48 protein-coding genes and 1 pseudogene (1 of these 49 cut by a window edge) are annotated in these 57671 nt (G+C 64.7%); 16 read left to right on the top strand and 33 right to left on the bottom strand.

The genetic code is table 11. The features are described 5' to 3' along the window. A protein-coding gene (locus ACQR10_RS29820) for a sensor histidine kinase (RefSeq protein ID WP_316218519.1) crosses the window boundary here: on the top strand, positions 1-750 show its 3' portion. 711 nt of this gene lie to the left of the window's left edge; the window shows 750 of its 1461 coding nt (coding positions 712-1461); its start codon lies off the left edge, out of view; it ends in the stop codon at positions 748-750. Beyond that, positions 747-3704: a bifunctional [glutamine synthetase] adenylyltransferase/[glutamine synthetase]-adenylyl-L-tyrosine phosphorylase gene (locus tag ACQR10_RS29815; RefSeq protein WP_316218518.1), complete on the top strand. Its 2958-nt coding sequence runs from the start codon at positions 747-749 to the stop codon at positions 3702-3704. Before ACQR10_RS29820 ends, ACQR10_RS29815 begins: the two co-directional genes overlap by 4 nt. 24 nt (positions 3705-3728) lie before the next feature. Here the strand turns inward: ACQR10_RS29815 and ACQR10_RS29810 are convergent, their stop codons facing one another. The 5 genes from ACQR10_RS29810 to ACQR10_RS29790 are packed head-to-tail and all read right to left on the bottom strand — an operon-like array spanning position 3729 to position 9745. Beyond that, positions 3729-3971, bottom strand: a complete 243-nt coding sequence (locus ACQR10_RS29810; protein WP_315777578.1) for a formate dehydrogenase subunit delta — start codon at positions 3969-3971, stop codon at positions 3729-3731. Next, positions 3961-4797: a formate dehydrogenase accessory sulfurtransferase FdhD gene (gene fdhD / locus ACQR10_RS29805; protein ID WP_316218525.1), complete on the bottom strand. Its 837-nt coding sequence runs from the start codon at positions 4795-4797 to the stop codon at positions 3961-3963. Before fdhD ends, ACQR10_RS29810 begins: the two co-directional genes overlap by 11 nt. A 13-nt stretch (positions 4798-4810) precedes the next feature. Then, on the bottom strand, positions 4811-7690 hold the full coding sequence (gene fdhF, locus ACQR10_RS29800) for a formate dehydrogenase subunit alpha (RefSeq protein WP_316218517.1): 2880 nt from the start codon (positions 7688-7690) through the stop codon (positions 4811-4813). A gap of 25 nt (positions 7691-7715) precedes the next feature. Next, positions 7716-9272: a formate dehydrogenase beta subunit gene (locus ACQR10_RS29795; protein ID WP_316218516.1), complete on the bottom strand. Its 1557-nt coding sequence runs from the start codon at positions 9270-9272 to the stop codon at positions 7716-7718. Next, on the bottom strand, positions 9269-9745 hold the full coding sequence (locus ACQR10_RS29790; protein ID WP_315805167.1) for a formate dehydrogenase subunit gamma: 477 nt from the start codon (positions 9743-9745) through the stop codon (positions 9269-9271). The genes ACQR10_RS29795 and ACQR10_RS29790 overlap by 4 nt, the downstream gene beginning before the upstream one ends. A 274-nt stretch (positions 9746-10019) precedes the next feature. On the opposite strand from ACQR10_RS29790, the gene ACQR10_RS29785 reads away from it, so the two are divergent. After that, the gene (locus tag ACQR10_RS29785; RefSeq protein ID WP_315805080.1) at positions 10020-10913 is read left to right on the top strand and encodes a LysR family transcriptional regulator; all 894 of its coding nucleotides are present in this window, start codon (positions 10020-10022) and stop codon (positions 10911-10913) included. A 57-nt stretch (positions 10914-10970) separates the two neighbouring features. Here ACQR10_RS29785 and ACQR10_RS29780 read toward each other — a convergent pair whose 3' ends face one another. From ACQR10_RS29780 to ACQR10_RS29765, 4 genes are all read right to left on the bottom strand, one after another. Continuing rightward, positions 10971-11312, bottom strand: coding sequence for an antibiotic biosynthesis monooxygenase (locus ACQR10_RS29780; protein WP_316218515.1), 342 nt, complete (start codon positions 11310-11312; stop codon positions 10971-10973). Positions 11313-11426: 114 nt separating this feature from the next. Further along, a complete protein-coding gene (locus tag ACQR10_RS29775) occupies positions 11427-11939 on the bottom strand; it encodes an isoprenylcysteine carboxyl methyltransferase family protein (protein ID WP_316182740.1) in 513 nt (170 codons plus the stop codon). A 259-nt stretch (positions 11940-12198) separates the two neighbouring features. After that, a complete protein-coding gene (locus ACQR10_RS29770; protein WP_315805085.1) occupies positions 12199-14523 on the bottom strand; it encodes a sensor histidine kinase in 2325 nt (774 codons plus the stop codon). Between the two features lie 207 nt (positions 14524-14730). Further along, complete coding sequence (locus ACQR10_RS29765) at positions 14731-16044, bottom strand: cation diffusion facilitator family transporter (RefSeq protein ID WP_315805086.1); 1314 nt, start codon at positions 16042-16044, stop codon at positions 14731-14733. Here ACQR10_RS29765 and ACQR10_RS29760 point away from each other — a divergent pair. Then, positions 16025-16153, top strand: coding sequence for a hypothetical protein (locus ACQR10_RS29760; RefSeq protein WP_315716165.1), 129 nt, complete (start codon positions 16025-16027; stop codon positions 16151-16153). The genes ACQR10_RS29765 and ACQR10_RS29760 overlap by 20 nt on opposite strands. Positions 16154-16227: 74 nt before the next feature. Here ACQR10_RS29760 and ACQR10_RS29755 read toward each other — a convergent pair whose 3' ends face one another. From ACQR10_RS29755 to ACQR10_RS29720, 8 genes are all read right to left on the bottom strand, one after another. Then, positions 16228-17196 carry a quinone oxidoreductase family protein gene (locus tag ACQR10_RS29755; RefSeq protein ID WP_316218514.1) on the bottom strand — a complete coding sequence of 323 codons (969 nt, stop codon included), beginning with the start codon at positions 17194-17196 and terminating at the stop codon, positions 16228-16230. 138 nt (positions 17197-17334) lie between these two features. Beyond that, positions 17335-17754 carry a CBS domain-containing protein gene (locus tag ACQR10_RS29750; protein WP_172114347.1) on the bottom strand — a complete coding sequence of 140 codons (420 nt, stop codon included), beginning with the start codon at positions 17752-17754 and terminating at the stop codon, positions 17335-17337. Positions 17755-17966: 212 nt separating this feature from the next. Continuing rightward, complete coding sequence (oxlT, locus tag ACQR10_RS29745) at positions 17967-19280, bottom strand: oxalate/formate MFS antiporter (protein ID WP_315805089.1); 1314 nt, start codon at positions 19278-19280, stop codon at positions 17967-17969. Between the two features lie 242 nt (positions 19281-19522). Continuing rightward, the gene (gene oxlT, locus ACQR10_RS29740) at positions 19523-20809 is read right to left on the bottom strand and encodes an oxalate/formate MFS antiporter (RefSeq protein WP_315716169.1); all 1287 of its coding nucleotides are present in this window, start codon (positions 20807-20809) and stop codon (positions 19523-19525) included. 218 nt (positions 20810-21027) lie between these two features. Beyond that, on the bottom strand, positions 21028-22527 hold the full coding sequence (locus ACQR10_RS29735) for a tripartite tricarboxylate transporter permease (protein WP_434912174.1): 1500 nt from the start codon (positions 22525-22527) through the stop codon (positions 21028-21030). 41 nt (positions 22528-22568) lie between these two features. Beyond that, positions 22569-23063 carry a tripartite tricarboxylate transporter TctB family protein gene (locus ACQR10_RS29730; protein ID WP_316218512.1) on the bottom strand — a complete coding sequence of 165 codons (495 nt, stop codon included), beginning with the start codon at positions 23061-23063 and terminating at the stop codon, positions 22569-22571. 10 nt (positions 23064-23073) lie between these two features. Continuing rightward, positions 23074-24072 (bottom strand): Bug family tripartite tricarboxylate transporter substrate binding protein, encoded by a 999-nt coding sequence (locus tag ACQR10_RS29725; protein ID WP_315805092.1) that lies wholly within the window; start codon positions 24070-24072, stop codon positions 23074-23076. A gap of 388 nt (positions 24073-24460) precedes the next feature. Continuing rightward, complete coding sequence (locus ACQR10_RS29720) at positions 24461-24598, bottom strand: hypothetical protein (RefSeq protein ID WP_315805093.1); 138 nt, start codon at positions 24596-24598, stop codon at positions 24461-24463. Between the two features lie 451 nt (positions 24599-25049). On the opposite strand from ACQR10_RS29720, the gene ACQR10_RS29715 reads away from it, so the two are divergent. Next, on the top strand, positions 25050-25526 hold the full coding sequence (locus ACQR10_RS29715) for a peptidoglycan-binding domain-containing protein (protein ID WP_316218511.1): 477 nt from the start codon (positions 25050-25052) through the stop codon (positions 25524-25526). 197 nt (positions 25527-25723) lie between these two features. Here ACQR10_RS29715 and ACQR10_RS29710 read toward each other — a convergent pair whose 3' ends face one another. The 5 genes from ACQR10_RS29710 to ACQR10_RS29690 form a co-directional block, all read right to left on the bottom strand. Then, complete coding sequence (locus ACQR10_RS29710; RefSeq protein ID WP_315805095.1) at positions 25724-26059, bottom strand: hypothetical protein; 336 nt, start codon at positions 26057-26059, stop codon at positions 25724-25726. A gap of 498 nt (positions 26060-26557) precedes the next feature. After that, the gene (locus ACQR10_RS29705; protein ID WP_316218510.1) at positions 26558-29395 is read right to left on the bottom strand and encodes a tetratricopeptide repeat protein; all 2838 of its coding nucleotides are present in this window, start codon (positions 29393-29395) and stop codon (positions 26558-26560) included. Between the two features lie 452 nt (positions 29396-29847). Further along, entirely contained in the window at positions 29848-31125 is a 1278-nt protein-coding gene (gene frc, locus ACQR10_RS29700; RefSeq protein ID WP_315805096.1) for a formyl-CoA transferase, read from the bottom strand. Between the two features lie 65 nt (positions 31126-31190). Continuing rightward, the gene (gene oxc / locus ACQR10_RS29695; protein WP_316218509.1) at positions 31191-32924 is read right to left on the bottom strand and encodes an oxalyl-CoA decarboxylase; all 1734 of its coding nucleotides are present in this window, start codon (positions 32922-32924) and stop codon (positions 31191-31193) included. A gap of 61 nt (positions 32925-32985) precedes the next feature. Beyond that, positions 32986-33681, bottom strand: a complete 696-nt coding sequence (locus tag ACQR10_RS29690) for a GntR family transcriptional regulator (RefSeq protein WP_409997984.1) — start codon at positions 33679-33681, stop codon at positions 32986-32988. A gap of 225 nt (positions 33682-33906) precedes the next feature. On the opposite strand from ACQR10_RS29690, the gene ACQR10_RS29685 reads away from it, so the two are divergent. Then, positions 33907-36048, top strand: a complete 2142-nt coding sequence (locus tag ACQR10_RS29685) for an acetate--CoA ligase family protein (protein WP_316218508.1) — start codon at positions 33907-33909, stop codon at positions 36046-36048. A 126-nt stretch (positions 36049-36174) separates the two neighbouring features. After that, a complete protein-coding gene (locus ACQR10_RS29680; protein ID WP_316218507.1) occupies positions 36175-37008 on the top strand; it encodes an IclR family transcriptional regulator in 834 nt (277 codons plus the stop codon). A 120-nt stretch (positions 37009-37128) separates the two neighbouring features. Here ACQR10_RS29680 and ACQR10_RS29675 read toward each other — a convergent pair whose 3' ends face one another. Continuing rightward, entirely contained in the window at positions 37129-37614 is a 486-nt protein-coding gene (locus ACQR10_RS29675) for a hypothetical protein (protein ID WP_316182750.1), read from the bottom strand. Between the two features lie 425 nt (positions 37615-38039). Here ACQR10_RS29675 and ACQR10_RS29670 point away from each other — a divergent pair, with 425 nt between their 5' ends. The 4 genes from ACQR10_RS29670 to argC all read left to right on the top strand — a co-directional run bounded on the left by ACQR10_RS29670 (position 38040) and on the right by argC (position 43932). Beyond that, positions 38040-39842: an adenine deaminase gene (locus ACQR10_RS29670; RefSeq protein WP_434912173.1), complete on the top strand. Its 1803-nt coding sequence runs from the start codon at positions 38040-38042 to the stop codon at positions 39840-39842. 168 nt (positions 39843-40010) lie between these two features. Continuing rightward, the gene (gcl, locus tag ACQR10_RS29665; protein ID WP_434912172.1) at positions 40011-41798 is read left to right on the top strand and encodes a glyoxylate carboligase; all 1788 of its coding nucleotides are present in this window, start codon (positions 40011-40013) and stop codon (positions 41796-41798) included. A gap of 32 nt (positions 41799-41830) precedes the next feature. After that, a complete protein-coding gene (hyi, locus tag ACQR10_RS29660; protein ID WP_434912171.1) occupies positions 41831-42622 on the top strand; it encodes a hydroxypyruvate isomerase in 792 nt (263 codons plus the stop codon). Between the two features lie 335 nt (positions 42623-42957). Beyond that, complete coding sequence (gene argC, locus ACQR10_RS29655; RefSeq protein ID WP_434912170.1) at positions 42958-43932, top strand: N-acetyl-gamma-glutamyl-phosphate reductase; 975 nt, start codon at positions 42958-42960, stop codon at positions 43930-43932. A 213-nt stretch (positions 43933-44145) separates the two neighbouring features. Here the strand turns inward: argC and ACQR10_RS29650 are convergent, their stop codons facing one another. After that, entirely contained in the window at positions 44146-44403 is a 258-nt protein-coding gene (locus ACQR10_RS29650; protein WP_434912169.1) for a hypothetical protein, read from the bottom strand. 100 nt (positions 44404-44503) lie between these two features. Here ACQR10_RS29650 and arr point away from each other — a divergent pair, with 100 nt between their 5' ends. Continuing rightward, positions 44504-44917, top strand: coding sequence for an NAD(+)--rifampin ADP-ribosyltransferase (gene arr, locus ACQR10_RS29645; protein ID WP_434912168.1), 414 nt, complete (start codon positions 44504-44506; stop codon positions 44915-44917). Positions 44918-45051: 134 nt separating this feature from the next. Here the strand turns inward: arr and ACQR10_RS29640 are convergent. Continuing rightward, positions 45052-45324 (bottom strand): annotated as a pseudogene (locus ACQR10_RS29640) (alpha/beta fold hydrolase); the annotation flags it as partial. Positions 45325-45480: 156 nt separating this feature from the next. Here ACQR10_RS29640 and ACQR10_RS29635 point away from each other — a divergent pair. Further along, on the top strand, positions 45481-46404 hold the full coding sequence (locus ACQR10_RS29635; RefSeq protein ID WP_434912167.1) for a LysR substrate-binding domain-containing protein: 924 nt from the start codon (positions 45481-45483) through the stop codon (positions 46402-46404). Positions 46405-46601: 197 nt separating this feature from the next. On the opposite strand, the gene ACQR10_RS29630 is transcribed toward ACQR10_RS29635, so the two are convergent. The 3 genes from ACQR10_RS29630 to ACQR10_RS29620 form a co-directional block, all read right to left on the bottom strand. After that, entirely contained in the window at positions 46602-48020 is a 1419-nt protein-coding gene (locus ACQR10_RS29630) for a TRAP transporter substrate-binding protein (protein WP_434912166.1), read from the bottom strand. Between the two features lie 246 nt (positions 48021-48266). After that, on the bottom strand, positions 48267-48506 hold the full coding sequence (locus tag ACQR10_RS29625) for a DUF7336 domain-containing protein (protein ID WP_316218498.1): 240 nt from the start codon (positions 48504-48506) through the stop codon (positions 48267-48269). A 946-nt stretch (positions 48507-49452) separates the two neighbouring features. Then, entirely contained in the window at positions 49453-49632 is a 180-nt protein-coding gene (locus tag ACQR10_RS29620) for a hypothetical protein (protein ID WP_434912165.1), read from the bottom strand. A gap of 1151 nt (positions 49633-50783) precedes the next feature. Here ACQR10_RS29620 and ACQR10_RS29615 point away from each other — a divergent pair. After that, complete coding sequence (locus ACQR10_RS29615; protein ID WP_316182757.1) at positions 50784-51173, top strand: DUF1236 domain-containing protein; 390 nt, start codon at positions 50784-50786, stop codon at positions 51171-51173. Positions 51174-51230: 57 nt separating this feature from the next. Here ACQR10_RS29615 and ACQR10_RS29610 read toward each other — a convergent pair whose 3' ends face one another. The 3 genes from ACQR10_RS29610 to ACQR10_RS29600 form a co-directional block, all read right to left on the bottom strand. After that, positions 51231-51584 carry a VanZ family protein gene (locus tag ACQR10_RS29610; protein ID WP_316218496.1) on the bottom strand — a complete coding sequence of 118 codons (354 nt, stop codon included), beginning with the start codon at positions 51582-51584 and terminating at the stop codon, positions 51231-51233. Between the two features lie 129 nt (positions 51585-51713). Beyond that, complete coding sequence (locus tag ACQR10_RS29605; RefSeq protein ID WP_315805112.1) at positions 51714-52313, bottom strand: thiamine pyrophosphate-dependent enzyme; 600 nt, start codon at positions 52311-52313, stop codon at positions 51714-51716. Next, positions 52310-52861, bottom strand: a complete 552-nt coding sequence (locus tag ACQR10_RS29600; protein WP_316218495.1) for a thiamine pyrophosphate-binding protein — start codon at positions 52859-52861, stop codon at positions 52310-52312. The genes ACQR10_RS29605 and ACQR10_RS29600 overlap by 4 nt, the downstream gene beginning before the upstream one ends. A 149-nt stretch (positions 52862-53010) precedes the next feature. Between ACQR10_RS29600 and ACQR10_RS29595 the strand changes: the two genes are divergently transcribed. Beyond that, positions 53011-54060, top strand: coding sequence for a hydroxyacid dehydrogenase (locus tag ACQR10_RS29595; protein ID WP_316218494.1), 1050 nt, complete (start codon positions 53011-53013; stop codon positions 54058-54060). Between the two features lie 431 nt (positions 54061-54491). Further along, the gene (locus ACQR10_RS29590) at positions 54492-54704 is read left to right on the top strand and encodes a hypothetical protein (RefSeq protein WP_315805115.1); all 213 of its coding nucleotides are present in this window, start codon (positions 54492-54494) and stop codon (positions 54702-54704) included. An 8-nt stretch (positions 54705-54712) separates the two neighbouring features. Here the strand turns inward: ACQR10_RS29590 and ACQR10_RS29585 are convergent, their stop codons facing one another. Beyond that, positions 54713-55285 (bottom strand): GNAT family N-acetyltransferase, encoded by a 573-nt coding sequence (locus ACQR10_RS29585; RefSeq protein WP_315805116.1) that lies wholly within the window; start codon positions 55283-55285, stop codon positions 54713-54715. Positions 55286-55293: 8 nt separating this feature from the next. Continuing rightward, a complete protein-coding gene (locus ACQR10_RS29580; RefSeq protein ID WP_316218493.1) occupies positions 55294-57651 on the bottom strand; it encodes an Orn/Lys/Arg decarboxylase N-terminal domain-containing protein in 2358 nt (785 codons plus the stop codon). Positions 57652-57671: the final 20 nt, after the last annotated feature.

Here is a 57671-nt window from a genome sequence, read left to right as displayed (position 1 = left end):
CTCAAGGAGGTCTCCGACAACATCGCGCATGATCTCAAGACGCCGCTGACGCGCCTGCGCAACCGCGCCGAGGAGGCGCTGGCGAAGTCGCGCTCCGAGGACGAATATCGCGCCGCGCTGGAGCGCACGATCGAGGAGTCCGACGGGCTCATTCGAACTTTCAATGCGCTGCTGATGATCGCGCGGGCGGAGTCCGGGCAGGCGCGCGGCGACATGGTCGAGTTCGATGCGGCCGAGGTCGCCGGCGGCATCCACGAATTGTACGAGCCGCTGGCCGAGGACAACGAGATGACCCTGCGGGTCAAGGCCGCGGCCGCGCCGGTGCATGGCAATCGCGAGCTGATCAGCCAGGCGCTCGCCAATCTCGTCGAGAACGCGATCAAATACGGCAAGCCGGCGGCGCTGCCGCTCGATGCCGCCGCCGCGGCTGATAGCCGCGAGATCCTGATCGAGGCGCGGCGCGAGGGCGGACAGGTGCTGCTCAGCGTCACCGATCATGGCGAGGGCATCCCCGAGGCCGAGCGCAAGCACGCCGTCGAGCGCTTCGTGCGGCTGGAGGCGTCCCGCACCTTGCCGGGGTCCGGCCTCGGCCTCAGCCTCGCCGCCGCGGTGGCGACCCTGCATGGCGGCGAGCTCCGGCTCGGCGATGCCAGGCCGGGCCTGGTCGCGACCCTGGTGCTGCCGGCCGGCGCAGGCCAGCCCGCCAAGCTTGCGGCGCCGGCGCAGGATGTGCCACAGAAGGCCGCATGACCTCATCCGCGCCGGGAAACGCGGACGGGCAGATGCTGGCCGAACGTTTCGTTGCCGGCCCACATGTCCGTGCGCCCGACAAAGCCGAACTCCGTCTCAACGAGTGGCTCGCCGAGCTCGAGCCGTCCTTGGCCGCCTCGCTCCGCCCGCTGCTCGCTGGCGGCTGGGCCCGCACCATCCTGCTCGGGATTGCCGAGTGCTCGCCCTATCTGTTCGATCTCGTCCGCGCCGACGGCCATCGCCTCGATCGTCTCTTGCGCTGCGAGCCGCAGGCGCATCTCGCCGAGCTGATCGCCCGCACCGGCCGCGAGGTGTTTGCCGCGTCCAATGAAGCCGAGGTGATGAGCCTTTTGCGCCGGCTGAAATCCGAGGCCGCGCTCTTGATCGCGCTGTGCGACATCGGCGGCGTGTGGCCGGTGATGCAGGTGACGGCGGGGCTGACCGATGTCGCGGTGTCCTCGGTGCAGATGGCGCTGCGATACCTGCTGAGGCTGGAGACCGTGCGCGGCCGGCTCGCGCCCGTCGATGCCGACGATCCGGAGCAGGGCAGCGGCCTGTTCGTGCTCGCGATGGGCAAGATGGGGGCGGGCGAGCTCAACTATTCGAGCGACATCGACCTGATCGTGTTCTTCGATCCCGAGGTCAATTCGCTGGCGCGCGACATCGAGCCGCAGCCGTTCTTCGTCCGCGTGACGCAGGCGATGGCGCGGCTGCTGCAGAGCCGCACCGCGGACGGCTACGTGTTCCGCGTCGATCTGCGGCTGCGGCCGGATCCGGCCTCGACGCAGGTGGCGATGTCGACCGAGGCGGCGCTGCATTACTACGAGCGCGAGGGCCGCACCTGGGAACGCGCCGCGATGATCAAGGCGCGGGTCTGTGCCGGCGACGTCGCGGCGGGCGAGGCGATGCTGGCGGAGCTGTCGCCGTTCGTCTGGCGCAAGCATCTCGACTTCCAGGCGCTGACCGACGTCCACGACATGAAGCGGCAGATGCAGGTCTATCGAGGCCACAGCGAGATCGCGGTCGAAGGCCACAACGTCAAGGTCGGCCGCGGCGGCATCCGCGAGATCGAGTTCTTCGCCCAGACCCAGCAGCTGATCGCCGGCGGCCGTCATCCCGAGCTGCGGGTGCGTCCCACCCTGCAGGCGCTCGACGTGCTCACGGCCAGCAACTGGATCACGGAGCAGGCGCGCGACGAGCTCACCACGGCCTATGAGTTCCTGCGCCGGGTCGAGCACCGCCTGCAGATGATGGCGGACGAGCAGATCCACAGCCTGCCCGACGATGTCGAGGGCGTGAGCCGATTCGCATGCTTCTTCGGCTATGAGAGCCGCGAGCGGTTCGCGGCCGATCTGCTGTTCCATCTCGACATCGTGCAGGGACATTACGCGCGGCTGTTCGAGGGCGATCCGACCGGCACCGTCAGCCTGCCCGCGGTGAACTATGGCGCCGGGCCCGACGAGCCGCGCCTGATGGAGCATCTTGCCGGATTGGGCTTCCGCGATCCGGTGATGGTCGCCAAGACCCTGCAGCAATGGCTGGCGGGCGAGTACCGCGTGTTCCGTGCGGATGCGACGCGCACCGCGTTCACCGATTTCCTGCCCGCGCTGATCGATGGTCTCGCCCATGCCGACGAGCCGGATCGCGCCGTCGTGGCCTTCGACCGCTTCCTGCAGGCGCTGCAGCTCGGCGGCCGCCTGATCACCCTGCTCGGGCAGAACCGTGATCTCGTTGCGCTCGTCGCGCTCGTGCTAGGCGCTGCGCCGCGGCTCGGCGACATGCTGGCGCGGCAGCCGCGGCTGATGGACGGCCTGATCGATCCGCGCTTCTTCGGCGCCATCCCGGACCGGCGCGAATTGTCGGAGCGGCTGGCCTCGACGCTACAGGATGCCGGGACCTATGAGGAGTTTCTCGATCGCCTCCGGCTGTTCGGCCAGGAAAGCCTGTTCCTGATCGGCACGCGCATCCTCTCCGGCACGGTGTCGGCGCAGCAGGCCGGCACCGCGTTTGCCGACGTCGCCGAGGGCATCGTGCACACCGTGCATGATCTCGTGACCGAGCGCTTCGCCGCCCAGCACGGCCGCATCAAGGGCCAGGAGACCGCGATCGTCGCGATGGGACGGCTCGGGGCCCGCGAGATGACGGCCTCGTCCGATCTCGACCTGATCCTGCTCTATGATTTCGACGGCGATGCCCCGGATTCCGACGGCGAGCGCTCGCTGCAGGGCGCCCACTACTTCGCGCGCTTCACTCAGCGGCTGATCTCAGCCTTCACCTCGCGCACCAATTACGGCGTGCTCTACGACATCGACATGCGGCTGCGGCCGTCGGGCCGCGCCGGCCCGCTGGCCTCGCACATCGACTCCTTTGCGCATTATCAGGAGCAGGAGGCGTGGACCTGGGAGCACATGGCGCTGACGCGGGCGCGGGTGATCTCGGCTTCGCCGGCGTTTCGGGTTCGGATCGAGGAAATCATCCAGGCTGCGCTGCGGCGGGTGCGCGACAGGAGTGCGATCGCGCGCGATGTCGCCGACATGCGCCGCGCGATCGCGGCCGAGAAGGGCGAGGCGGATCTGTGGGACCTCAAGCATGCCGCCGGCGGCATGGTCGATATCGACTTCGTCGCGCAATATCTGCAGCTCGTGCATGCGGCGACGACGCCGGAGATCCTCGACGTCAGCACGCTCGCGGTGCTCGACAATGCCGAGCGGCTCGGCGTGCTGCCGCGTGCTGAAGCGGTGATCCTGCGCCAGGCCGCACGGCTGTATCACGATCTGACGCAGATCGTGCGGCTGTGCGTCAGCGACAAGTTCAGGCCGGATCAGGCCGGCGAGGACCTGCTGCGGGTGATGGCCCGCGCAGGCGACGCGCCGGATTTCTCGGCGCTCGAGGCGCGGCTGCGCGAGACGCAGACCGAGGTGCGGCGCGTGTTCACCGCCCTCGTGGAGGGATGACCGGGAGCGCGGTCGGACGGCCGCCTATGCCTTTTCCTTGGCGACCGCCGCCTGCTTCAGCCGGCCGATCGCTTCCTTCACCGCCGGGTCGAGGCCGGCGCCGCCGGCATCGTGGTGCGCATAGATCGTCTTGAGCATGCGCGGGTCCCAGAACTTCTTGATGTGCTCGGCGACGCCGGCGACCTCTTTCTCCTGCCCCTGGCTCTGGAAGAACTTGCCGATCTGGTTGGCCATGTAGACGAGGCGCTCGGAGGGGTTATGCGACATGGGTGTTGTCCGTCTGTGTTGGTCGCGCGCCGGTCTCGGCGCCCGCGACGATCCGCTCGGGATGGGTGAAGATTTCGAAGCCGTCGTTGCGGGCCACGGCAATGAGCGTGATGCCCGCGGCGTCCGCCATGCGAATGGCGAGCGCGGTCGGCGCTGACACCGCGACCATGATGGGTGCGCCCATGGCAGCCGCCTTCTGCACCAGCTCGACCGAGACGCGGCTCGTCAGGACTACGAGGCCCTCGCTCGCCGCACAGCGCGCTTGCGCGAGGTGGCCGGCGAGCTTGTCGAGGGCGTTGTGGCGGCCGACATCCTCGCGGAGCGCGACGATGCCGCGCGCTGGCGTCCAGAAGGCGGCGGCGTGCACCGCGCGGGTCTCGTGGTTGAGCTTCTGCAGCGGCTCGATCGCCGCCAGGGCCGCCATGACGTCGCGCGGCGTGAAACGCCGGCCGTCGGGGACATGCGCTGCCGGCCGGACCGCTTCGCTGATGGAATCGATGCCGCACAGGCCGCAGCCGGTGGGGCCGGCGATGTTGCGGCGGCGCTCGGCCAGGCGTTCGGCGAGAGCGTCGGGCAGCCACATCCTGAGCTCGATGCCGTCATCCAGCTCGACGACGTCCAGCGAGATGATGTCGTCGCGGCTCGTGACCAGACCTTCGTTCAGGCTGAAGCCGATGGCGAAGTCGCGGAGGTCCTGCGGCGTCGCCATCATGACGGCCTGGGTGCCGCCATTGTAGGTCAGCGCGACCGCGGTCTCCTCCGGCACGCGGCGGTGGCCCTCGGTGAGGGCTCCGTCGCGCCAGACCAGACGATCCGCGATGCGCACTGCATCGGTCATGCTACTCCGCCGCCTCCACGACCGGGGCGATGCGGCGCGAGTTGCGGGCCTGCTCGTCATAGGCCTTCTGCCAGTCCGACGGTCCGTTGGACTGCGACACCTGCACCGCCGTGACCTTGTACTCCGGACAATTGGTCGCCCAGTCCGAATAGTCGGTGGTGATGACGTTGGCCTGCGTCAGCGGGTGGTGGAAGGTGGTGTAGACCACGCCCGGCGCCACGCGCTCGGAGATCAGCGCGTGCAGCGTGGTCTCGCCGGCGCGGCTGGTCAGCCGCACCCAGTCGCCGTCGCGGATGCCGCGCTGCTCGGCATCGTGTGGATGGATCTCGAGCACGTCCTCGCCATGCCACACCACGTTCTCGGTGCGCCGCGTCTGGGCGCCGACATTGTACTGCGACAGGATGCGCCCCGTGGTGAGCAGCAGCGGGAAGCGCGGGCCGGTGCGCTCGTCGGTCGCGACATATTCGGTGACCACGAACTTGCCCTTGCCGCGGACGAAGCCGTCGACATGCATGATCGGCGAGCCCTCGGGATACTTCTCGTTGCAGGGCCACTGCACCGAGCCCATCTCCTCGAGCTTCTGGTAGGAGACGCCGGTGAAGGTCGGCGTCAGCGCCGCGATCTCGTCCATGATCTCGGATGGGTGGTTGTACGTCATCTCGAAGCCCATCGCCTTGGCGAGGCCGATCGTGACCTCCCAGTCGGCCATGCCATTGCGCGGCGTCATCACCTTGCGCACGCGCTGGATGCGGCGCTCGGCATTGGTGAAGGTGCCGTCCTTCTCCAGGAAGGTCGAGCCGGGCAGGAACACGTGGGCGTAGTTGGCGGTCTCGTTCAGGAACAGGTCCTGCACGATGACGCATTCCATCGACGACAGCGCCTGCACCACATGCGTGGTGTTCGGATCGGACTGCAGGATGTCCTCGCCCTGCACATAGAGGCCCATGAAGGTGCCTTCGATCGCCGAGTCGAACATGTTGGGGATGCGCAGGCCCGGCTCGGGGTTGAGCTTGACGTTCCACATCGCCTCGAACTGCTCGCGCACCGCGTCGCCCGCAATATGCCGGTAGCCCGGCAGCTCGTGCGGGAACGAGCCCATGTCGCAGGAGCCCTGCACGTTGTTCTGGCCGCGCAGCGGGTTCACGCCGACGCCGCGGCGGCCGATATTGCCGGTCGCCATTGCGAGGTTGGCGATCGCGATCACCGTGGTCGAGCCCTGGCTGTGCTCGGTGACGCCCAGGCCGTAATAGATCGCGCCGTTGCCGCCGGTAGCGTAGAGCCGGGCGGCGCCGCGGATCGCTTCCGCATCGACACCGGAGATCTTTGCGACCGCTTCGGGGCTGTTCTTCTCCAGCGCGACGAACTCGGCCCAATCCTGGAATTCGCTCCAGTCGCAGCGCTCGCGCACGAAGGTCTCGTTGACGAGGCCCTCGGTGACGATGACATGCGCCATCGCGGTCAGGATCGCGACGTTGGTGCCGGGCAGCAGCGGCAGATGGTAGTCCGCCACGACATGCGCCGACTTCACGAGATCGATCTTGCGCGGATCGACAACGATCAGCTTGGCGCCCTGGCGCAGCCGCTTCTTCATGCGCGAGCCGAACACCGGATGCGCGTCGGTCGGGTTGGCGCCGATCACCATGATGACGTCGCTGTCCTCGACCGAGTCGAAGTCCTGCGTGCCGGCCGAGGTGCCGAAGGTGGTGGCAAGGCCGTAGCCGGTCGGCGAATGGCAGACGCGGGCGCAGGTGTCGACGTTGTTGTTGCCGAAGCCGGCGCGGATCAGCTTCTGCACCAGATAGGTCTCTTCGTTGGTGCAGCGTGACGAGGTGATGCCGCCGATCGAGTCGCGGCCATACTTCGCCTGGATACCACGCATCTTGTCGGCGGCGAATTTGAACGCCTCGTCATAGGAGACCTCGCGCCAGGGCTGGTCGATGCTCTCGCGGATCATCGGCTTGAGGATGCGCTCCTTGTGGGTCGCATAGCCCCAGGCGAAGCGGCCCTTGACGCAGGAATGGCCGCGATTGGCCTTGCCGTCCTTGTACGGCATCATGCGCACCACTTCCTCCCCGCGCATCTCGGCCTTGAAGGTGCAGCCGACGCCGCAATAGGCGCAAGTGGTGACGGCCGAGTGCTCGGGCTGGCCGATCTCGATCACGCTCTTCTCGGTCAGGGTCGCGGTCGGGCAGGCCTGCACGCAGGCGCCGCAGGAGACGCATTCCGAGCCGAGGAAGCTCTCGCTCATGCCCGGCGACACCCGGCTGTCGAAGCCGCGGCCCGAGATGGTCAGCGCGAAGGTGCCTTGCACCTCCTCGCAGGCGCGGACGCAGCGCGAGCAGACGATGCACTTGGAGGGATCGTAGGTGAAATAGGGGTTGGACTCGTCCTTCGGCAGCCAGGCCGGATTGGCCTCGCCGCAGGCGTCGGCGAACACGTGGTTCTCACCCTGGTTGCCGTAGCGCACGTCACGCAGGCCGACCGCGCCGGCCATGTCCTGCAGCTCACAATCGCCATTGGCGGCGCAGGTCAGACAGTCGAGCGGATGGTCGGAGATGTAAAGCTCCATCACGCCCTTGCGCAGCTTCTTCAGCCGCTCGGTCTGGGTGTGCACGACGAGGCCCGCGGCCACCGGCGTGGTGCACGAGGCCGGCGTGCCGGCGCGGCCCTCGACCTCGACGAGGCAGAGGCGGCACGAGCCGAACGCGTCGACCATGTCGGTCGCGCACAGCTTCGGGATCTGCGTGCCGGCCTCCATGGCCGCGCGCATGATCGAGGTGCCCTCGGGAACGGTGATGCTCTGGCCGTCGATGGTGAGCGTGACCATCTTCTCGGACTTGGAGAGCGGCGTGCCGTAATCGGTTTCGTGGATGAGCGACATGGTCGGTGTCCTTGTTCCCGATATCTTATTCCGCAGCCTGCAGGCGCGGCTGCTGGGGGCCGAAATCTTCGCGGAAGTGCTTCAGCGCCGAGAGCACAGGGTAGGGCGTGAAGCCGCCGAGTGCACAGAGCGATCCGAGCTTCATAGTGCCGCAGAGGTCCTCGACCAGGGCGATGTTCTCGGCGACGCGCTCGCCGCGGCGGATCTTGTCGATGGTCTCGGCGCCGCGCGTCGAGCCGATGCGGCAGGGCGTGCACTTGCCGCAGGATTCGATGGCGCAGAACTCCATCGCGAAGCGCGCCTGCTTCGACATGTCGACGGTGTCGTCGAACACGACGATGCCGCCATGGCCGATCAGGCCGTCCTTGGCGGTGAACGCCTCGTAGTCGAACGGCGTGTCGAACAGGGCGCGTGGGAAGTAGGCGCCGAGCGGACCGCCGACCTGCACCGCACGAACGGGACGGCCGGTGAAGGTGCCGCCGCCGATGTCGTCGACCAGTTCGCCCAGCGTGATGCCGAATGCGGTCTCGAACAGGCCGCCGAACTTAACGTTGCCGGCGATCTGGATCGGCATCGTGCCGCGCGAGCGTCCCATGCCGAAATCGGCATAGGCCTTGGCGCCCTCGTCGAGGATGAACGGGATCGCGGCGAACGACAGCAGGTTGTTGACCACGGTCGGCTTGCCGAACAAACCATGATGGGCGGGCAGCGGCGGCTTGGCGCGCACGATGCCGCGCTTGCCCTCGAGGCTCTCCATCAGCGCGGTCTCTTCGCCACAGACATAGGCGCCGGCGCCGGTGCGGACCTCCAGCTCGAACGTATAGTTCGAGCCCGCGATCTTGTCGCCGAGCAGGCCCGCCTTCCTGGCGATGTCGATCGCCTTGGTCATGGTCGCGATGGCGTGCGGATATTCCGAACGCGTGTAGATGTAGCCCTTGGTGGCGCCCACCGCGATGCCGCAGATGGTCATGCCTTCGATCAGCACGAAGGGATCGCCTTCCATCAGCATGCGGTCGGCGAAGGTGCCGCTGTCGCCCTCGTCGGCGTTGCAGATGACGTATTTGCGGTCGGCCGCGGTCTGCGCCACCGTCTTCCACTTGATGCCGGTCGGGAAGCCGGCACCGCCGCGGCCGCGCAGGCCGGAGGTGGTGACCTCGGCAATCACGGCGTCAGGCGTCAGCGACAGGGCGCGCGTCAGGCCCTTGTAGCCGCCATGGGCGCGGTAGTCGTCGAGCGACAGCGGATCGACGATGCCGCAGCGGGCGAAGGTGAGGCGGGTCTGCCGCTTCAGCCACGGGATCTCCTCGGTCAGGCCGAGCGAGAGCTTGTGCGACTTGTCGGCGATAACAGCGTCGAGCAGGGACGGAACGTCGTCTGCTGTCACCGGTCCGAAGCCGAACCGGCCCTGCGCCGTCTCCAATTCGACCAGCGGCTCCAGCCAGTACAACCCACGCGAGCCGTTGCGCACGATCTCGATATCGACCTTCCGCTCCAGCGCCGCCTTGTGCAGCGCGTGGGCGACCTCATCGGCGCCGACGGCGAGTGCGCCGGCATCACACGGGACAAAAAGACGCACGCTCATCGCTGGGCCTCCGAGACGAGGGCATCGATCCGGGCTTCGTCGAGCCGGCCGACCAGCCGGCCGTCGAGCATCGCCGATGGCGCGGTGGCGCACAGGCCGAGGCAGTAGATCGGCTCGAGCGTGACGCGCTCATCGGCCGTCGTGTTGCCCATGGCAATGCCGAGCTTGGCTTCGGCGCGGGCCGCGAGGGCGTCGCCGCCAGCGGCCTGGCAGGCCTCGGCGCGGCACAGCTTGAGCACGTGACGACCGGCCTTCTTGGCCCGGAAATCATGGTAGAACGTGAACACGCCGTAAACCTCGGCGCGCGAGAGGTTCAAAGCGGATGCGATCATCGGAATGGCATCCTCCGGCACGTGGCCGAACGTCTCCTGCAACGCATGGAGGATGGGCAAGGTTGCTCCCTCCATCTTGCTATGTTCGGCGATGATCTCGGCGCCGCGCGCCGCGTCCCAACTTTCGTACATCGGCGTCATCTTGGGCGTCATCCTGATCCCGATTCTGCGTTGCAAGCGTTTCGCACATCCAAATTGGAATTGCTCAAGATATCAATAAAGCAGTCCCGTGCTGCGATAGCGAAACGCAATCGAGAGATAGCTAGAAGTTGACGAAAAACGGGCCTTCGCGCGACCGGCTTGCGGCCGCGTTTTACCGTGTCGGCGACACCCTCGTCGTGATAGGTTTCACCCTGGCCGGCAGCCGCCGAAAACGCGTGGAACCGGGCCGTTCAACCGCTGGAAGGCCGACCTCTTGATCGACAAGCTCGAACTGCTGCTGGCGCTGGCCAAGGAGCGTCATTTCGGCCGGGCGGCGGAGGCGTGCGGCGTTACCCAGCCGACCATGTCGACCAGCATCAAGCAGCTCGAGGAGATCCTCGGGGTGATGCTGGTGCAGCGGGGCTCGCGGTTCCAGGGGTTCACGCCCGAAGGCGAGCGAACACTGGATTGGGCGCGCCGGATCGTCGGCGACTTCCGGGCGATGCGCCAGGAGATCAATGGCCTCAGGGACAAGCTGTCCGGCGAGATCCGCATCGCGGCGGTGCCGACCGTGCTCGGCATGGTTGCGTCGCTGACGACGCCGTTCCGCGCCAAGCATCCGGAGGTCCGGTTCCGCATCATGTCGTGCACCTCGGCCGACGTGCTGGGACTGCTGGAGAACCTCGAGGTCGACGCCGGACTGACCTACATCGAGAACGAGCCGATCGGCCGTGTCAGAACCATCCCGCTCTACAACGAGAGCTACCGCCTGCTGACGGCGCCCGACGCCATGTTCGGCGATCGCGAGCAGGTGACCTGGAAGGATGTCGGGCAGGTGCCGCTGTGCCTCTTGACGCCCGACATGCAGAACCGCCGCATCATCGACCGCGCGCTGCGCGCCGCCGGCAACGACGTCACGCCGACGCTCACCTCGAACTCGCTGCTCGTGCTCTACACCCATGTAAAGACCGGCCGCTGGGCCAGCGTGATGCCGGCCAAGCTTGCCGAGACGCTCGGCCTCGCCGACAAGGTGCGCTCGATCCCGATCGTCGATCCCGTGATCAACTACCAGATCGGCCTCGTCATCCCGCAGCGCGACCCGATGACGCCGCTGATCGCGGCCCTGGTGCAGGTGGCGCGCGAGGTCGCGCCCAGCCTGCAGGCGTGAGGCGCATGTCGGCACCGTCACCCGACCTCGCCGGCGTCATCGGCGGACTTCGGGCTCTCATGCGGTCGCGGAGCTCTGGCCTTGCGCGTGGCGCGTGGCCCGGAGCTCGTAATGCGCGGCATGGGCGTCATAGCGGCTGAGCAGCTTCCGCGCCGCGGGCGGAACCACCGCCGCGTCATGCGCTGGACCCGCAAAGCGAACCACCGCCGCCTGATCGGCGAAGGTCATGATCGTCACGAATTCGACCTCGGCCTCCAGCGGTCTGCGCAGCAGCTCGATGCCTAGAAATCCTTCGATTGCCCGATCGACGATGGCTGGAAAGATCGTCGACCGCAGCAGCTCCTCATAGGCATCGGCATCCACCGCCCTGGTCCAGCCGTGCCAAATCCGCTTCAGCATCGCGATGCTCCCTTGGGTCCGATGATGGTCATCGAACCCTTGCACGGGCGTCGAGCGCCGGACTTGGTGAAAGTTGCGGTCCGCGCTGCGAACTCGCGGAGCGGCTGCCTCCGCTCAGTAGGCCGCAAATTGCTCCCGCATGATCTTCTCCTCCTGCCGGATCCGCAAGGTCAGCGGCACGGCATAGATGATCAGGCCGGCCACGAGCGTGACATAGGCGTGCAGCGTCAGCGCGTAGCCGATCAGCTCAGGCAGGATGTTGAGGAAGTAGTTCGGGTGGCGCACGATCCGGAACAGCGGATGGGTCACCAGCGCGTGGTCGCGCGCGAGCATCAGCTTGACGGTCCAGAGGCGACCGAGCAACTGCGACACCACGAGCAGCATCACCGCGCCGAACAGATAGATCACGAAACCGATGATGCTGACGGCGTCGAGCGGTGCATCCCGGACGAGGCCCTCGGCCGTCGCTGCGAGATAGAAAGCGACATGCGCGATGGCCAGCCAGCGCGACACGGATGCGCCGTATTCGACGGCGCCGTCGGTGCGCAGCCGTTTTTCGTTGCGGATCGAGATGCCGAGCATGGCAAAGCGATAGGCGAAGGCGGCAACGATAAAGGCGATGATCACACGCGGTACTCCAGTTTTCGGAGCGATTGCCTTAGTTGCCCATGCGTAGGTGCGTCAATACCATGTTCCGCCAATGTTGCTTACCAAGCACGAAGCGATGTCGTGATGCGGTCATCCACCTGCGTCATGCAGCCCGCGCTGCCCTTCTGAAGGGCAAGCCGATCGCATTCCTGGGCATCATCCGCCGCGCGGAGGCCGTGTTCACTACAACGAGCTGGGTGCACCTTGCCCACGCTACGGCAGTCCGGGGCCGCCGCGCTCAGGCCGCGACCGAGATGCTCGCCGTCGCCTTGTACGCGTCGCGGGGCAGGGTGACGCGGACGACGGTGCCGCACTCCAGCCGCGAGCGCAGCCGCATCGAGCCGCCGTGCAACTGGGCCAGCGAGCGGGCGATGGCGAGGCCGAGGCCGGAGCCGTGATAGGTCTTGGTCATCTGGCTCTCGACCTGCTCGAACGGGCGGCCGAGCCGCGCCAGCGACTGCGCGGGGATGCCGATGCCGGTGTCGGCGATGATGAGCACGACCTTGTCCTCGAACACGCGGCTCCGCATCGTGACACGGCCGCCTTCGGGGGTGAACTTCACCGCGTTCGACAGCAGGTTGACCATGATCTGCTTGGTGGCGCGACGGTCGGCGACGACGGGGATGCTGCCTCCGATGTCGGCGTCGAGGACGAGGCTCTTGTCCAGGGCGCGACCGGAGACGACGCGCAGCGATTCCGCCAGCGTCTTGGCGAGGTCGAGCGGCTCCATGTCGAGCTTCATGCGGCCGGCCTCGATCTTCGACATGTCGAGGATGTCGTTGATCACCTCGAGCAGATACTGACCGGAGGTCAGGATGTCGTGGCAGTATTCCTGGTACTTCTCGGAGCCGAGCGAGCCGAACATGCCGCTGCCCATGATCTCGGAGAAGCCGATGATGGCGTTGAGCGGCGTGCGCAGCTCGTGGCTCATATTGGCGAGGAATTTCGACTTGGTCTGGTTGGCTTCCTCGGCGCGCGTCTTCTCCTGCGAGTATTTCTCCGCGAGGTCGGCAAGCTCGATCGCCTGGCGCTCGAGCGCGCTCTGCGAGCGCTGCAGGTCGATCACGGTGGCGCGCAGGCGCAGGTCGTTGTCGACGAGCTTCTGCTCGTGCTCCTTGATGCGGGTGATGTCGGTGCCGACCGAGACGTAGCCGCCGTCCTTGGTGCGGCGCTCGCTGATGTGCAGCCAGCTGCCGTCGTCGAGCTGCGCCTCGAAGGTGCGGCCGCCCGGCGCCTGCTGGCTGTGATCGTGCAGCCGCGTGCGGATCTCCGGCATCTTGCCGACCTCGATGACGGTCTCATAGGAGGTGCCGGGGATCACGGCGGAGTCCGGCAGCTTGTGCAGCTTCTGGAAATGCGAGTTGCACAGCACCAGCCGGTTGTTGGCGTCCCACAGCACGAAGGCTTCCGAGATCGTCTCGATCGCGTCGCGCAGGCGGAGGTCGGCCTCGACGGTCTTCTCGACCAGGCTCTTCTGCTCGGTGACGTCGACGGCGATGCCGATCAGGTGCAGGCCGGAATCGGAGGTGCCCTGGCTGAGCTCGCAACGCACCCGGAGCCAGATCCAGTGACCCTCGGTGTGGCGCATCCGGAAGCTCTGATCGATCTGGTGGATGTCGCCGGCGACGAGCTGGTCAGCGATCTCGAACAGGTCGATGTCGTCGGAGTTCACCAGCGCGTTGACCTCGCCGAAGGTGAGGAGGTCGGTGCGGTTTTCCAGGCCGAGCATCGCGAACATCGAGTTCGACCAGAAGATGCGGCCGCGCGACAGGTCCCAGTCCCACAGCCCGCAGCGGCCGCGATTGAGCGCGGTGTCGATGCGGCCCCGCACGGCGTCGTTGATCAGGTCGCCCTCGCGGGCGCGGGTCGACTGCCAGTGGAAGGCGAAGCCGAGGATCAGCACGACGAAGCCCGTCGTCGCCGACAGCGTGACCGAGAGTGCGGCGTCCGAGCCCCAGATCGGCTCGAGCTTCTCCTGGATCACCACGACGCGGCCAGGCAGCGCCTTGATCAACTGCGACACCGCGAAGGCCGGACGGCCGTTCGGCAGCGTGATCTCGGTGACCGCGCCCTGCAGGCCCGGCGTCGCCAGGAGCTGCGCGGTGGAGATCAAATCGAGGATACGGTCGTTCTCGCCGAGTCCGGTGTCGACCGGAACCCGGGCGAGAATGCGGTGGTCGGCGCCGGTCACGATCACGTGGCGGCCGGGCGCTGCGCCCCAGGCGGGGATCAGGTCGGGCAGCAGGCTCTGCAGGTGCTCGATATGGGCGATGCGGTCCGGGCGCATCGCCAGATTGCCGATGCGGTCGGCGAGCAGGTCGGAGATCGCGGCCAGGTCGCGCTTGGTCGCGCCGCGCTTCTGACGGCTCTGGTCGAGCACCTGGACGAAAGCGCCGAGGCAGATGGTGACGAGAAAGGCGATGATCAAAGTAGGGACAGCACGACGCAATACCGGCTCAGCAGTCAGCAGCCTTTGATAGGCCGGTTTCGCGATCGATTGCGCCAACCCCTTGATGGAATCAGAAGATTGGACGCACGCGTTCGCGGCATGCGCACGCGTCATGCTGTAGACCCCCGAAACTTCTTGGATACCCGAATTTCGAAAGAGCCCCAGCCGCTTCCGAATCAAGTTGATTTGAATCCAGATTTCTCGGGCTGTCGAGAGTCAACGATTTGGCAAAAGCTAATAAATCTTATCCAATGCGGATTTGCCATGGCGAAAAGCCGGCAGAGTGAGTCCGAAGCGGGAACGCAGCGTGACGTTCAGGCCTCAACCGTGCGGCGGCTCGGCGTGACTGATGACGCGCTTGACGCTCGGGAAGGCGCGACGCACTCCGCGCTCGATGTGGTCGACATTGTCGTGCACCTTCAGCACGCTCATCGACGGCGCTGCGCGGCAGTGGAAGTTGACGATCTCGCCAGCCTCGGTGTTGCGGACGCGGACATTGTGCACGTCGTACATGTCGGTCTCGGCGGCGAGGCGCTGCAGGGCCGCGGCGATCTCGGCGATCCGCTGCGCCGGCGCGTCGACGCCGAACGGCAGCTCGGGCTCGAGCGGCTCGATATGGGTGTCGACCTCGACATCGGCGCCGAATTCGTCGCGGATCGAGCGTTCCAGCTCGTGCGCGATCGCATGTGCCGCGAACAGGCTCATGTCGCCGTCGACCTCGAGGTCGATCGCGACGATCAGGCGCCCGCCGACATCATGGACGGTGACGTGATGGATCGCGAGGCCGGAATTGCGCGCGATCACCATGATGCGCTCGCGCACGCTCTCATTGCTGAGCGCGACCGGCACCGTCGTGAAGGTGACGTCGGCGCCGGACAGGCTGGCATCGACCGCGGCCTGCGCATCGCGCTTGATCTCGTGCACGCGGTCGATCGGGTAGGTGCGCGGCACCTGCACCGTGGCGTCGACAAAATGCGTCGCGCCGACGAGCCGCACCCGCAGCCGCTCGACGTCGACGACGCCATTGATCGAACGGATCGCGGCGCGCGCCTTTTCGGCCGCGCCCTCCGGCGCGCGGTCGAGCAGTGTTTCTACGGTGGAGCGCGCCAGCCGCAGGCCGAGCATCGAGATCATCAGGGCGACGGCGACCGCGGCGGCGGAATCCCCCCACCAGAACCCGAACGCGGTGAGGACCAGGCCGGCGATGACGGCGATCGAGCCGAGCACGTCGGAGGCAAAATGCAGAGCGTCGGCGGCGAGCGCCTGGCTGTGGGTCTCGTGCGCGGCCCGGTGCAGCGCGCGGGCGCGCCAGAAATTGACGGCGATGTCGATCAGCAGCACCACGAACGGAATCGCCGACAGCGACGGCGGTGCCGCCGCCTCGCGCAGCCGGCTGACGGACTCGACCAGCACGCCGCCGGCCAGCACGTAGAGCAGGGCGATGACGCCAAGCGCCGACAGGCTCTCCAGCTTGCCGTGGCCGTAATGATGCTCGTCGTCGGCCGGCCGGTCCGATACCCGAACCACCATCCACGTGATGACGGTGGCGACGACGTCGACGGCGCTGTGCAGGGCCTCGGAGACGAGCGCGAGGCTGCCGATCAGGATGCCGACGATGAACTTCGCCGCGGCCATGCTGGCGCTCGCCGCGATCGAGATCGCGGCGACACGGGTTTTCCCGGAATCGACATGGGAGGCGGCGTCTCTCATGGCGGCGGATGTAGCAGCCGAGGCCGCACCATGAAAGCCGGGATCGCGCGGTCCATGGGCGTGGACCGCGCGCTGTTTCGAGTGCTTCTAAATCTCAGAAGGTTGCGTTCACAAGGTCACCACGATCTTGCCGAGATGCTTGTTCGCCTCCATGTGCGCGAACGCCGCGCCAATGTCGTCGAAGGCGAAAACGCGGTCGATCGGCAGCCGCAGCGTGCGCTGCTCGACCGCCCCCCAGATGTCCTTTTTCACCTCGTCGAAGATCGTACGGATCTCCTCGATCGAACGGGTTCGGAAAGTGACGCCGACATAGGTGATGCGGCGCGCCGCGTGCAGGTCGAAATTGAAGTCGGCATGGGTGCCGCCGAGCCGGCCGACGTTGACGATGCGGCCGAGGACCTTGGTTGCGGCGAGGTTCTGATTGGCAACCTTGCCGGACACCTGATCGACGATCAGATCGACGCCCTCGCCGTCGGTCGCCTGCAGCACCTGGTCGACCCAGGCAGGATCGCTGGAGTCGATGGCGAGATCGGCGCCGAACTCCTTGAGCCGTCCGCGGCGCATCGCATCGGTCGAGGAGCCGATCACGAGCCGGGCGCCCTTGAGCTTGGCGATCTGCATCGCCATCAGCCCGACGCCGGAGCTCGCACCCTGCACCAGCATGCGCTGGCCCGGCTGCAAAGCGCCGTTGGTGACGACGGCGTTGTGCATCGTGGTCAGCGCGATCGGCAGCGTGGCGGCCTCGTCGAAGTTCATGTTCGACGGCGCGTGGAACAGCCGGCCATGGTCGGCAAGGGTGTATTCGGCGAACGCCGCGCTGCCCGAGCCCATGACCTTGTCGCCGATCTTCACGCCCCTGGCGTCGGGCCCGAGCTCGGCGACCTCGCCGGCCCATTCCATGCCGAGGACGGTGCCGACGCCGCCGGCGGCGCCATGCACATGCCCCTTGGTCATGCCGAGATCGGCGCGATTGAGGCCGCAGGCGCGCACGCGCACCAGCACCTGCGTGCCCTTCGGCGCGGGCTTGGCGATATCGGTGATCGCGGCGCCCTGGGCGCCGTAGACATAGGCTTTCATCGCAAGGAATCCTGTCGGGTCAGCATGAACGGCGACCTTACTGTGCCGCTCCTCTCTGCGCACCGCCTAACAGGCGGCGCGCAGCTCCGACAAGGTTCTCTCAGGATTGAACCGGTTCCGCTGACCGGGCTGGATGCGTCAGGCGGCGACTGGAGCTTCCGCTTCGTCGAAGGCCGAGGAGACGTCGCGCATGCTGATGACGCCGGCCAGCGCGAAGTCGACAATGACCGGGAGGTGGCGGATGTGGTGCACGTTCATCAGGTGCCGCACGTGTTCGAGCGTATCCTCGGTGCTGCAGGAGATCAGCCGCTGCGGCGAGATCAATTGCGAGACCTTCAGGTTGACGCCGGCGGCGCCATGCTCGGCGATGGCGCGCACGACATCGCGCTCGGTGAACATGCCGGCCGCGGTGTTGCCCTCGGTGCGGACGACATCCTTGACGACGAGGGCGCTGACATTGCTGGCGCGCATCAGCTGCGCCGCGACGCCGACGGTCTCGTTCATTCGCACCGTGATCACGCGCGCCGTCTTGTTGCGCAGGATGTCTCCGACCTTCATGGCACCCTCCCGTTTGGTTGGTAGTGAACGGGAGGAAGTCTGGTATACGTTATGCCAGAAGTCAATCGGGTTTGATGGCTTTTCGTGCGCGAGGCCACCGAAAAAACACGTCAGCGACACTGCCGGATATGACCGGGGCATCCCGCCCCGGCGCAAAAAAAAGAGGCGCACCACTGGTGCGCCTCCTGAAGTCGCGGGAGGAAACCGTGGCGTCACGCCATCCTGGCGTCCTGCGTCACCGGCTCGGTGACCGGCTCCTTGCCGAGGATGAAGGCCCGGCGCAGCGGCTTGATCACGAACAGCGCCATCAAGGCGGCCGTCGCGTTCAGCGCGACGCCGATCACGAACACGGCCTGCCAGCCATATTTTGCGGAGACGATGCTCGCGAGCGGGACCAAGAGCGAGGCGGTGCCCTTCGCAGTGTAGAGCATGCCGTTGTTGGTCGCGGCGTATTTGCTGCCGAACGTATCGCCCGAGGTCGCCGGAAACAGGCTGTAGATTTCGCCGAAGACGCCGAAATAGACGGCGGTGGCGAGCACGAACACGATCGGGTTGTGCCCGTAGCTCGACAGCGTCAGCAGCATCAAGGCGGCCGTGCCGAAGGCGATGAACATGGTGTGCTCACGACCGATCGTGTCGGAGATCCAGCCGAACACAGGGCGGCCGAAGCCGTCGAAAATGCGATCGAGCGAGATCGCGAACGTCAGCGCCGCCATCTGGAAGCCGGCGAGCGACACCGGCTCGTTGGCGATCTTGAAATCGTGGGCGATCGGGGCGATCTGGGCGGCGGTCATCAGGCCGCCGGAGGCCACCATGACGAACACCAGATACATGATCCAGAAGATCGGCGTGCGCAGCACCTGCGGCGGCGTGTAGTCGATCTTGGTCTGCGGCAGGTTGAGCTGCTTCTTGCGGGCCGGCACCGCAACCGTCGGCGGCCGCAGGAAGATCGCGAGCACGAACACGACCAGCCCCTGGCCGATGCCGAAGGTGAAGAAGGCGCTCTGATAACCGCTTGAGGCGATCATGCTGGCGATCGGCACCACGGTCAGCGCCGCACCGGCGCCGAAGCCCGCGGCGGTGGCACCGGCGGCGAGGCCGCGGCGGTCGGGAAACCATTTCAGCGCATTGCCGACGCAGGTGCCGTACACCGCACCTGCGCCGATGCCGCCGATGACGGCGCCGGCGTAGAGCAGGGTGAGCGAGTCGGCGTAGGAGTTCAGCACCCATGCCAGCGAGATCATGACGGCGCCGAACATGATGACGAGGCGCGGGCCGTATTTGTCGACGAACCAGGCCTCGACCGGCACGAGCCAGGTTTCGGTGACGACGAAGATCGTGAAGGCCAGCTGGATCGCCGTGCGACCCCAGTGAAACTTCGCGTCGATCGGATCGACGAACAGTGTCCAGCCATATTGCAGGTTGGCGATCATCGCCATGCAGATGATGCCCATCGCGAGCTGGAGCCAGCGGAAGCCGCTGGACTGTGCCTGGACAGGCGGTGTTGCCTCTGTGCTGGAAACCATGTGTCCTCCCAAACGCGCTCTGTTGGAGGATGCCGCTGCGAGCGCGCTCCTCATCTGCGCATCGAGCCATTCTGGTATAACATATTCCAGTCCGCAATATGGCCTGCGACACAGGGTGCGACATGCTGCTTTGCAGCGAGACCGAAATCGTCCGCCAAGCAAAAGAAAACGCTCGGCAAAATGCCGAGCGTCGTCAATCTGGAAGCGTTCTTTTTTATTTTTGCTGCAGCGCGAAGGGTGCGTCAGAGCGTTGATTTCTGCACCACGACCCGCCGCCAGGGCTTGAGCACCGCGATCGCGAGAATCGACGCCAGGATGTTGGCGCCGGCCGCGATGATGAAGACGCGGTCCCAATTGCCGGAGGACTGCTGCATGTAGTTCGCGATCGGCACAAGCAGCGCTGCCGTGCCCTTGGCGGTGTACAGCAGGCCGGCATTGGTGGTGGCGAACTTGGTGCCGAACGTGTCGGTGCAGGTCGAGGGGAAGAGCGAGTAGATCTCACCCCAGGCGAAGAACACGAAGCCGGAGAGGATCACGAACCACACCGGATCGTGGCCCAGCATGTACAGCGCCCAGATGCCGATGCCTTCCATGCCGAAGGCGATGAACATCGTATTCTCGCGGCCGATCATGTCAGAGATCCAGCCGAAGAACGGACGTGTCAGGCCGTTCAGAACGCGGTCGATGGTGGCTGCGAACGTCACCGCCGTCATGGTCATGCCGATCAGCGTCACCGGAATGTTGTCGACCTTCCAGTCGCCGGCGATCGGCTTGAGGTTGGCCGTCACCATCAGGCCGCCGGCGCCGACGATCACGAACATGAAGTACATCAGCCAGAAGATCGGCTGACGGATCACTTCGGTCGGGTTGTAGTTGCGGCGGCTCTGGACGAGGTTGGTGTTCTGAGTGACCGCGGGCACCTGGCCTTCCTTGGGCGCGAACAGGAAGAAGGCGAGGATGACGATGATGATGCCCTGGCCGAGACCGAAATACAGGAAGGTGGTCTGGAAGCCGGAGTCGCGGATCATGGCCTGGATCGGTGCGACGGTGAGCGCCGAGCCGGCGCCGAAGCCGGCCGCGGTGATGCCGGCCGCGAGGCCGCGCTTGTCGGGAAACCACTTCAGCGCGTTGCCGACGCAGGTGCCATAGACGCCGCCGGCGCCGATGCCCGCGATGATCATGCCGAGATAGTAGCCGTTGAGCGAGGTGGCGTAGGCGTTGATCATCCAACCGATGGCGCACAGCACGCCGCCGACGAGCACGACGATGCGCGGGCCGTATTTGTCGACGAACCAGCCCTCGACCGGCACCAGCCAGGTCTCGAACAGCACGAACAGCGTGAAGGCCCACTGGATCGAGGCGCGATCCCAGCCGAACGTCTTGGCGATATCCGGGACGAAGAAGGTCCAGCCATATTGATAGTTGGCGATCATCACCATCGCCAGGACGCCAACCGCGAGCTGCGTCCAGCGATAGGCGTCGCTTACTCTTGCAGATGCGGGCGCCCCCGCGTGAGCCAAGTCCGTCATGTTTCCTCCAGGCTGTCTATTTGCTGTCTATTTTTGTCCTAACAGCTATGCGGAGTTTGGTATATGATATGCCAATAGACAAGCGGATTCATCGAGCCGGTTGGCGCTGGTAGACCAGCGATCGACAAAAAAGCCTGCAGAAGCAAGGCAAATCGCTGCAGCGACAATACGACGCAGCAGAGGATCTTTGTAGCTCAACTATCGAAGTAAGGGCGGGTTTATGCGGCGAACGCCCGCAACCGGTTGTAGCCCTGCTGGATCGCCGACCAGAACAGCGCGATCAACCCGAGCGCCATGATGGTGCCGACCAGCCCGTTGGAGAAGAAGATCGCGAGCGATCCCTGGGATCCCAGCAGCGACTGCCGGAAGGCCTCCTCGGCCTTGTCGCCGAGCACGATGGCGAGCACCAGCGGCGCGAGCGGATAGCCGCACTTCTTGAACAGATAGCCGAGCACGCCGAACATCAGCATCAGCACCACATCGAACGTGCTGCTGTGCACCGAATAGGCGCCGATGGCACAGAGCACGAGGATGAGCGGCGCGATGATGCTGAAGGGAATGCGCAGGATCGCCGCGAACACCGGGACGCAGGTCAGCACGACGAGCAGGCCGGCGAGGTTGCCGAGATACATCGAGGCGATCAGACCCCAGACGAACTCCTTCTGCTCGACGAACAGCATCGGCCCCGGTTGCAGGCCCCAGATCAAGAGACCGCCGAGCAGCACCGCCGCCGTGGGGGAGCCGGGCACGCCGAGCGACAGCATCGGCAGCAGCGCCGCCGTGCCCGCCGCATGGGCTGCCGTCTCCGGCGCGACGACGCCCTCGATCTCGCCATGGCCGAACTTCTTGCCGCGCTCGGAAAGGCGCTTGGCGATGCCGTAGCTCATGAACGAGGCCGGCGTGGCGCCGGCGGGGGTGATGCCCATCCAGCAGCCGATCACACAGGAGCGCAGCGCGGTGAGCCAGTGTGCCGGCATCTCCTTCCAGGTGTGCAGCACAACGCGCAGATTGATCTGCGCGTTGCCGCCGCGGAAGCTCAGTCCTTCCTCCATCGTCAGCAGGATCTCGCCGATGCCGAACAGGCCGATCACGGCGATCAGGAAGTCGAAGCCGTTGAGCAGCTCGGTGATGCCGAAGGTGAGCCGGAGCTGGCCGGTGATGGAATCCAGGCCGACTGCGGCGAGCGCGAAACCGATCATCATCGCCGCGATCGTCTTGAACGGCGGCTCCTTGCTCAGGCCGACGAAGCTGCAAAAGGCGAGGAAGTAGACGGCGAACTTCTCGGCGGGGCCGAACTGAAGCGCGAAGCCGGCCACCAGCGGCGCGATCAGCGTGATCATGATGACCGCGAACAGCGCGCCGACGAAGGACGAGGTGAATGCTGCCGTGAGCGCCTCGCCGGCCTTGCCCTGCTGCGCCATCGGATAGCCGTCGAAGGTGGTCGCGACCGACCATGGCTCGCCGGGTATGTTGAACAGGATCGAGGTGATGGCGCCGCCGAACAGCGCGCCCCAGTAGATGCAGGACAGCATGATGATCGCCGAGGTCGGCGGCATGCTGAAGGTCAGCGGCAGCAGGATCGCGACGCCGTTGGCGCCGCCCAATCCCGGCAGCACGCCGATGATCACCCCGAGGACGATCCCGAGGATCATCACCATGAGGTTGAAGGGTTGGAGGGCGACGGCGAAGCCGTGAAACAGATTGGCGAGTTCTTCCATGCCGGCTTGGTCCTGCAACCCTCAGCGGATGAGGTTTCTTGTTAGAGTCCGAGCCAGTCCTCGACCGGCCCCTTGGGCAGAGGGACCATGAACCAGCGCTCGAAGATCAGATAGGTCACGACCGGCATGCCGATCGCGACCGCCGCCACCGTGAGCCAGCCATATTTGCCGAGCCACCGCATGAACCATGCGATGAAGATCATGGAGGCGACGTACAGGCCGGTGAAGGGCAGGGCGCCGACATAGATTGCCGTCGGCACCACCACGCTCATGACCTGGCGCAGCTGTCCCCATTCGGCGAAGACACGGCCGTCATCCTCGCGCAGCGTGCTGCGGAAGTTCATCGCGCTGGCCGCGACGATGAAAAGTCCGACGTAGAACGGGAAGAACCCCGCCCGCGGCCCTTCGACTCCCCAGTTGATCCCGGCCTTCACGCTGCCGAGGATCACGATGATCCCGAACAGCGCGATCGCGAGCGTGACGCCGACCTCGACCGCCTTGTGGCTCGGGCCGGCGAATCCACCTTGACGGCTCATGCGAGGGCGCTCAGTTCGAGGCCAGGAAGCCGGCTTCCTTCATCAGGAGCTCGTGCCGCTTCTCTTCGGTCTCGACCCATTTGGCATAATCGGCGCCGGTCATGAAGGTGGTGTTGAAGGCACCGGTCTTCATGAACTCCTGCCACTCCGGCGTCTCCCGCACCTTCTTGAACAGGTCGACGTAGTATTCGATCTGGTCCTTGGTGGCCCGTGGCGACATGAAGATGCCGCGCAGCATCAGATATTCGATGTCGAGCCCCTGCGACTTGCAGGTCGGGATGTCCTTCCAGGCCTTGCCGTCGGTGATCGGCTCGTCATAGCCCATCGGCTTGTCGTCGAAGACGCAGAGCGGCCTGACCTTGCCGCCGCGCCACTGCGCCACCGCCTCGATGGGATTGTTGACGGTGGATTCGATGTGGTTGCCCACCAGTTGCACGGCCACTTCGCCGCCGCCCTTGTAGGGGATGTAGGTGAACTTCGCGCCGGTCGCCTTCTCCATCGCCACCGTGATGATCTGGTCTTCCTGCTTCGAGCCGGTGCCGCCCATCTTCAAGGTGCCGCCGCCTTGCTTGACCGCATCGATGTAGTCCTTGGCGGTCGCATAGGGCTTCTCGGCGTTGACCCAGAGCACGAACTCGTCGAGCGCCAGCATGGCGACGGGAGTGAGGTCCTTCCAGTTGAAAGGAATGCCGGTCGCGAGCGGCGTCGTGAACAGGTTCGACAGCGTGATGATGATCTTGTGCGGGTTGCCGGCCGACGCCTTGACGTCGAGGAAGCCTTCGCCGCCGGCGCCACCGGACTTGTTGATCACGACCAGCGGCTGCTTCATCAAATTGTGCTTGGTGACGATGCCCTGGATCGTCCGGGCCATCTGATCGGCACCGCCACCGGTGCCAGCCGGAACGATGAACTCGACCGGCCGGACGGGCTCCCATCCCGCCAGAGCCGGGATATGCCCTGCCATCAGGGCGATGCCGGCCATAACGGCCACGCACACGGAACGCTTCATCACGCTTTCTCCCCTTCATTCCCGGAACGCACGGCTTCTTGCGGCCGCTGTGCCCAATCGAACCACTGACCTGTCGAGCCCGGCCGGTGGCGTTTTCCGCCGTGCCGCGCTTCAGGCCGTCGTCAGCTCCGTACTCCCCTGCGATGCCCATGCAGCCAAAAGTTGTGTTGGCAGCCGGGATCAGGCAACAAGAGGTGCATCCGCAGCCAATCGACCGATTTGATTTTGGTATGAAGAGGTGACCGACCGCAATTGAGGAGATTGGGTGGGATGCCTGGCAGGCCAATTTGTCGCAGGCGGTGGGGTGTCGCGAAAAGCAAAAGCCCCGGAGGTCCGGGGCTCTTGGTTGGGCTTCGGTGCTGGCTGCGCGCCGGAAGCGCCTTCGGCCTCAGAGACCGAAATAGGGCAGGTCGCCGTTGCGGTTGGCAGCGCGGGCGCTGATCATCAGCACGCGGTCGAGGGCGGCGAGGAAGCGGCCGAACAGGGACACGGGCTGAACGAGGGGGAGGGCAACGGTCTTGGCCATGGTTTGTCTCCTTCAGTGAGGCGGTATGACGTTCTGACTGAGGAGAATTTACGTATACCAGATGCCAGATACAACGATCGATATTGCATAGCGGCATGAGCATTTTGCGATGCGGCAGGAATGTTACGATTGGGGTTTCTTATCGAGAACGGCATTTTCATATGGAAAGAGCCGCCCAACCGAGGCGCCGGTCGGTCTCGATCCCTCCTCGGCGGACCGAGCCGGCAAACTCCGGGTATCTCGGCGACTGCCGACATCTGCCATCCCGTGCGCCGATCCCGCGCGTGCAACGCGACGGAACGATCGGCCCGAGGTGAGGGAACTGTGCTGCCCGGGCCGCAGTTACTCTGCAACGAAGCGGAGTGGCGTCGCCGGATGTTGATCGTTCAGTGCGTCGCGCTGTATTCCTCGAAACGTGTCATCGGCAGACCTGAGGGCGAAGGATAAGGCCATGCGCGCCTTGATCGTGGCACTGTCCATCCTGGCGATCGCCGGAAGCGCGCAGGTCGCTCACGCTGGTCTGAGCAGCTCACCGCGTGAAGCGTCGGCACCCGCCGATACGGTGATCGCCGCCCAGGAAGCCAATCAGGAGACCGAGAATCAGATCGGCCTCACCAAGGCGAAGCGTCGGGCCGTGCAACGGGGGCTGACCAGGCTCGGGTTCGGCACCAGGATCAACGGGACGTTCGACGAGCAGACTCGCGCCATCATCGCCCGTTGGCAGGAGGAGCGCGGCTATCCCACGACCGGCTTCCTCAACGCCGCTCAGCACAAGGTCCTGATGGACGCAGCCACCGAGACTGCCAAACCCGACCGTCAACCCCGCCGCAGCGCAGGGCGCGCGCGACATCAGCGGAATGTCGGAGGTCCCATCGGCGCGATCGGCGGCGCGATGCACCGTGTGGTGGGCGGAATATTCGGCAGGTAGCTCGTCAGATCTTCAAAGAGTTGGAAGACGCTCGAGGCAATTTCTACCGTAGGACCTGCCCGCTGAAGCGGCCTTCGTCTTCTCGACGCCCTGCGCTTGCCGACGGTGGCGATATGAAAGCCCGGCCGAAGCGGGGCCGGATCAGGAGCTGCTGGAGGCGACCTCCGGACCAGAATTGGCGCGCGCCAGCTCGATCGCTATCGGAAGAACCCCCAAAGTCGAACCACAACCGTGTCGCCGCTCTGGCTGCCGTTTCTCACCACGAACGGCGTCGAGAAAGCAATTCCGGTGCTGAAGGTCCGCTCGACATTGGCTGTCGTCTCCCCGACGAAGCTCCAGCGATTTGTCGTTCCTCCGCTGGAGGGAATATCCTGCGTCAGCGAGACCTCCAACAACATCGCCGTACCAAGGACGGACAGCCGCTGAACGGAGACATCGGTTACCACGAATGTCTTGCCGGCGGGGATCGAGAACGCGGTGTCGTGGCCGTCCGGGTGGACGATGTTTGGGGTCTTGGTTCCGCCCTTCGGCACGGACGTTTCGAGTTGGACGGGAGGGTGCCCCAGGATTGGGGGCTTCCTGATCGGACTTACCAAGACATCCCTCCATCGCACCACAATCGCCATACGCCGCGCCCCAACGCGTTCTCAAGCTCCGGCAGTGTGAAGTTGGGACGCATCGCTGCACACCTCCACGGGAACCCTCGCAGAATGCACATCGAAGCGCGAGAGGACCTTGCTCTGGATCAAAACGTTGCGAGGGCCGACGGGAAAGGTCCGCGTTAGGCGTTCGGATCGGTCTTCCAGGTCGGTTCGCCGATCACGTCGTAGATATTCTCCCAACCAGGGCCTGGGTGATGAAGTAGATGTAGGCGTTCGGGTCGGTCTCCCAGCCCTTGCGCTTCAGGATTGGCCGCCGGAGAAGTGAAGACGCTGGCGCTTCTTCGGCAGATATCCACTCTGGGATTAGTAACAGACCGCGGCAAGCAATGATCTTTGGGTCCGAAATGGCTACGAGCAGACGTTCGCCCCTCAGTCGGCAAGCTTCTTAGCGTTAGCGTTCGTCGGATCCAATTCTAGCGCCCTGAGGAAGTTCTTGTTGGCTGCATCGCGGTTACCGCGTAGTTTCTCTACTCGCCCGAGGTCCACCCAACACGCGGCAGCTAGTTCATAGGTGATTGTCTTATCACTCAGGGCCGAATTGAGCAAGGTTTCAGCTTGTGTTAGGTTTGCTTCCCTTTGCGGCGATTCTGCAGGCTCCCGCTCGGCGCGCTTAGTTAGAATTTCTGCTTTGGTGCTCAGAAACATCCCGTCTTTAGGCCAGCCTTCCAATGCTTGATCGATGTACTTCATAGCCATTGTCAAAGCCTGTCCGCGAGACATATAGCTATAAGCTAGCGAATTCCATATTTCGGCGCGCTCCCGACGAGCCAGCTTGGCAAGGCCCGCATTGTCTGCCTTTTCGGCGGCGCGAATTGTCCGCTCCGAGAGCTTAAGAGCTTCGATAAACGAATTCTCGCTCACGTCGGGATCTTTTTCGAATTCGCTCTTGGCCTGAAGATCGCGCCAAGCCAGTAGCGCCCAAAGGTAGGACGGGTTCTCAGGGGCCCCAACGACAGCTTCACTGAGCATACTGCCGGCCTTATCCCATTCATTGAGGTGTACGAGCGATTGACCGAGCAAATATTTGGCCTCGTTATTGGTCGGATCGAGTTCAATGGCCTTCGAAAGGGCGGTTCTAGCTTCCGCATAAGACTTTGCAGAGTGGGCCGCCTTGCCCAACAAGTAATACGCAATGGCGTGAAATGGCCGCGCCTCTACCAACGCGCCGAATTGAATCATCGCCTCCCTATATTGATCTCGGCCCATCGCGATCAATCCTGCCATTTCATGGAATTCGGGGGCTGGTATCCCAAGTGTCTGTGCAGAGATAAGCATTTGATCGGCCTGACCGAGAAGTTCCGTTTGGTGAGCCTTGTCCTCTGAGCCTTCACTATCGATGAAGAGAGACATAGCGGAATTGCTAGCCGCCTCCGCCAGCCGCTCGCGGCTTTTCATCTGGCGCCACCATTTCAAGGCTGCTTCACGATCGTGCCTGTCGAGGAGTTCGATCTGGCCTAGGTAGAAAAACAGATGGTCACGCCGATCCTCACGTTGCTCTCCCTCAAGCGCGGCGTTCAGTTCTCGGCTCGCGTCGTTCGGCTTGTCGATGCGCGCTAGAGACCTGCCATACCAATAATGATACTCTCTTATGTGTACGGGGTTTTGCGAAAATGGCGGTTGCTGCAGCAACTGCTGAGCTTCCGCAAAGATCTCTGCGATCTCCTGCTGCTGCTCCGACGATCGACCCTTTGTCTCATCTGAAACTGCAAATCCGAGATAGAGAAGCGGAAATGGGCTTCCCGGAAAATAGCGGCGACCTGCGCGTAGGTAGCGAATCGCTTTCGATCGGTTGGACGGTGAATAATAGAATTCTTCGCTTAAGAGCGTAAGACCGAGAAGAGTCGCATGCGAACCGTACTCTGTCGGACCCAGGATCGACAGACTAGCCGGATCGGATAGTAACTTATCGAGCGTATCGACGTAGTCAGAAGTTCGCCCCGCTCGATCATAGCAGGTCGCTAGATCGAGGCGTGCAGCAAGGTCACGGGAGCCGTCGCCGGTTGTGTATCGTTCGAGCCGAGAGATCGCCGTTTGCGCGAACGAGGGGCCTTCTGAGCGACGGCACAACAGGGAGGGAAGCATCCGAGCCGCGTAGCGGTCAGACACTAAAATGGCCGTTGTGCCGCTGGTCGCGATGAGGACGAGACCAGAAAGGAAGTGAATGACCAACCGGCGCTTAATTCCGATGGGCGGCGTCCGCGTTCGCCAGATCCATGCATTGTACAAAATTAACAGCAGCACAAACGCTGCTGTCATGATGGTTCCAATCTGCCCAAAAATAGCATGGCCCAAAAGGTATGAAGGGAATAGCCCTCTGAGAATGATCAAGCCTACGATCAAGAGAGTTGCCAGCCGAATCGCAATTGGCACGAGCGTTGGCGGTCTTGCTGGCGGCAACTGAGGTAGATCGCACGCTCGAAATAGTCCGTAGATCTTGCTGAGATCGCCACTTTTAATGGTATCTTCAATAAAATCCTTAGTTCGAATGTAGACTAGATCGCTTCTGTCCACGGGCTTGCAAATTTGCAGATGATCCGCATCGATAGCAACGGGGTCTACATGTAACAAGCCGGGATCGCTACTGCTTGGCGCGACTATGATTCCGATTGCGGTTCCCTGCTTTTCATAAAAAACCTTGTGACGAATATCTGCCGAGTTGTTTCGGTACCAAACGTTGAGGTCACGCAAATTGGGGTTGTTCTTGACAAGATCGACAGCTGAATCGGATGGCCAGGCTGCAAGGCGCAACTTTTCCAGCAGAGTCGCTTGTATTGATCCACTGTGTGGCGTGGCAATGAAGACGACACCTTTTACGGAATCGAGAAAAGACTTTGCTTCCTGGTCGTACGCGCGTCGTCCGTCGGCAGCACGAAGGAGCTGCTTCACAACAAGACCGCCCAGACTATGGCACACGAACACTAGCGGGAAATCCCTCAAGTCGTGCTGTCCGAGAAGGCATTCCAGCACGTTGTTGGCCCGATCTTGGATTGGCATTGCCGTGCCGAGCCAATTAGTGAGCGGTGCGTCGTAAGCCAAGGTCCAGGTTGCCAGACCCGGAATTTCGCTTGCAAGCCAAGCGGGCCAAAAAGTATCGCTCTCGGCACTTTGGCGCCAAGTGTCGTATGGGTGTCCCCCTAGGCCGTGTACAAATACAACATTGACCTGAGTTCCACCTTCCCAGCCGGCAACCCTGATTAATCGGCTCATGTGCGCCTAGAATCCAGTTTGGGCGTCTCCGATACAAAACCATTAGTTGTATTCTCGGATGGCATGTTGATGGAAATCAATCGGCTTTCGTAAGGGGGACAGAAAGCCAGCTTTGCTCATCGCCGTTTGTTTCGTCGGAGGCCCGGTTGACGTGGGCCCGTAGCGCCGAGGAAACTAGAGCCGCCAAGCTCATGTTCGCTAAGGGTCACAAGCCGTCGAATCTCCGACGACATGCGCCATGTTGGCTGCGTCCTGGATGCCAGACATTCTCGGCCCAGGGGCGATCGTCGACCTCACTCCGAGACTAGGGTCCCCGTCGATGTGCGGCGGGAGAGATTGATTCTCCGACGTGAGAATCAAAAAGCCGCCGGAGGATGCCGGCGGCTTGGTGTCGATGGGTGCCATGTCCGGTGGGTGACCGGGCCGCGCCTGTCTTCTCTGGCGCGAGATCGCTACTCCGCCGCTTCCTTGCGCGGCGGATCCAGCGCGCCGGAGTCGTGGATCTCGGCGACCTGGTGGTCGCTGAAGCCGAGCACCTGGCGGAGGACCTCGTCGGTGTGCTCGCCGAGCAGGGGCGAGCGGGTCACGTCGGCCGGGCTGTCCGAGAGCTTGATCGGGTTGCCGACCGAGAGATACTTGCCGCGGGTCGGGTGGTCGACCTCGACCAGGGTGCCGGTCTTGCGCAGCGACTCGTCCTCGGCGATCTCCTTCATCGAGAGAATGGGACCGCAGGGGATGTCGAACTCGTTCAGGATGTCCATGGCCTCGAACTTGGTCTTGGTCATGGTCCACTGCTCGATGCGGCCGAAGATCTCGTTCAGGCGCGGCAGGCGGGCGGCGGGCTTGGCGTAGTTCGGGTCGGTCTTCCAGGTCGGCTCGCCGATCACGTCGCAGATCTTCTCCCAGACCGGCGCCTGGGTGATGAAGTAGATGTAGGCGTTCGGGTCGGTCTCCCAGCCCTTGCACTTCAGGATGCGGCCGGGCTGGCCACCACCGGAATCGTTGCCGGCGCGCGGCACGGCGTCGCCGAACGGCACGCCCTCGCCGAACTGGCTGTACTCCTTCAGCGGGCCGTGATCGAGCCGCTGCTGGTCGCGCAGCTTGACGCGGCAGAGGTTGAGCACGCCGTCCTGCATCGCGGCGGTGACGCGCTGGCCGCGGCCGGTGTGGGTGCGCTGATAGAGCGCGGTGACGATGCCGAGCGCCAGATGAAGTCCGGTGCCGGAATCGCCGATCTGCGCGCCGGTGACGAGCGGCAGGCCGTCACGGAAGCCGGTGGTCGAAGCGGCGCCGCCGGTGCACTGCGCGACGTTCTCGTAGACCTTGCAGTCCTCGTAGGGGCCGGGGCCGAAACCCTTGATCGAGGCGACGATCATCTTCGGGTTGATCGCCTGGATCTTCTCCCAGGGGAAGCCCATGCGGTCGAGCACGCCGGGGCCGAAATTCTCGACCAGCACGTCGCACTTCTTGATCAGCTCGGTCAGGACTTCCTTGCCCTTCGGGTTCTTGGTGTCGAGCGTGATCGACCGCTTGTTGTGGTTCAGCATCGTGAAATAGAGGCTGTCCACGTTCGGAATGTCCTGCAGCTGGCCGCGGGTGATGTCACCCACGCCCGGACGCTCGACCTTGATCACGTCGGCGCCGAACCAGGCCAGCAGTTGCGTGCAGGTCGGTCCGGACTGGACGTGGGTGAAGTCGAGAATGCGAACGCCCTCGAGCGCCTTGGTCATGTGTTGCTCTCCGTAACGATTGGTCATCCCGCATGGCGCGGGCAGGTGATGTCTTGCGGGTGGCCTTACTTCTTCTTCGTCAGCACGCTCTGCGGATTGAGGTTGCCGATACGGCCGCTCTCGGATCCGGCCGCGGGATCAATCACGGCGTTGATCAAGGTGGGCTTGCCGGAATCCATCGCCGCGTTGACGGCGCGCTTCAGCTCGTCCGGCGAGGTCGCGTTGACGCCGACGCCGCCGAAGGCCTCCATCATCTTGTCGTAGCGCGCGCCCTTGACGAACACGGTGGTCGCCGGATCGTCGCTCGCCGCGTTCTGGTCGGTGCCGCGATAGATGCCGTCATTGTTGAAGATGACGACGCAGATCGGCAGATTGTAGCGGCAGATGGTCTCGACCTCCATGCCGGAGAAACCGAAGGCGCTGTCGCCCTCGATCGCCAGCACCGGCTTACCGGTCTCGACCGCGGCGGCGATCGCCGAGCCCATGCCGATGCCCATCACGCCCCAGGTGCCGACGTCGAGCCGCTTGCGCGGCTGATACATGTCGATCACGCCGCGGGCGAGGTCGAGCGTGTTGGCGCCCTCGTTGACCAGGATCGCGTCCGGACGCTCCTTGATGATGGTGCGGAGCACGCCGAGCGCGCCGTGATAGTCCATCGGCGAGTTGTTGTTCATCAGCCGCGGCGCCATCTTGGCGACGTTGTCCTCGCGCTTCTTCTGCACCGCGCTCAGCCACTCGGCCGGCGCCTTGGCCCAGTTGCTGCCCATCGCGTCGGAGAAGGCGGTGACGACCGAACCGATGTCGCCCACCACGGGGGCGGCGATCTCGACGTTGGAGTCCATCTCCTTCGGCTCGATGTCGACCTGGATGAACTTCTTGGGCTGTTCGCCCCAGCTCTTGCCCTTGCCGTGCGACAAGAGCCAGTTGAGGCGGGCGCCGATCAGCATCACGACGTCGGAGTCCTTCAGCACGGTCGAGCGCGCGGCACCGGCGCATTGCGGATGCAGGTCGGGCAAGAGGCCCTTGGCCATGCTCATCGGCAGGAACGGCACGCCGCTCTTCTCGACGAAAGTCTTGATCGCCTCATCGGCTTGCGCATAGGCCGCGCCCTTGCCGAGAATGATCAGCGGACGTTTCGCGTTCTTCAACAGATCGAGCGCGCGTTTGACGGAGTCGGGCGAGGGGATCTGCGCCGGCGCCGGATCGATTACCTTGACCAGCGAGGCGCTGCCTGCCTGCGCGTTCATCACCTGGCCGAACAGCTTTGCCGGCAGGTCGAGATAGACGCCGCCGGGACGCCCGGAGACCGCGGCGCGGATGGCGCGGGCGAAGCCGATGCCGATGTCCTGGGCGTGCAGCACGCGGAACGCCGCCTTGCACAGCGGCTTGGCGATCGCGAGCTGATCCATCTCCTCGTAGTCGCCCTGCTGCAGGTCGACGATCTCGCGCTCCGAGGAGCCCGAGACCAGGATCATCGGGAAGCAGTTCGTGGTCGCATGCGCCAGCGCGGTGAGGCCGTTCAGAAAGCCGGGAGCGGAGACGGTGAGGCAGACGCCCGGCTTCTTGGTGAGGAAGCCGGCGATCGCTGCGGCGTAGCCGGCGTTCTGCTCGTGACGGAAGGAGAGCACGCGGATGCCTTCAGCCTGCGCCATGCGACCGAGATCGGTGATCGGAATGCCCGGCACGTTGTAGATCGTGTCGATCCCGTTCAGCTTCATCGCGTCGATGACGAGATGGAAACCGTCCGTGAGCTCCTCGTGCGTGTCCGGTGCCTCGGTCTTAACAGCAGTCTGCGCCATGCGCCTCTCTCCCTGGTCGTCTACGAAGGCGCTTTGCGGCGACTTCTTCTGTTTGAACCCGTCAGCTGAATAGTTCCTGGCCGTGCGTCTCGACATAGCTCGCAAGGCCCAGCGTGTGATCCCGCGCGCGCTTCTCGGCGAGCTCGGTGTTGCGTTCCTCCAGCGCCTCGATGATCGCGAGATGCTCGGGCAGGGAGGCCGCGATACGGTCGGTGCGCCCGATCGTGAGCTGGCGATAGCCGCGCACGTGCAGCAGGATGTCGTTGGTCATGTCGACGAGCACCGGCGATTCCGACAGCGAGATCAGCGCCTGATGAAACGCGATGTTCGCCTTGGAATATTCCTCGATGTGCTCCTGCGGCGGGCGATCCTTGCCGAAGTCCTTGAAGTAGTCGCGCAGCGCGCTGATGTCCTTCTTGCGCGCGATCGTGGTGATGAGCCGCGCGGCCATGCTCTCCAGCGCCGCCCAGGCGCGGATCATGTCGACGATCTCGCTCTTCGTCCTGCGGACGACGACGATGCCACGGCGCGGCACGGTCTTCACGAAGCCGTCCTGCTCGAGCATCGCGATCGCTTCGCGGATCGGCGTGCGGCTGACACCGAGGCGCTCGGAGAGCGCGCGCTCGTCGAGCATCACGGGCTCGGGCGAGGCGTAGATGTCCATCTTCAGAATGGCTTCTTTCAAGGCCTCGTAGGCCTTATTCTTGAAGCTCGTCTCCGGGGCGATGCGAGCGATCGCGATGTCGGCCTCGGCCATGATGGGCAATGCCTTGTTTGTTTTCTCTGTAGACAAGACCGATCTCCTCTCCTTGGGAGATGCTTGTTTACAGCATTTTGCGTCCAAGATTTTTGGCATACCAGATGCCAGACTGTCAAGCTGCGTGCTTTTTCAGCGTTTCCACATCTTCGTCGCGCTTGACAAAGTTTGCTTCTGGCATACCAAATGCCATAAACGACGAGCAATCCCCAGGAGGAAGCCCCGATGTCTGACGCCATCCCGAATGCCAAGGCTACGATCCGAGACGTTCTCGATCGTGTGAAGGCGGATAAACGCACCAGCCTGACCGCGCCCGAAGGCAAGATCGTCTGCGATGCCTACGGCATTCCGGTGCCGAAGGAGGGATTGGCGAAGTCAGCCGCCGAGGCGGCCAAGCTCGCGGGAGATATGGGTTTTCCGGTCGTCATGAAAATCGTCTCGCCGGACATTCTGCACAAGACGGAAGCCGGTGGCGTCATCGTCGGCGTCAAGACCGCTGACGACGCGCAGAAGGCGTATGAGACCATTCTCGCGAATGCGAAGAAGTACAAGGCCGACGCCAAGATCGAAGGCATCCAGGTCCAGCAGATGCTGACCGGCGGTACCGAGGTGATCGTCGGTTCGATCACCGACGGCTCGTTCGGCAAGCTGGTGGCCTTCGGCCTGGGCGGCGTGCTGGTCGAAGTTCTCAAGGATGTGACATTCCGTCTCGCCCCCGCGACCAAGGAGGATGCGCTGTCGATGCTCGACGGCATCCAGGCCCATGAGATGCTCAAGGGCGTGCGCGGCGGCGATCCAGTCAGCCGCGAGGCGCTGTCGGACGTCATCGTCAAGGTGTCGCAGCTGGTCAGCGATTTCCCTGAGATCGTCGAGCTCGACCTCAACCCGGTGTTCGCCACCAAGACCGGCGCCATCGCCGCCGACGTCCGGATCGTCGTCGATTTCGACTACAAGCCCCGTCCGGCGCCGCGCTCGAACGAGGAAATCGTCACCGCGATGAACCGCATCATGAAGCCTTCCGCGGTCGCCGTGATCGGTGCCTCCGCCGAGGACGGCAAGATCGGCAACTCCGTGATGAAGAACCTGATCAACGGCGGCTACAAGGGCGAGATCTATCCGATCCACCCGAAGGCCTCCGAGATCCTCGGCTACAAGGCCTACAAGAGCGTCAAGGACGTGCCCGGCGTGATCGACACCGCGGTGTTCGCGATCCCCGCGAAGTTCGTGGCCGCGGCGCTGACCGAGTGCGGCGAGAAGAAGATTCCGGGCGCGGTGCTGATCCCGTCGGGCTTCGCCGAAGCCGGCGCGCCGGAGCTGCAGGCCGAGATCGTCGAGGTCGGCAACAAGTACAACATCCGCCTGATGGGCCCGAACATCTACGGCTTCTACTACACGCCGGCCAATCTTTGCGCGACCTTCTGCACCGCCTATGACGTCAAGGGCCACGCCGCGCTGTCGTCGCAGTCGGGCGGCATCGGCATGGCGATCATCGGCTTCTCGCGCTCGGCCAAGATGGGCGTGTCGGCGATCGTCGGCCTCGGCAACAAGTCGGACATCGACGAGGACGATCTGCTCGCCTTCTTCGAGCAGGATCCGAACACGAACCTGATCGCGCAGCACTGCGAGGACCTCAAGGACGGCCGCGCCTTCGCCGAAGCCGCCAAGCGCGTCTCCAAGAAGAAGCCGGTCATCGTGCTCAAGGCCGGCCGCACCTCGGCCGGCGCCAAGGCCGCCTCGTCGCATACCGGCGCGCTCGCCGGCAACGACAAGATCTATGAGGACGTGCTGAAGCAGTCCGGCGTGATCCGCGCCCGCTCGCTGCGCCAGCTGCTCGAGTTCGCCCGCGGCGTGCCGGTGCTGCCGACGCCGAAGGGTGAGAACGTCGTCATCATCACCGGTGCGGGAGGCTCGGGCGTGCTGCTGTCCGACTCCGTCGTCGACAATGGCATGTCGCTGATGGCCATGCCGGCCGACCTCGATGCCGCCTTCCGCAAGTTCATCCCGCCGTTCGGTGCCGCCGGCAATCCGGTCGACATCACCGGCGGCGAGCCGCCGATCACCTATGTGAACACGGTCAAGCTCGGCCTGTCGGACGACCGCATCCACGCGCTGATCCTCGGCTACTGGCACACGATCGTGACGCCGCCGATGGTGTTCGCGCGCAACATGGTCGAGGTGAAGAAGGAGATGGAGGCCAAGGGCTTCGTCAAGCCGATCGTCGCCTCGCTCGCCGGCGACGTCGAGGTCGAGGAAGCCGCCGAATATCTCTACCAGAACGGCATCCCGGCCTACGCCTATTCGACCGAGCTGCCGGTCGAGGTGCTCGGCGCCAAGTACAAGTGGGCGCGCGGCGCGGGCCTGCTCTAAGTCATAGTGATGCGAATGCCGCTCCGGCGTCTCGCCGGGGCGGCACTTTCTTTGCTAGCGTGACCAAGCAAGATCCGTCCGTCCTGCAACGACGCCGCCTGTAATGGCCGCGCAGAGAGGCGCCACGTGATCCGTCGCAAGACGATCGAGCCACGCGCGGATGCTGCGGCCGAGCCCCGCGACGGCGGCGTGCAATCCGTCGGCCGTGCCCTGCAGATCCTGGAAATTCTCGCCGAGGACGACGAAGGCTATCGCCTCAGTGATCTCGCCGTGCGGGCCGGGCTATCCACGTCGACCGTTCATCGCCTGCTGACGACCCTGGAGAAGCGCCGCTTCGTCCAGTTCGACCGCATGGAATCGAAATGGCACGTTGGCGCGCAGAGCTTTGCGGTCGGCGCGACCTTCACCCGCCGGCGCAATTTCGTCGCGCTCGCCATTCCCTATCTGCGGCGCTTGCGTGATCAGTCGCGCGAAACCGCCAATCTCGCCGTCGTCGATGATGAATCGCTGATGGTGCTGCTGCGGCTCGACAGCCGCGAGATCATGCGCTCGCTGACCAAGGTCGGCGGCCGCCTCGCCATGGTCGCCTCCGGCATGGGCAAGGCGGTGCTTGCGACCTATTCCGACGAGGATGTGAACGGCATCATTCACCGCCAGGGCATGCCGCGCCTGACCGAGAAATCCATCATCCGCGCCAGCGACCTGTTCCGCGAGTTGGAGACCATCCGCCGCCAGGGCTACGCCGTCGACGACGAGGAAGCCCGCCTCGGCCTGCGCTGCATCGCCGCCGTCGTTCACGATTCCTGCCGCGAGCCGCTGGCGGCGATTTCGGTGTCCGGCCTGGCGAGCCGGCTGACCGAGGAGCGGGTGCCTGTGGTCGGGGGCATGGTGCGGGATATTGCGGCGGAGCTGACGGTGGCGCTGGGCGGTCCCAAGCCAGCGGCTGACCTTGCGGAGTGATGCAGCAACAGCGGCAGATGCGTGCGAGATCGGCGCAGCAGCCGACAAGGGGAAACCAGCCGCTGTGGCGGGATGGCCGGTCCACGCATCGCGATGTGGTCCGAGCGAGACTGAGTCAGGTCAGTCGGTGAAATCGATGGTGAAGCGGATCGGGCTGATGGGCTTGGTCACGAAATGGATCGTCTTGCCGGCCAACGCCGCCAGCGAGCCCGATGCGAATTTGATGATGCCTGTTCCGGAGGTCTCGTTGCCCACCGGCTTGCCGTCCCGCATCACCGGCGATGCGGTCCCTTCGGTCGCCTGCGTCACCGCGCGCCCGCCGGGGATGCGGTGGACGCCGCCGCCGATCAAGAACGTTCCTTTGGCACCATCCCACTCGACCGTGTTCGAGGCCGTATACACAGCGCCCTTCAGCACGCCGTCGGTGCCGAGGCAGGAATATTCGACCGTCAGGAGGTTGTGATCGGGTCGATCGCCGACCGGCTCGGGAAAGGGGAAGCCGACCACCGTGCATTCGTAATGCGCGATCATGCCGGCGCGCGCTGCGGACCCTGTGGCGCTCGCGGCGAGAATGGAACAGGCCAGGATCAAGATGGTGTTGCGCATGGACGCCTCCTCGGCAGGCGCTCGTCCGAGCGGTCGCCGAACGCGCTCTGGTCTCGACAAAATAACACTAGAATCCAAAGTGTGGTTTTGATCTCTATCAACCGGAAGAAGAACGCTGCAGGTCAGTCCTTGTCATCGTCCTGCGCCTGCGGGCGACCGAGCTTGCATGGGCATCAGCAGGCGGAGAGCTTTCGCGCAGTCCGATTGCCCGAGCACGCCTCGTCATCAGACCTGCCGCAGGCGGTCGCTGCGACGGATGGCTGCAAAGCGACCGTGGCGCCGCGCTGCCGCTGAAGCGGGAGATCGGCAGCCAGCTTCGCTGCCCAAGCCGTAGTCAGCTGCGCCGACCTATTTGGGCTTGCCGTCTTGCGCATCGCGCGCAACGATCGTGGCGGATCCCCCGAACACGTCCAGCGAGTTGTGCCATGACCAAACTCACCCGCTTCTCTGTCGCCCCCCTGCACAGCATGACGCGGCGGCTGGCCGACGTCGCCTCGGGCCGGGTCGCGCCCGATCTCGTGATCACAGGCGCGCGGGTGCTGTCGACCTATTCGGAGCGCATTCTCCCCAACCGCGAGCTCTGGATCACCGGCGGACGCGTCGCGGCGGTGAAGCCGGCGGGTGCGCACAAGTCACTTCCCAGCGGCTTTGCGGTCTACGACGCCGCCGGCGGCATCATCGCGCCGGGGCTGGTCGATCCGCACATCCACATCGAATCCTCGATGGTGACGGCTTGCGCCTATGCCGAGGCGGCGCTGCTCAACGGCACCACGACGATCTTCTGCGACAGCCACGAGATCGGCAATGTGATGGATGTCGCCGGCGTCGAGGCGATGCTGGAGGATGCGCGGCAGGCGCCGCTGTCGATCTTCCTCACCGTGCCCTCGACGGTGCCGGCCACGTCGGCCGCGTTGGAAACCGCCGGCGGCGATCTCACGCCGGACAAGATCGCCGGCCTGTTCGACCGCTGGCCGGAGGCGGTGGCGCTCGGCGAGAAGATGGATTTCGTGCCGGTCTGCATGGGCGACGAGCGCAGCCACGCCATCCTTGCAGCGGCTTTGCAGCGCGGGCGGCCGGTGTCGGGCCATGTCTATGGCCGCGAGTTCGTCGCGGCCTATGCCGCGAGCGGCGTCACCGATACCCATGAGGCGATCGACCGCGACATCGCCGACGATCTGCTCGATGCCGGCGTCTGGATTTTTTTGCGCGGTGGGCCACCGACCACGCCGTGGCACAGCCTGCCGCAGGCGATCCGCACCATCACCGAGCTCGGCGCGTCGCACAAGCGCACCGCCGTCTGCACCGACGACCGCGATGCCGACGATCTCATGCTGTTCGGCCTGGACTGGGTGGTGCGCGAGGCGGTCAAGGCGGGGATGTCGCCGGAGCAGGCCTGGTCGATGGGCTCGCTGCACGGCGCGACGCGCTTTGCCGTGGACGGCGAGATCGGCGGCCTCGGCGGCGGCCGCCGCGCCGACCTCGTGCTGCTCGACGACGGCCTGAAGCCGCAATCGACCTGGTATGGCGGCGAGCTCGTCGTCGACAAGGGCAAGATCACCGCGCGGCTCGATCAGGCGCTGTCGCAGCGCTATCAATATCCGAAGGCGGCCTATGCGACCGTGAAGCTGCCGGCGCAGATGACGCTGACGCCGCAGCTTCCCACCAAGGCCTGCACCGTCAACGCGATCAAGACGGCGCTGCCGGGCATCACGTTGATCCACGACAAGGTCGCGATCGAGCCGGCCAACGATTGGGAGACGCTGTTCGCGCGCCATGGTCTCTGCTTCGTCGCCGTGATCGAGCGCCACGGCAAGTCGGCGGGGAACGTCGCGCATGGCCTGTTGAAGGACTTTGGCCTGAAGCGCGGCGCCGTCGCCTCCAGCGTCGGCCATGACAGCCACAATATCATCGTCGCCGGCACCAACGAGGCGGACATGCAGGCCGCGGTCGCCGCGATCGGCCAGCACCAGGGCGGCGTCTGCGTGGTCGCCGACGGCGAGGTGAGGGCGATGGTTCCCTTGCCGATCGCGGGACTCTTGTCGGACAAGCGCGTCACCGAGGTCGCCGAGGAGGTAAAGCTGTTGAAGAAAGAGTGGGCGGAAGCCGGCTGCACCATTCCCTACATGGGCTTCAATTTGATTCCTCTATCGGTCATTCCGGAAATTCGCATCACCGACAAGGGCCTCGTGCTCGTGCCGCAGATGGAACTAGCGCCGCTGTTCGAATAACTACTCGCGTCTCATCCTGTTAGGACATGTCAGTGTCGTTCTGTCCTAACTAATTGAGGCCGCCGGTGTTTTGCCGAGCGTGCCGCATCGTGGGAAAAATCGACGACTGAATTGAGATCGCAGCCCGCAGCAGCGAAGCTCGCGCATCAAACAAGCGGGAGGCGCGAGATGGCGAAGATGCGGGCGATCGATGCTGCGGTGCGGATCTTGGAGAAGGAGGGCGTCACCTGCGCCTTCGGCGTTCCCGGGGCGGCGATCAATCCGCTGTATTCCGCGCTGCAACGCCGCGGCTCGATCCGCCACATTCTCGCCCGTCACGTCGAGGGCGCCTCGCACATGGCCGAGGGCTACACCCGCGCCAGGGCCGGCAATATCGGCGTGTGCATCGGCACCTCGGGGCCGGCCGGCACCGACATGATCACCGGGCTGTATTCGGCGATCGCGGATTCGATTCCGATCCTCTGCATCACCGGCCAGGCGCCGCGCGCCAGGCTCTACAAGGAGGATTTCCAGGCTGTCGACATCGAGCAGATCGCCAAGCCCGTGACGAAATGGGCGGTGACGGTGCGCGAGCCTGGCCTCGTGCCGCGCGTGTTCAGCCAGGCCTTCCACATCATGCGCTCGGGCCGGCCCGGACCGGTGCTGATCGACCTGCCGCTCGACGTGCAGCTCGCCGAGATCGAGTTCGACGACGAGACCTATACGCCGCTGCCGGTCTACAAGCCCGCGGCGAGCCGCAAGCAGATCGAGAAGGCGCTGGAGATGCTCAATGCGGCCGAGCGCCCGCTGATCGTCGCTGGCGGCGGCGTCATCAACGCCGACGCCAGCGATCTCCTCGTCACCTTCGCCGAGACCGTCAACGTGCCGGTCGTGCCGACCCTGATGGGGTGGGGCGCCATTCCCGACGATCATGTGCTGATGGCCGGCATGGTCGGCCTGCAGACCAGCCATCGCTACGGCAATGCCAATTTCCTGGAGTCCGATTTCGTGCTCGGCATCGGCAACCGCTGGGCCAACCGCCATACGGGATCGCTCGAGACCTACACCAAGGGCCGCAGCTTCGTGCATGTCGACATCGAGCCGACCCAGATCGGCCGCGTCTTCAATCCCGACCTCGGCATCGTCTCCGATGCCAAGGCCGCGCTGGAGATGTTCATCACGGTCGCACGCGAGTGGCGAAAGGCCGGCAAATTGCGCGAGCGGCAGGCGTGGCCGGCCGCATGTCAGGACCGCAAGCGTACGATGCTCCGGCGCAGCGATTTCGACCAGGTGCCAATCAAGCCGCAGCGCGTCTATCACGAGATGAACAAGGCGTTCGGCCGCGACACCTGCTATGTCAGCGTCATCGGCCTGTCGCAGATCGGCGGCGCGCAGTTCCTCAGCGTCAACCATCCGCGCCACTGGATCAATGCCGGGCAGGCGGGCCCGCTCGGCTGGACCCTGCCGGCCGCGCTCGGCGTCCGCGCTGCCGATCCCAAGCGCGAGATCGTCGCGCTGTCGGGCGACTACGACTTCCAGTTCCTGATCGAGGAGCTCGCGGTCGGCGCCCAGTTCAATTTGCCCTACATCCACGTCGTCGTGAACAACGCCTATCTCGGCCTGATCCGCCAGGCGCAGCGCGGCTTCTCGATGGACTACCAGGTGCAGCTGTCGTTCGAGAACATCAACGCGCCGGAGGTCGGCGGCTACGGCGTCGATCATGTCGCGGTCGCGCAAGGGCTCGGCTGCAAGGCGATCCGCGTCACCGATCCGCGCGACGCCCAGGCGGCGTTCGCGACCGCGCGCGAATGGATGGCGGAGTACCAGGTGCCCGTCGTGGTCGAGTTCGTGCTCGAGCGCGTCACCAACATCGCGATGGGTACCGAGATCGACAATGTCGTGGAGTTCGAGGAGGTGCTCGATCTTCCGGTGGACGAGACGCCGGCGGAGCCGGCCCGCACCTTGCAGCCGGCCTGACCGCAGCCATCGCTCCTATCGAGGATCACGCCATGCCGCGCTTTGCCGCCAACCTCACGATGCTGTTCAACGAGCTGCCGTTCATGGAGCGCTTCGCCGCCGCCAAGGCCGCCGGCTTCAGCGGCGTCGAATATCTGTTCCCCTACGAGTTCGACAAGGCCGAGCTGCGCGAGCAGCTCGCGCGCCACGGCCTGACCCAGGTGCTGCACAATCTGCCCGCCGGCAACTGGGCGGCCGGCGAGCGCGGCATCGCGATCTTGCCCGATCGTGTCGACGATTTCCGCGACGGCGTGCGCCGCGCGATCGAGTATGCGCGGGCGCTCGACTGCCGTCAGCTCAACTGCCTCGTCGGCATCGCGCCCGACGATGCCGATCCGCGCGAGCTCAACCAGGTGCTGGTGCGCAATTTGCGCTTTGCCGCGATAGCGCTGAAGGCGCAGGGCATCAAGCTGCTGATCGAGCCCATCAACACGCCCGACATCCCCGGCTTCTTCCTCAACCGCACGGCCCAGGCGCTGCAGCTGATCTCAGATGTCGAGTCCGACAATCTGTTCGTGCAGTACGACATCTACCACATGCAGATCATGGAAGGTGATCTCGCCCGCACCATGCAGAAGCATCTCGCCCGCATCGCCCACATCCAGCTCGCCGACAACCCTGGCCGCCACGAGCCCGGCACCGGCGAGATCAACTACCCCTTCCTGTTCCGCCACCTCGACGCCATCGGCTATTCCGGCTGGATCGGCTGCGAGTACAAGCCGCTGACGACGACCGCGGACGGGCTGGGGTGGATGACGGACCGGGCGATCGTTCCGGCCGACTGAGCGTCGCCTGGTGCGCATTGTTCGTAAGCGATTTCCGACAGCGATGCGCCGCTATGTCCCAAGAGCAGCGAACGCCGGCCCCGGAGCACAATGCGCTCCCCGTTCTTCACGGGGAGAGGGTTGAGGTGAGGGGCTGCCGCACGGGAGGTGCGGGCATGTTGGGGCGGTGACCATGCACAGGCGGCCAGTCGTCCGTTTCGCCGCGCCGCGCTTGCTGCTCACGTCGCCGCCGTCTCGGAGTGTGCTTGACAGGCCCTGCGACCTACGCAATTTGCTGTCGCTCATGCAACGCGCGCTCGCGGCGCCAGCCGCCGCGGCAGCACGAGGACACCACGATGACCATTCGCGTCGGCATTGTCGGCATCTCCGGTTTTGGCGGCGGCGAGGCGATGCGCCTGATCGCGGGCCACCCCTCGTTCGAACTGGTCTACGCCGCGGGCGAGGGCAGCGCCGGCAGCCGGCTGGTCGACCGCTTTCCGGGCGTGCCGGCGCGGCTGGCCGGGCTGGTGATCGAGAAGTGGGATCCGGCCACGCTGCCGAAGCTCGACGTGCTGTTCGCCTCGCTGCCCACGGGCACCTCGGCCGAGGCGCTGGCGCGCGTGCCGAAGGAGGTGAAGATCGTCGACATCGGCGGCGACCACCGCTACGTCGAGGGCTGGTCGTATGGCCTCGCCGACGTCTGGCCGGCCGATATCGAGGGGCGGACCCGCGTCGCCAATCCCGGCTGCTTCCCCGCAGCGACCTTGACCGCGCTGGCGCCCCTGCTGGCCGACAAATTGATCGAGCCCGGCAACATCGTGATCGACGCCAAGACCGGCATCTCCGGCGCCGGCCGGGGCGGCGGCTCCGGTTTCGGCTACGCCGAGAGCAACGAGAACCTGGTGCCCTACGGTCTGCTGAAGCACGTCCACATGCCGGAGATCGAACGGACGATCGCCCGGCTGAGCGGCGGCAGCGCCGCCGGCCTGGTGTTCACGCCGCATCTGGTGCCGATGACCCGCGGCATCCTCGCCACCATCTACTGCCGCGGCCGCGCCACCACGGAGCAGTGCCTGGACGCGGCCCGGCGCTTCTATGCCAACAGGGCCTTCGTCCGTGTGACTGACAAACCGCCGCAGACCAAATGGGCGACCGGCTCGAACCTCGCTTTCGTCAGTTATGCGGCCGATCCCGAGCGCAATCTGGTGATCGCGATGGGCGTGGTCGACAATCTCGGCAAGGGCGCGGCCGGTCAGGCCGTGCAGAACGCGAACCTGCTCTGCGGCCTGCCGGAGACCGCAGGCCTGGACGGCGTCCCTGTCTGGCCGTGAGGTTTTTTGCGGGTTTCGTCGCGCAATCCAACCGCAAGTCGCTGCAGGCGCGAGCACCGTGATCTGCGCGCTTCGTTTACCGGAGCCCGCTGCCGACGACATCGGCTGCTCCGGTCGTTCGCCGATATCGCGGACGTCGCGTGGATCTCTGATCGAGCCGACATGGCGAGCTTGATACGAGTCAAAGACCGCGGCGTCAGCGAGGGGACAGCCTCATTCCAACGCTTTAAGTGCCACTCCGGCGCCAGCCGCCACGAGAATCGACGCTAGAAATAGAGGGAAGTACAAACTCTTCCACGCCGCGAAGGCAGACATTGGATTGAAGATTGAGTACCCGGATCCAAGCATTCGCTTCATCATGCGCCAGTCGGCCCACATCGCCGTGAAGAAGGCGGCCAGAAAGACGACGATCAGCGAGCCCCTGGCAATTGTGATGACGATCGGAGACATTTCCTGATTGTACTCGGCCATTCGATGAAAGCAAATATCTGTTCAGGTCAAAAGCCCAGGCGCTCTGGTTTGGCTCCCGCTGTCATGCTTCGCGAAAGCGTAGTCTCTTCCGAGGTCACTGATGTCGTCTGTCGCGACCGTGTTTGCGCAATCGTTCTTCCGCGGCACACGCGCCGATCTGCGGCCGGGCGATCTCGTCGCTGTCGGCCATCCCTCCAATTTCACCGAGGCGGAGCCGCTGTCCTGGGTCTACTTCGCAGCCACGCTGGACGCGGCGATCTGGGGAGCCGAGCTGGCCGCCGGCAGCGGACGTGAGCGGATCTATGTCGTGGAGCCCACGGGACCGATCGTCGACGACCCGAACCTGACGGACAAGAAGTACCCGGGCAATCCGACAAAGTCCTATCGATCCCGCGCGCCGCTGCGGGTCGTTGCCGAGGTCGTCGATTGGCAGGGGCACGCACCGGATGTGCTGACCAAGATGAAGGAGGGCGTTGCGCGGGCGATGGCAGAGGGTCCGGGCATCATCGATTGACTGGCGGCTGGTGTGCGCCGGATCGCGTGCCGGGGCCGCGCGGTCCTTGCCCGGAGACCAGCGGAAGGGAGATGCGCTCCGGCCAACGGCATCTCCCTTCGCGAGTGAGATGAACCTCAGTTCGGCCGACGGTCTCAAACGGCAGCGGAAGCCTTGCGAATGGCCTCGATGACGAGGTCGGGCTGCGACAGCATGGCGACATGGCTGCTGTCGGCCTCGATCACGGTCGCCTTCATGCGCTTGGAAAGAAACCGCTGCAGATCGGGGTGCACGGTCTGGTCGTTCTTGGCGAGAATGTACCAGCTCGGCTTCGATCTCCAGGCGACCGCGTCGAGATCTTGCTGCTCGAGCAGGTCGGCGGCCGGCGGATAGTGGGTTGCCCAGACCAGCTTCTGCTCCTGCTCGGCCCAAAGGCCATGACAGAAGACGATGCTGGGCTTCGGCGTCGACAATGTTTCTTGTCCCATTTTGGGTTGCAGACGGCGCGACGGTAGATCTCATCTTTTGCCGATGACCAAGACCTTGTAAGCTTCGAGCTATGCTCGGAAGATATACGAGGGGGCATGGAGCTCAGGCATCTGCGCTATTTCGTTGCCGTCGCTGAAGAAGGCAGCCTGCTGACCGCTGCCCAGCGGCGACTGAACACCTCGCAGCCATCGCTCAGCCGGCAGATCCGCGATCTCGAATCCGAAGTCGGCGTTCCGCTGTTGGAGCGCCAGGCCCGCGGCGTGACGCTGACCTCCGCCGGACGCGTGTTTCTCGATCACGCGCGATTGGCGCTGCTTCAGGTCGAGGCGGCGACCGAGGGGGCCCGGCAGACGGCTCGCCCGCAAAAGCCTCTCCTCTCGATGGGATTCCTCGTTGGGCTGGAGGTCATGTGGCTGCCGCAACTCTTGCGCATCCTGCGCGAGGAAGCCCCGGACGTCGACGTCACGCTCAGCACGCAATCCTCGCCGGAGCTCGCGCTTGCATTGATGCGGGGGAAGCTGGACATCGCCTTTCTCCGTCCCGAGAAAGACAACGAGGGTGTCGTCTTCAAAGTGCTGGCGAAGGAGCCGTTGATCGCGGTGCTGCCCGCCGATCATCGTCTGGCCTCGCGCAAGAAGATTCGGCCGCAGGATCTCGCCCGCGAAATCTATGTCAGTTCGGCGCGAACCTCCCCCGTGTTGCAGGAGGTCATCCAGGACTATGCCTCCAGGGTCGGCATCACCCTGGAGGCAAAGTACGCAGGCGAGAACATATCGTCCGCCATGTCGCTGGTGGCATCGACCGGCGGCATCAGCCTCGTTCCGCTCTATGCGCAGAACATGCTCGCCCCCAACGTCGTCGCGCGGGCGCTCGAGGGCGGCACCCCGACGGTCGATTTGGCCCTGGGATACAATCGGTCAAACCAGTCGCCCTTGCTCCGCCGGCTCTTGTCGCGCGCCGACGAGCTGGTCGCAAACGTTCAGAACCAGAGCATCATTCGCTATGTTGAAGCCGAATAGCGGGGACGATGGACGGCCGTGCAGGTCAAAAGCAGCCTTCGGGCAGGCGCCTGCTGCCTCGGCTTCGGCCTGACCTTGGGACTATCCCGCCGAGCATATCAAGGCGGGAGGCTCGCATTCTGATGGCTATCAGATCGGGCGTCCAATGGGGCTGGAACTTGCAGCGCTTCGCCGCAACCCAAGGCGCCGATGAGGCGTCATTGGCCGGGCGCGCCTATCGAAGAGAGCCGAGGGTTACCCACCGTTCGTGGTTGATCGGTGGGATCGCCGTGCAGCGTCGTTCGCCTTTCGGCAATGGCATGATTGAACAATTCAACGACGAGACCGAATGCCGCCAAGTCCTCCGGTTCGATGGCGCCATCATCATAGCCCTTGAGGGTCTCGGCGATGATCCCGTCGACCTCCCGCTGCCAGGTCAGCAGATCGTTTTCCGACGCGGCATTGCGCACTTCCGAGACCGCCGCAAGAATGCGGTTGCGGCCGCTGGTGTCGTCCTCCAGTTCATCCCGGTTCAGATAGCGGCGCAGCCATTCGGCGGCCGAACCGATGCCGGACAGAACGAGCAAGGCGAACCAGAAGTAGTCGCTGTACTTGTCCAGAAAGGTTCGCTCAGTGCCGTTGATCACCGCCGCGGCGCCGCGATGCACCGATGGTTCGGTCTCCTTCTCGGTATCGGGCTTCATGATGTGCGAAGCGCCGGCGAGACCTTGCGTGATCGTGTCGCGGACCGCGAAGAGTTGCCGGTAGAAGGCCGCCGCCTTGGCTTCGGAGAGCCCCTTCTTGGCCAGGATCAGGTGATTGACGCTGATCGTGTCGACCTTGTCCTCCGGCCAGGCCGGTTTCGCGTTGAAGACGCTGGCTGGAATTTCCTCGGCCTCGTAGCGCGGATGCTTCAGGGCAATGGCCTCCGATGCTTCGATCGGAAGAAACGTGGGCGCTCCGCGTGCCCGGGAGGTCGCGGTGATCGCGTCCACCGTGATCTTGCTGTCGAGCGGACCGACGGCGAGATACGCATCGAGGGTGGGGTCTTGCGCAAGCTTCTCGATCTCGTCTGTGCCGAATTGGGCGGTGGCAACCTTGTCGGGTGGCACGCCGGATCCCTCCAGAATGGCCTGGAGCACGGCCACGTTTGCTCCGGTCCTTCCGATGATGCCGACCTTGTGACCCGCCAGATGGGCGATATCGGCGATCTTGCCGCCGGCCTTATGCTTGGATTCGCTGCCGCGTCGCCCGGAGGGCGACCACAGCACGACATAGTTCTTGCGCAGGACGGCCAGTGTTTGCGCATCGGGCGGCATGCCGAGGTCACCGCGGCCGACCGCCAGATCGGTCTTGTCGGCGGCCAGCAGCGCCAGTGACTCCGCCGCTCCGCCGGTCGTGATCGGGGAGAGCCGGACGGTCCTGCTTTCCTCACCGAAGGCGTCGGCCATCGCCTGGACCACCTTATGGTCGTCGCTCGCCGCCGGTCCGACGGCGATCCGGAGTGTCTCGGGCTGCAAGACGTAGAACAGGCCGGCTGCAGCGGCGCCAAAAGCGACAAATCCCAGGGCCAGCACGATCAGCAACCGTCGTTGACGGCGATCGTGAGCGCTCCTGACCACATCGGACGATGACATCAGCGGGACCCTCTGAAAAACGCGCTTTGGCTTTAAACGCGCTGGAACTTGGGCGAACCGGTGTCCGTCCGGAATGTTCCGTCGCAACGGTTGAGAGTTGATGAAAGCCAGCCTTGCTGGTCCAGCTTCCGGTCAAAGTGGCCCTGAGGCATTCTGGCGCCTAATTCCGAGGAGCCCAAGAGTGGACGTTGCCAGCGCCGTCCCGGAAGGGTCCGGGACGGGCCAGAAACCGGCATCGTGCGACGTTCACTTCGCGGTCGGCTCCGTGATGAACCCTTCACTCCACCGATCCTTGTCGACCTGATATTCGTCGACAAGGAAGGCGTCCGGATAGCCGCGAAAGCCTTCAAATTGAAGTTTGCGCTGTCTTGCGGACTCTGCTTCGGCGGCGCTGCTGTAGACCCCGATGAGCTTGTCATCGGTATCGTTCTCATCGATGCCGCCTTCGAGCGGTCGGCTGTGCCAAAGCAGAAAGACCCTGCGCATCTACTCTCGTCCTTGTTTTTGGCCGCCATGAAGGTCTCGAAGTCGGACTCGGGCCTGAAGCGGGAGTTGTCCTTAGACGCTGCGAGTGACATGAAGCCACAGGATGAACAGTCCAAGCCCCGTCAGAAACCAAAGAATAAAATACAAGATCAGCTTGAAAAGATCGCTGTCACTGCGCCGATAATACGCTCGATCACGGTTGGCTATTTGCCTTTCTTCACGGATCAGCTTGCCGGTCCTCCATACGAGGGCCGATGCTCCTATCATAATCCAGAGTTGTAACAGGATGAACATGCGACAATACGCTATAGCACCTATGTCAATCAATCGGCGGGCCGAAAGTTAAACTTGATTGAATGAGCTAGAAGTCGGCCTCGGGTCAAAACATGCTTTCGGTAGTCCAATGACTTGCTTCCGATTGCCCCGGCAGGCGGACATCCCAGCTGCCATTTGAAGGTGCGGTATGAGCCAGAGTACGAGGTTATTCCTTGCAGATGCACGAGCGCGGCGGGCCGTCGGCGTACAGCTGACTCGATCATCGCGGATCTTCGATGCGATCATTTTCATGGCTTATCAATCTGAGGTCAATATGAGTGGAGCTTGATGGAAAATTGGAATGAAGCCCGATGAAGCTCAGCCGATCATCTCAGCCGTACCTTACAAGTCTCGGCATTTTGGCCATGGCTCTCGGGCTCCTCGACCCGCGCCCCGTGGGGGCTGCTGACGAGCTGCAATATTTCCACGACTGCGTGAAGCAGGAAATGCCCTCGGCTTTGCGCCGCTTCGTCATCGCAAACGGTCCAGCCAATGGTCCAGATAGACTGAAGCGCGCGGGGGATAGCGCGAGAACTGACATTGTGAATGACTTGTTTTCGGTCTGTCGGCAGCGCGCATTGGATGGTGCGCACCGCGTAGATGAGCGCTCCTACGTTGACGACGCGTAGGATCATTCTTCAAGGAGATCCCCTGGATTGTCGATCTGCAGCACCGGGCGGAGCAGCTCTTGAAGATTGATCCAGATAAGGCGTTCGAAGAGCAGGCTGTGCGCGCCTATTCCTTCTGTCTCGAGGGCGCTGCTCGCCAATTGGCTCGAACGTCCGATGACTCCATCGATGCGATCGAGCAAGAGGCCCTCGCAGGGTGTAGTAAGAACAGACGGATTGTCGTTGATACATATTCAAGTCATGGCAAGTCCTATGCTCCGGAGGCGATGACAGCTGCGGAGCAGGAGTTTCATGGTAAAGTGTCTGCGGTCGTGACGACAACTCGAAACGACCTGCGTAAGACAAAGCAGCAATAGCGGTCTCTGGGGCGGTTATTTCGAATGTCCCGCACGGCGAAAGATGCCAAGCGATCGCTTCGCCTTTGGGTCAAGCGGCCATCGGACGGCTTGCTCCGGTTCCATCCTAGAGCCGGACACGCGCGGCGCTGACATTCAGGAAGCCACTCGAGTGTGCTCTTTCCCGAGTGCCCCGATTGTCCTCCGAGCTGACAGCGACCGCTTGCTCGTCGGGCAAATCAGTCCCGGAGCTTTGCGCGCTTTAGGCTGAGCGGGCCATCAGGCGCTAGGCGGTGTCGCATCCGCACGCAAAAAATTCGGCTTCTGAATCAACTTGATAGTCCGCTGACGATCGGCAGCTCCGGAAAGGCCTTTCTTTTTCTCAGAAATCATGCATGATGCACCCATCCTGTCCCGCCGAGAGGGGCGTAGCGCGCGATCGTCACGACACGTGGGGCAGGGATGCGGTGGCCGTGAGATGTCGCAGCATGTGCTTGCGCATGCGGACGAACGACACATCACGGACGCGAAGTCGTGTGGTCCTGGCCTCCCGGTGCCGAGGTCAAGCGCGTGACGAGGGCTCTTGCCCTCGCGCGAGCGACGGGGTCAATCAGCCGGTCCCCGAGGAGAGCGCGAAGGAAGCGTTAAGACCGCCGCGCAGGGAATGCCGGTTGATCGGCTTTGCCTGTGGTACCTGCCGCCTGCATTTTTTCAGCAGGCGGGCCATGGGTGAGGCCTTCACCCGGCATTCCCTGCGCCCTCTCGATCTCATCGAAGGGCGATCGATCGCAGGACTCGGGCGTGATCCGCCGCGAGATCGCGAACCTACGCCGCTGTTTGAAACGTGGAGAGACCTCTAGCGATCTTTGTCATGTCCCGGTGCGGAGCTTCGGTTTCCGTTCCCAAGGGAATGATGAAGTTTCGGCCATTTGGAACCGGAACCGCGGGCGTTCTCTCGGTGTTGAGCGGGCACCTTGAACGCACTGGAGGAGAGAATGATGAGGACCCGTCTTGCTGTTACGCTGATCGCCACCTCGCTGCTGGCATCGACCGCCGCGTTTGCCCAGTCCACCACCGTCGAAGGCGCCGCCAACGGCGCGGCGGCTGGCGGCGCGGTCGCCGGTCCGGTTGGCGCCATGGTCGGCGGCACGGTCGGTGCGGCCGTTGGTGCCGCGGTGGAGATCCCGAACGCCGTGATCACGTCGATCGATGCCGAGCGTGCGCCGTCCGTCGTGGTGCATGAGCGCGTCGTGGTCGGCGAGCCGCTGCCCGCCACCGTCGAGCTGCGCCCGGTGCCGCGCTACACCGAGTATCGCTACGCAGTCGTGAACGATCGCCGCGTGATCGTCGATCCGCGCACCCGCCGCGTGATCAAGATCATCGAGTGATCTGACATCATCGCGCCGGAAGGCCCCGCCGCAAACCGTGGCGGGGCCTTTCTGCGTTCAGGTGGTCTGGGTGCGGATCTGGCGCGCGAGCCAGTCGAGCGCGGCGGCCAGGCCGAAGCCGATGCAGGCGGTGGTGGCGTCGACGATGAAATCCTCCAGCCGCGCATGACGCCCGGGTGCCAGGAATTGCGCCAGCTCCAGCGCCCCGATCAGGATGACCGCGATCCCTGTGGTCAGCAGCCGATGGCTGCGATAGGCGAGGCCGAAGGCCAGGCCGATCAGGACGAAGGCGAGGGCGTGCTCGCCGTCCTGTCCGAGATGGGAATGCGGCCGGTAGTTCGGCGGGCCCAGCGTCGCGAAGGCGACGGCTGCGGCGAGCAGCCAGGCCGAAAGGCGGAATACGATCTTCATGAGCTCTGCTTAGCACGATCCGGGCTGTGGGCCGGGCTCACAGCGGCTTGAGCCCCTAGTGTAGTTAACGCGGCGCGGGTCGAGGTTCATGGCGTCTCATCTTACCGCGCGGCGCCGTCGCCGGGCTTTTCAGATCGGCTGCCGCACGCCCAACCCCTGCATGAAGCGCTCGCGAATCTGCGCGGGATCGCGCCGGGTGGCGCCGACGCCGGGCTTGTCGTCGATGCGGGCCGCGATCAGCACCGGGCCGGCGGTTCCCAGCGCCAGATCGACGAGGCGTTCGAAATCCTCCTCATCTGCGGCCCAATGGCTGGCGCGAATGCCGCATCCTGCGGCAATGGCTGCGACGTCGGCCTGCCGGGCCGAGGTCGGCTGGCTGCCGGTGATCTGGTAGACGCCGTTGTCCATGACGATGATGGCCAAATTTTTCGGCGCCAGCGTCGCAATCGTGGCGAGGCAGCCGAGCTGCATCAGCAGCGAGCCGTCGCCTTCGAGCGCGAACACCCGGCGCTGCGGCTGCGCCAGCGCGACGCCGAGCGCGATCGGGCAGGCCAGCCCCATGCTGCCGAGCATGTAGAAGTTCTGCGGCCGCGGGCCCGCCGCCCACAGATCGAAATTGGTGTTGCCGATGCCGCCGATGACGGCTTCCTCATGCTTGAGCTTCGCAACCAGCCGGCAGGTAAGGTCATGGCGGTTCATGATCTTGGTGTTGAGGATCGGCGCGGTCATGCGAACACCTTTCCGCCGGTGAGCAGCGGGGAGAGGATCAGCGCCACCGGCGCCTGCGTCGCGACCGCCTGCTTGATCGAGCGGTCGACGATGAAGTCGAGCTCGTCGAGCCGCGTCATGGTGTGATGCTCCATCGCCAGCGCATCGAGCACCGGCCGCATGGTCCGGCACACCAGCGACTGGCCGACATTGAATTCGCCGAGCGTGCCGCGCTCCGACACGAGCATGATGAGCGGGATCTGGCAGGGCACGACCAGCGAGGCCAGCACGTTGGGCAAGGTCGCGAAGCCCGAGGTCTGCATCAGGAGCGCGCCGCGCCGCCCGCCCATCCAGGCGCCGGCGAGAATGCCGACCGCTTCCTCCTCGCGCGCGGTCGCAAACGTCGTGAAGAACGGATCGTCGTGCAGGCTCCGGATCAGCGGCGTCAGGACGCGGTCGGGAACGTAGGGGATGAGATCGACGTCGTTGCGCTTGAACGTCTGCAGCACGATCTCGTGCCAATTCGGCACAGCGGCTGCGGATCGCGCCGCGTCGGCATCGGCGGCCATTGCTGTTCCTCCGGTCGTCCCTGATGGGGCTCTGTTTGGTGCCGAGCTTGACGGCACCGGGACGATTGTCAACATGCCGGCCCGGCCGGTCAGGCATCCGCCTTTCAAGTCCGAAATCAAGAACCAAGATACCAGGAGGTCGCCTGTTCATGGCCGCGAATTCCAAGCGCGTCTTCTACGTCAAATATCTCGCGCACCCGATCTTCAGCGAGCTGCTCGCCGCACGCCCCGACGTCCGGCTCGACCGGCTGGAGAACGAGAGCTCCGAGGCCGAGATGGCGCCGATCCTCGCGGCGGCCCACGCCTACCAGATCGGGGCGGCCCGCGACGAGCTCGCGCCGCGCTTCCATGTCGATGCAAACCTGCTGCGCCGCGCGCCCAACCTGCTGATCGTGTCCAGCAACGGGGCGGGATACGACCCCGTCGATGTCGAGGCCTGCACCGCGGCCGGCGTCCTGGTCGTGAACCAGTCCGGCGGCAACGCCCATTCGGTGGCGGAGCACACGCTCGGCATGATGCTGACCCTGTCGAAGCGCATCATCCAGTCCGACCGCCGGCTGCGCCGGGAGGCGGACGTCAACCGCAACGATCTGATCGGCAACGAGGTGCAGGGGCGGACGATCGGCATCGTCGGACTTGGCAATGTCGGCCGCCGGGTTGCCGAGCTGTGCCGCGGCCTCCTCGGCATGACGGTGCTGGCCTATGACCCCTATCTCTCGTCGGAGGAGATCGCGGCCCGCGGCGCGGAGAAGGTGGACCTCCATGACCTGATGCGGCGCTCGGATTTCGTCTCGATCAACTGCCCGCTGACGAGAGACAGCCGCGGCATGATCGGCGCCCGGGAGTTTGCGCTGATGCAGCCGCATGCCTATTTCGTCACCACCGCCCGCGGCTTCATCCACGATGAGGAGGCGCTGTTCGCTGCTCTGAGCGAAAAGCGCATCGCCGGCGCTGGGCTCGACGTCTGGGCCAAGGAGCCGCCGCCGCCGGATCATCCGCTGCTCCAATTCGACAACGTGCTGGCGAGCCCGCACACCGCCGGCGTGACGCGGGAGGCGCGGCAGAACATGGGCCGGATCGCGGCCGAGCAACTGCTCGCCGCGCTCGACGGCGGCCGGCCGCCGCGCCTGATCAATCCCGAGGCCTGGCCGCGCTACAGCGCCCGTTTCCGCGAGGCGTTCGGATTGGCGCCGGGCTAGCCGGGAGAGGGGGAGTTGCGGGGAGAAGATTTCATGCGTCGCAAGCCGCGGGGTGGTAATGAATCTTCTCTCCCGGGCGGCTGCGGCGACGTGGACATTGCTATTTTCCGCGCCGTCTCGACAGCCCGGCGGCGGCTGATCATTTTTCCAGAGGCGCCATGAGCTTAGGCCATTTTTTTCGCTCGGCGCGGAAGGGAAACTGGTCCGATGCGCCGGCTGAACGCCATCCTGAAGTCGACCCACGGCCGCGTCCGTCGCGCCGTCTCGCAGTTCGTCGCGATTGCCGCCGCAAGCCTGCCTTCGGTCGGAGCCTGAGCGCCGGTTCCACGAGCTGCGTCAAATATTTGCGGCGGCCGCTTGATATCGGTCAACAGCGGATGGAGAAGCGCGCTAACATCTCCTCGATCACTGCGTGAGAGGCAGGAGGTTGCATGTCGCGCTACGTCATCCATTTCCTGAAGGACGTGCTGGGCGAGAATGGCCGCCAGTGCGAGATTTGCCAGAGCACGCTGGAGGTTGAGGCCGACAGCGAAGGCGAAGCCGCAGAAATCGCAAAGTCCAGGTTCTGCGAACAGCAGGAGCTGCGCGACTGGTCGCTGCACGCCGACCGCATCGAGGTGAAGGCGGCCGACTTTCCCTCCTGAGCTGCGGCTCAGCGGCTCAGCCCAGCCGGTGCATCGCGGGCCCCGGGGCCGAGCGAGCGCTGCACCATCACGGTGTCGCACCAGCGGCCGTAGCGGTAGGCGACGCCCGGCAGCAGCCCCACTCTGGCGAATCCGAAGCGTTCGTGAATGCCGAGCGAGGCGACGTTGTCGGCGTCGATATAGCCGATCATCTGCCGATATCCCGCCGCGGCGGACGCATCGATCAGCGCCTGCATCAGCAGCCGGCCGACACCACGGCCGAGATGCTCATGGTGGACATAGATCGAATGCTTGACCGCGAACCGATAGGCCGGCCGCTTCCTGAACAGGACGACATAGGCATAGCCCACGACCTCGCCGCGGAATGTCGCAACCAGATGCGGCAGGCGATGATTGCGCAGATTCTTGCGCCGCTGCTTGAGATCGTCCGGCTCCGGCGCGCCGGAACCGGGGGCGCTGTCCTCGACCCCGCGGCGGACATGCCGCCGGTAGATCGAGAGCATGGCCTCGACGTCCTCGTCGCGTGACGGCCTGACGAGGACCGGCGGCTCGGTCTCGCCAGCCGTGATCGTGCTGTCCATGGTTCGAATTACTCTGCGCAGACATAGGTATGGAGCCGGATCCGGCCGGACTCGTCGAGCTCCTTGTACAGCCCCTGGATCTCGACGTCGAAGCCGGGATAGGCGTTGAACGCCCGCTCGAACATCTTGAGGTAATCGATCATCGGCTGGGCGCGCGCGGAGAGCCGCTCGCCCGGAACGATGGTGGCGATGCCCGGCGGATAGACCACGAACGGCGTCGTCGCAACGCGCCCGGCGATCTGGTCGATCGGCAGGTAATCGACCTCGTTGCGCATCAGTGCACGCGCTGCCTCGCGCGGCGACATCGCGATCTCCGGCAAATGCTGCGGCTGGAACTGCTTTGCCTGCAGCGCGCTCACCTCGGCCTCGCGATAGAACCGATGCATCTCGCCGCAGAGGTCGCGCAGCCGCAGCTTGCCGTAGCGCGCAAAGCGCTTCCGGGTGAACTCCGGAATGGCGTCCTCCAGCAGCACGTTGTCATCGTGGAGCCGCTTGAAGGCAACCAGGCCGCTGATCAGGGTTCCGGCCTTGCTGGCCTCGACACCCGGCGTCAGCAGGAACAGCAGCGAGTTGAGGTCGTTCTTCTCCGCCACGATGCGGTTCTCGCGCAGATATTGGGCGACGATCGGCGCCGGGATGCCGTGGTCGGCATAGCCGCCGGTGGCGCGATCAAAGCCTGGGGTCAGCAGGGTCAGCTTGTTCGGATCGGTCATGGTGAAGCCGGCGGCGAGATCCGGAAAGCCGTGCCATGCGGCCCCGGGCGCGAGCTGCCAGAGGGACGCGTCGGTCGCGAGCTGGTCGGTCGAGATCGCCTCCCAGGCCACATCGTGGCTGGCTCCGGGATTGGCCGCATCGGGAATCGAGACGCGATCCGGCACGAACGGCTCGAAGAACCAGCGCCGTGCCGGATCCTTCTCCTTCTCCTCGAATTCCCTGCGCATCGCCCGGATCTTCTTGCGCAATTCGATGCCGAGCCGGATCGTGTCGTCCCACAGCACCTCGCCGGAGCGGCCCTTCATCATCTGCGCGCCGACGTCCAGCGAGGCGAACAGCGGGTAGAACGGCGATGTCGAGGCGTGCTGCATGAAGCTCTCGTTGAAGCGCCGATGCTCGATCCGCCGCCGCTGCCCCTTGATGTGGCGGTCCTTGACGTGGATCTGCGAGGCCTGGGAGAAGCTCGCGAGCTGCTTGTGGGTCGATTGCGTGGCGATGATGCCTGGTGCGTCGGGTCCGAGATCGCCGAGGCCCATGGCGAAGCGGCCGGCATAGAGCGGGTGGAACTTCATGAACCCCGCCCAGGCCTCGTCGAACATGATGTAGTCGCAGAGGTGGCCGATCCGCTTCAGGATCATCTCGGCGCTGTGGATCGTGCCGTCATAGGTGCACTGCTCGACCACCGCGACGCGGAACGGCCGCTCCTTGCGCCAGGCGTCGGGGTCCTTCACCAGCGGGTTGTCGCGGATTTGTTGCCGCAGGTGCTGCTCGTCGAGCAGGTCCCAGCGCATCGGGCCGATCAGGCCCCAGGGGTTGCGAACTGTCGGGACGTAGATCGGGACGCCGCCCGAGATGAGCAGCGCACCATGATGGGCCGCCTTGTGGTTGTTGCGGTCGAACAGCACGAGGTCACCATCGGTGACCAGCGCGCCCAACACGACCTTGTTGGAGGTCGAGGTGCCGTTGAGGACGAAATAGGTCTTCTCGGCGCCAAAGATTTGCGCCGCTTCCTTCTGCGCGCGCAGCGCCGGTCCCTCATGGGTCAGGAGATCACCGAGATCGAGCACGGAATTGTCAAGGTCGTCGCGGAATACGGCTTCGCCGAGATGCTCGACGAAGATCCGGCCGATCGGGCTGCGGCTGTAGAACACGCCGCCATTGTGTCCGGGACAGGTCCAGAGCTGGTTGCCTTCCTCGGCATAGTCGACCAGTGTGCCGAAGAACGGCGTCTTCAGCGTCTCCGCGTATTGCTTCAGCCGGCTGATCAGGTTCTTGGCGATGAAGGCGGGCGTCTCCTCCGACAGGAAGACATAGCCGTCGATGAAGTCGAGCACCTCGACCGGCAGATCCTCGAACCGCTTGCGGCGGATCAGGAGGATGATCGGGAAGTCCAGTCCGCGCCGGCGCATCAGATTGATCAGCGACGCCGTCTTGCCCTCCAGTCCCTTCTTGCCCCAGTCGACGACCATGCAGCCGATCGCGGCATCCGTCTGCACCGCGATCTCGGCGTCCTCCAGCTTGCGGGCGCGCACCACCTCGAAGCCCGAGCGCTGGATCTCCTCAATGATCTGGTTGAAGCGGACGCCGGCGAGATCGTCGGTCTCGAACACGGGCGCGGCGAACAGGAAGGTGAAGCGGCGGAAGTAATCCATGAGCGTCTTTCGGGCTGGGT

It is taken from the genome of Bradyrhizobium sp. HKCCYLRH2060 (assembly GCF_051168135.1).
Lineage (GTDB): Bacteria > Pseudomonadota > Alphaproteobacteria > Rhizobiales > Xanthobacteraceae > Bradyrhizobium.
Note: the sequence above shows the minus strand (reverse complement) of the source record. Positions and strands in the feature narration are given on the sequence as shown.

Coding starts and splice junctions, on each gene's coding strand:
- ACQR10_RS29605 (WP_315805112.1), bottom strand. CDS start 52,313: ATGACCGCGCCGATCCTCAACACCAAGATCATGAACCGCCATGACCTT.
- ACQR10_RS29780 (WP_316218515.1), bottom strand. CDS start 11,312: ATGCTGAAGCGGATTTGGCACGGCTGGACCAGGGCGGTGGATGCCGAT.
- gcl (WP_434912172.1), top strand. CDS start 40,011: ATGGCGAAGATGCGGGCGATCGATGCTGCGGTGCGGATCTTGGAGAAG.
- ACQR10_RS29750 (WP_172114347.1), bottom strand. CDS start 17,754: ATGAAGGTCGGAGACATCCTGCGCAACAAGACGGCGCGCGTGATCACG.
- ACQR10_RS29580 (WP_316218493.1), bottom strand. CDS start 57,651: ATGGATTACTTCCGCCGCTTCACCTTCCTGTTCGCCGCGCCCGTGTTC.
- oxlT (WP_315805089.1), bottom strand. CDS start 19,280: ATGGTTTCCAGCACAGAGGCAACACCGCCTGTCCAGGCACAGTCCAGC.
- ACQR10_RS29590 (WP_315805115.1), top strand. CDS start 54,492: ATGTCGCGCTACGTCATCCATTTCCTGAAGGACGTGCTGGGCGAGAAT.
- oxlT (WP_315716169.1), bottom strand. CDS start 20,809: ATGACGGACTTGGCTCACGCGGGGGCGCCCGCATCTGCAAGAGTAAGC.
- ACQR10_RS29690 (WP_409997984.1), bottom strand. CDS start 33,681: ATGGCCGAGGCCGACATCGCGATCGCTCGCATCGCCCCGGAGACGAGC.
- ACQR10_RS29650 (WP_434912169.1), bottom strand. CDS start 44,403: ATGGCCGAGTACAATCAGGAAATGTCTCCGATCGTCATCACAATTGCC.
- fdhF (WP_316218517.1), bottom strand. CDS start 7,690: ATGTCGCTCATCCACGAAACCGATTACGGCACGCCGCTCTCCAAGTCC.
- ACQR10_RS29670 (WP_434912173.1), top strand. CDS start 38,040: ATGACCAAACTCACCCGCTTCTCTGTCGCCCCCCTGCACAGCATGACG.
- ACQR10_RS29795 (WP_316218516.1), bottom strand. CDS start 9,272: ATGAGCGTGCGTCTTTTTGTCCCGTGTGATGCCGGCGCACTCGCCGTC.
- ACQR10_RS29725 (WP_315805092.1), bottom strand. CDS start 24,072: ATGAAGCGTTCCGTGTGCGTGGCCGTTATGGCCGGCATCGCCCTGATG.
- frc (WP_315805096.1), bottom strand. CDS start 31,125: ATGACCAAGGCGCTCGAGGGCGTTCGCATTCTCGACTTCACCCACGTC.
- ACQR10_RS29715 (WP_316218511.1), top strand. CDS start 25,050: ATGCGCGCCTTGATCGTGGCACTGTCCATCCTGGCGATCGCCGGAAGC.
- ACQR10_RS29790 (WP_315805167.1), bottom strand. CDS start 9,745: ATGACGCCGATGTACGAAAGTTGGGACGCGGCGCGCGGCGCCGAGATC.
- oxc (WP_316218509.1), bottom strand. CDS start 32,924: ATGGCGCAGACTGCTGTTAAGACCGAGGCACCGGACACGCACGAGGAG.
- ACQR10_RS29625 (WP_316218498.1), bottom strand. CDS start 48,506: ATGCGCAGGGTCTTTCTGCTTTGGCACAGCCGACCGCTCGAAGGCGGC.
- ACQR10_RS29635 (WP_434912167.1), top strand. CDS start 45,481: ATGGAGCTCAGGCATCTGCGCTATTTCGTTGCCGTCGCTGAAGAAGGC.
- ACQR10_RS29760 (WP_315716165.1), top strand. CDS start 16,025: ATGAACTTCGCCGCGGCCATGCTGGCGCTCGCCGCGATCGAGATCGCG.
- ACQR10_RS29720 (WP_315805093.1), bottom strand. CDS start 24,598: ATGGCCAAGACCGTTGCCCTCCCCCTCGTTCAGCCCGTGTCCCTGTTC.
- ACQR10_RS29730 (WP_316218512.1), bottom strand. CDS start 23,063: ATGAGCCGTCAAGGTGGATTCGCCGGCCCGAGCCACAAGGCGGTCGAG.
- ACQR10_RS29630 (WP_434912166.1), bottom strand. CDS start 48,020: ATGTCATCGTCCGATGTGGTCAGGAGCGCTCACGATCGCCGTCAACGA.
- argC (WP_434912170.1), top strand. CDS start 42,958: ATGACCATTCGCGTCGGCATTGTCGGCATCTCCGGTTTTGGCGGCGGC.
- ACQR10_RS29815 (WP_316218518.1), top strand. CDS start 747: ATGACCTCATCCGCGCCGGGAAACGCGGACGGGCAGATGCTGGCCGAA.
- hyi (WP_434912171.1), top strand. CDS start 41,831: ATGCCGCGCTTTGCCGCCAACCTCACGATGCTGTTCAACGAGCTGCCG.
- ACQR10_RS29705 (WP_316218510.1), bottom strand. CDS start 29,395: ATGAGCCGATTAATCAGGGTTGCCGGCTGGGAAGGTGGAACTCAGGTC.
- ACQR10_RS29585 (WP_315805116.1), bottom strand. CDS start 55,285: ATGGACAGCACGATCACGGCTGGCGAGACCGAGCCGCCGGTCCTCGTC.
- ACQR10_RS29595 (WP_316218494.1), top strand. CDS start 53,011: ATGGCCGCGAATTCCAAGCGCGTCTTCTACGTCAAATATCTCGCGCAC.
- ACQR10_RS29600 (WP_316218495.1), bottom strand. CDS start 52,861: ATGGCCGCCGATGCCGACGCGGCGCGATCCGCAGCCGCTGTGCCGAAT.
- arr (WP_434912168.1), top strand. CDS start 44,504: ATGTCGTCTGTCGCGACCGTGTTTGCGCAATCGTTCTTCCGCGGCACA.
- ACQR10_RS29675 (WP_316182750.1), bottom strand. CDS start 37,614: ATGCGCAACACCATCTTGATCCTGGCCTGTTCCATTCTCGCCGCGAGC.
- ACQR10_RS29615 (WP_316182757.1), top strand. CDS start 50,784: ATGAGGACCCGTCTTGCTGTTACGCTGATCGCCACCTCGCTGCTGGCA.
- ACQR10_RS29765 (WP_315805086.1), bottom strand. CDS start 16,044: ATGGCCGCGGCGAAGTTCATCGTCGGCATCCTGATCGGCAGCCTCGCG.
- ACQR10_RS29770 (WP_315805085.1), bottom strand. CDS start 14,523: ATGACGCGTGCGCATGCCGCGAACGCGTGCGTCCAATCTTCTGATTCC.
- ACQR10_RS29755 (WP_316218514.1), bottom strand. CDS start 17,196: ATGAAAGCCTATGTCTACGGCGCCCAGGGCGCCGCGATCACCGATATC.
- ACQR10_RS29610 (WP_316218496.1), bottom strand. CDS start 51,584: ATGAAGATCGTATTCCGCCTTTCGGCCTGGCTGCTCGCCGCAGCCGTC.
- ACQR10_RS29735 (WP_434912174.1), bottom strand. CDS start 22,527: ATGGAAGAACTCGCCAATCTGTTTCACGGCTTCGCCGTCGCCCTCCAA.
- ACQR10_RS29810 (WP_315777578.1), bottom strand. CDS start 3,971: ATGTCGCATAACCCCTCCGAGCGCCTCGTCTACATGGCCAACCAGATC.
- ACQR10_RS29685 (WP_316218508.1), top strand. CDS start 33,907: ATGTCTGACGCCATCCCGAATGCCAAGGCTACGATCCGAGACGTTCTC.